Annotated in this window: 54 protein-coding genes, 1 tRNA gene and 1 riboswitch (2 of these 56 running past the window's edge); of the genes, 36 read left to right on the forward strand and 19 right to left on the reverse strand. The window is 65.0% G+C overall.

Features of this window, described 5'->3' with window-relative positions:
* From KM031_RS15715 to KM031_RS15725, 3 genes are all read left to right on the forward strand, one after another.
* Positions 1–176, forward strand: the final stretch of a protein-coding gene (locus KM031_RS15715) for an EamA family transporter (protein WP_215504511.1). It extends 724 nt beyond the left edge of the window; the window shows 176 of its 900 coding nt (coding positions 725–900); its start codon lies beyond the left edge, outside the window; its stop codon occupies positions 174–176.
* A gap of 3 nt (positions 177–179) precedes the next feature.
* On the forward strand, positions 180–782 hold the full coding sequence (locus KM031_RS15720) for an inner membrane-spanning protein YciB (protein WP_215504510.1): 603 nt from the start codon (positions 180–182) through the stop codon (positions 780–782).
* 113 nt (positions 783–895) lie between these two features.
* Positions 896–970 (forward strand) — tRNA-Gln (locus KM031_RS15725).
* A gap of 97 nt (positions 971–1,067) precedes the next feature.
* Here the strand turns inward: KM031_RS15725 and KM031_RS15730 are convergent.
* Complete coding sequence (locus KM031_RS15730) at positions 1,068–1,829, reverse strand: SDR family NAD(P)-dependent oxidoreductase (protein ID WP_215504509.1); 762 nt, start codon at positions 1,827–1,829, stop codon at positions 1,068–1,070.
* 211 nt (positions 1,830–2,040) lie between these two features.
* Between KM031_RS15730 and KM031_RS15735 the strand changes: the two genes are divergently transcribed.
* From KM031_RS15735 to KM031_RS15745, 3 genes are all read left to right on the forward strand, one after another.
* Positions 2,041–3,423: an aldehyde dehydrogenase family protein gene (locus KM031_RS15735; RefSeq protein ID WP_215504508.1), complete on the forward strand. Its 1,383-nt coding sequence runs from the start codon at positions 2,041–2,043 to the stop codon at positions 3,421–3,423.
* 4 nt (positions 3,424–3,427) lie between these two features.
* Complete coding sequence (locus KM031_RS15740) at positions 3,428–4,213, forward strand: N-formylglutamate amidohydrolase (RefSeq protein ID WP_215504507.1); 786 nt, start codon at positions 3,428–3,430, stop codon at positions 4,211–4,213.
* A 67-nt stretch (positions 4,214–4,280) separates the two neighbouring features.
* Positions 4,281–4,871 (forward strand): helix-turn-helix domain-containing protein, encoded by a 591-nt coding sequence (locus KM031_RS15745; RefSeq protein ID WP_215504506.1) that lies wholly within the window; start codon positions 4,281–4,283, stop codon positions 4,869–4,871.
* A gap of 43 nt (positions 4,872–4,914) precedes the next feature.
* Here the strand turns inward: KM031_RS15745 and KM031_RS15750 are convergent, their stop codons facing one another.
* Genes KM031_RS15750 through KM031_RS15775 form a run of 6 tightly spaced genes read right to left on the reverse strand, consistent with a single transcriptional unit; the run spans position 4,915 to position 10,954 of the window.
* On the reverse strand, positions 4,915–6,306 hold the full coding sequence (locus KM031_RS15750) for a glutamine synthetase family protein (protein WP_215504505.1): 1,392 nt from the start codon (positions 6,304–6,306) through the stop codon (positions 4,915–4,917).
* A 16-nt stretch (positions 6,307–6,322) separates the two neighbouring features.
* The gene (locus KM031_RS15755) at positions 6,323–7,381 is read right to left on the reverse strand and encodes a branched-chain amino acid ABC transporter permease (RefSeq protein ID WP_246566913.1); all 1,059 of its coding nucleotides are present in this window, start codon (positions 7,379–7,381) and stop codon (positions 6,323–6,325) included.
* Positions 7,382–7,383: 2 nt separating this feature from the next.
* Positions 7,384–8,283, reverse strand: a complete 900-nt coding sequence (locus KM031_RS15760) for a branched-chain amino acid ABC transporter permease (protein WP_215504504.1) — start codon at positions 8,281–8,283, stop codon at positions 7,384–7,386.
* Between the two features lie 7 nt (positions 8,284–8,290).
* A complete protein-coding gene (locus KM031_RS15765) occupies positions 8,291–8,989 on the reverse strand; it encodes an ABC transporter ATP-binding protein (protein ID WP_215504602.1) in 699 nt (232 codons plus the stop codon).
* A 12-nt stretch (positions 8,990–9,001) separates the two neighbouring features.
* Entirely contained in the window at positions 9,002–10,156 is a 1,155-nt protein-coding gene (locus KM031_RS15770) for an ABC transporter substrate-binding protein (protein ID WP_215504503.1), read from the reverse strand.
* Between the two features lie 54 nt (positions 10,157–10,210).
* On the reverse strand, positions 10,211–10,954 hold the full coding sequence (locus KM031_RS15775) for an ABC transporter ATP-binding protein (protein WP_215504502.1): 744 nt from the start codon (positions 10,952–10,954) through the stop codon (positions 10,211–10,213).
* Positions 10,955–11,207: 253 nt separating this feature from the next.
* On the opposite strand from KM031_RS15775, the gene KM031_RS15780 reads away from it, so the two are divergent.
* On the forward strand, positions 11,208–12,317 hold the full coding sequence (locus KM031_RS15780) for a calcium-binding protein (RefSeq protein ID WP_281417222.1): 1,110 nt from the start codon (positions 11,208–11,210) through the stop codon (positions 12,315–12,317).
* A gap of 3 nt (positions 12,318–12,320) precedes the next feature.
* On the opposite strand, the gene KM031_RS15785 is transcribed toward KM031_RS15780, so the two are convergent.
* Positions 12,321–12,953, reverse strand: coding sequence for a TetR family transcriptional regulator C-terminal domain-containing protein (locus KM031_RS15785; protein WP_215504501.1), 633 nt, complete (start codon positions 12,951–12,953; stop codon positions 12,321–12,323).
* 144 nt (positions 12,954–13,097) lie between these two features.
* On the opposite strand from KM031_RS15785, the gene KM031_RS15790 reads away from it, so the two are divergent.
* The 11 genes from KM031_RS15790 to KM031_RS15840 all read left to right on the forward strand — a co-directional run bounded on the left by KM031_RS15790 (position 13,098) and on the right by KM031_RS15840 (position 25,520).
* Positions 13,098–14,348 carry a Zn-dependent hydrolase gene (locus KM031_RS15790; protein WP_215504500.1) on the forward strand — a complete coding sequence of 417 codons (1,251 nt, stop codon included), beginning with the start codon at positions 13,098–13,100 and terminating at the stop codon, positions 14,346–14,348.
* A gap of 88 nt (positions 14,349–14,436) precedes the next feature.
* Positions 14,437–15,891 carry a dihydropyrimidinase gene (gene hydA / locus KM031_RS15795; RefSeq protein WP_215504499.1) on the forward strand — a complete coding sequence of 485 codons (1,455 nt, stop codon included), beginning with the start codon at positions 14,437–14,439 and terminating at the stop codon, positions 15,889–15,891.
* Positions 15,891–16,691 carry an ABC transporter ATP-binding protein gene (locus KM031_RS15800; protein ID WP_215504498.1) on the forward strand — a complete coding sequence of 267 codons (801 nt, stop codon included), beginning with the start codon at positions 15,891–15,893 and terminating at the stop codon, positions 16,689–16,691. Before hydA ends, KM031_RS15800 begins: the two co-directional genes overlap by 1 nt.
* A gap of 45 nt (positions 16,692–16,736) precedes the next feature.
* Positions 16,737–17,600, forward strand: coding sequence for an ABC transporter permease (locus KM031_RS15805; RefSeq protein WP_215504497.1), 864 nt, complete (start codon positions 16,737–16,739; stop codon positions 17,598–17,600).
* A gap of 104 nt (positions 17,601–17,704) precedes the next feature.
* Positions 17,705–18,526: an ABC transporter permease gene (locus KM031_RS15810; protein WP_215504600.1), complete on the forward strand. Its 822-nt coding sequence runs from the start codon at positions 17,705–17,707 to the stop codon at positions 18,524–18,526.
* 37 nt (positions 18,527–18,563) lie between these two features.
* Entirely contained in the window at positions 18,564–19,538 is a 975-nt protein-coding gene (locus KM031_RS15815; protein WP_215504496.1) for an ABC transporter substrate-binding protein, read from the forward strand.
* A 192-nt stretch (positions 19,539–19,730) separates the two neighbouring features.
* Positions 19,731–21,017 carry a helix-turn-helix transcriptional regulator gene (locus tag KM031_RS15820; protein ID WP_215504495.1) on the forward strand — a complete coding sequence of 429 codons (1,287 nt, stop codon included), beginning with the start codon at positions 19,731–19,733 and terminating at the stop codon, positions 21,015–21,017.
* Between the two features lie 141 nt (positions 21,018–21,158).
* Positions 21,159–21,527 carry a response regulator transcription factor gene (locus tag KM031_RS15825; RefSeq protein ID WP_215504494.1) on the forward strand — a complete coding sequence of 123 codons (369 nt, stop codon included), beginning with the start codon at positions 21,159–21,161 and terminating at the stop codon, positions 21,525–21,527.
* Positions 21,524–21,799, forward strand: a complete 276-nt coding sequence (locus tag KM031_RS15830; RefSeq protein WP_215504493.1) for a hypothetical protein — start codon at positions 21,524–21,526, stop codon at positions 21,797–21,799. The genes KM031_RS15825 and KM031_RS15830 overlap by 4 nt, the downstream gene beginning before the upstream one ends.
* Positions 21,799–24,498 carry an ATP-binding protein gene (locus KM031_RS15835; RefSeq protein ID WP_215504492.1) on the forward strand — a complete coding sequence of 900 codons (2,700 nt, stop codon included), beginning with the start codon at positions 21,799–21,801 and terminating at the stop codon, positions 24,496–24,498. Before KM031_RS15830 ends, KM031_RS15835 begins: the two co-directional genes overlap by 1 nt.
* Positions 24,499–24,554: 56 nt before the next feature.
* Entirely contained in the window at positions 24,555–25,520 is a 966-nt protein-coding gene (locus tag KM031_RS15840; RefSeq protein WP_260692001.1) for a FliM/FliN family flagellar motor switch protein, read from the forward strand.
* Between the two features lie 11 nt (positions 25,521–25,531).
* Here the strand turns inward: KM031_RS15840 and KM031_RS15845 are convergent, their stop codons facing one another.
* Positions 25,532–25,948, reverse strand: a complete 417-nt coding sequence (locus tag KM031_RS15845) for a protein tyrosine phosphatase family protein (RefSeq protein ID WP_215504490.1) — start codon at positions 25,946–25,948, stop codon at positions 25,532–25,534.
* Between the two features lie 111 nt (positions 25,949–26,059).
* Positions 26,060–26,923: an MBL fold metallo-hydrolase gene (locus KM031_RS15850; protein WP_215504489.1), complete on the reverse strand. Its 864-nt coding sequence runs from the start codon at positions 26,921–26,923 to the stop codon at positions 26,060–26,062.
* Between the two features lie 153 nt (positions 26,924–27,076).
* Here KM031_RS15850 and KM031_RS15855 point away from each other — a divergent pair, with 153 nt between their 5' ends.
* From KM031_RS15855 to KM031_RS15865, 3 genes are all read left to right on the forward strand, one after another.
* Complete coding sequence (locus tag KM031_RS15855) at positions 27,077–27,394, forward strand: TraR/DksA family transcriptional regulator (RefSeq protein ID WP_215504488.1); 318 nt, start codon at positions 27,077–27,079, stop codon at positions 27,392–27,394.
* Positions 27,395–27,405: 11 nt separating this feature from the next.
* Positions 27,406–27,588: a hypothetical protein gene (locus tag KM031_RS15860; protein WP_215504487.1), complete on the forward strand. Its 183-nt coding sequence runs from the start codon at positions 27,406–27,408 to the stop codon at positions 27,586–27,588.
* A 114-nt stretch (positions 27,589–27,702) separates the two neighbouring features.
* Positions 27,703–29,550 carry an enoyl-CoA hydratase-related protein gene (locus KM031_RS15865; RefSeq protein ID WP_215504486.1) on the forward strand — a complete coding sequence of 616 codons (1,848 nt, stop codon included), beginning with the start codon at positions 27,703–27,705 and terminating at the stop codon, positions 29,548–29,550.
* Here KM031_RS15865 and KM031_RS15870 read toward each other — a convergent pair.
* The gene (locus KM031_RS15870; protein WP_215504485.1) at positions 29,530–29,745 is read right to left on the reverse strand and encodes a hypothetical protein; all 216 of its coding nucleotides are present in this window, start codon (positions 29,743–29,745) and stop codon (positions 29,530–29,532) included. The genes KM031_RS15865 and KM031_RS15870 overlap by 21 nt on opposite strands.
* Before the next feature lie 158 nt (positions 29,746–29,903).
* On the opposite strand from KM031_RS15870, the gene KM031_RS15875 reads away from it, so the two are divergent.
* On the forward strand, positions 29,904–30,539 hold the full coding sequence (locus tag KM031_RS15875) for a malonic semialdehyde reductase (RefSeq protein WP_246566910.1): 636 nt from the start codon (positions 29,904–29,906) through the stop codon (positions 30,537–30,539).
* Positions 30,540–30,635: 96 nt separating this feature from the next.
* Complete coding sequence (locus KM031_RS15880; protein WP_215504484.1) at positions 30,636–30,890, forward strand: DUF2312 domain-containing protein; 255 nt, start codon at positions 30,636–30,638, stop codon at positions 30,888–30,890.
* A 39-nt stretch (positions 30,891–30,929) separates the two neighbouring features.
* Here the strand turns inward: KM031_RS15880 and KM031_RS15885 are convergent, their stop codons facing one another.
* On the reverse strand, positions 30,930–31,802 hold the full coding sequence (locus tag KM031_RS15885; RefSeq protein ID WP_215504483.1) for a hypothetical protein: 873 nt from the start codon (positions 31,800–31,802) through the stop codon (positions 30,930–30,932).
* A 118-nt stretch (positions 31,803–31,920) separates the two neighbouring features.
* Here KM031_RS15885 and KM031_RS15890 point away from each other — a divergent pair, with 118 nt between their 5' ends.
* Positions 31,921–33,561 (forward strand): ABC transporter permease, encoded by a 1,641-nt coding sequence (locus tag KM031_RS15890; RefSeq protein WP_246566909.1) that lies wholly within the window; start codon positions 31,921–31,923, stop codon positions 33,559–33,561.
* 48 nt (positions 33,562–33,609) lie between these two features.
* Here KM031_RS15890 and KM031_RS15895 read toward each other — a convergent pair whose 3' ends face one another.
* The 5 genes from KM031_RS15895 to KM031_RS15915 are packed head-to-tail and all read right to left on the reverse strand — an operon-like array spanning position 33,610 to position 38,331.
* On the reverse strand, positions 33,610–34,623 hold the full coding sequence (locus KM031_RS15895) for a proline racemase family protein (RefSeq protein WP_215504481.1): 1,014 nt from the start codon (positions 34,621–34,623) through the stop codon (positions 33,610–33,612).
* Positions 34,624–34,652: 29 nt separating this feature from the next.
* The gene (locus KM031_RS15900) at positions 34,653–35,438 is read right to left on the reverse strand and encodes an ABC transporter permease (protein WP_215504480.1); all 786 of its coding nucleotides are present in this window, start codon (positions 35,436–35,438) and stop codon (positions 34,653–34,655) included.
* A gap of 1 nt (position 35,439) precedes the next feature.
* On the reverse strand, positions 35,440–36,270 hold the full coding sequence (locus tag KM031_RS15905; RefSeq protein WP_215504479.1) for an ABC transporter permease: 831 nt from the start codon (positions 36,268–36,270) through the stop codon (positions 35,440–35,442).
* Positions 36,271–36,273: 3 nt separating this feature from the next.
* On the reverse strand, positions 36,274–37,293 hold the full coding sequence (locus KM031_RS15910) for an ABC transporter ATP-binding protein (protein ID WP_215504478.1): 1,020 nt from the start codon (positions 37,291–37,293) through the stop codon (positions 36,274–36,276).
* A gap of 6 nt (positions 37,294–37,299) precedes the next feature.
* The gene (locus tag KM031_RS15915) at positions 37,300–38,331 is read right to left on the reverse strand and encodes an ABC transporter substrate-binding protein (protein ID WP_215504477.1); all 1,032 of its coding nucleotides are present in this window, start codon (positions 38,329–38,331) and stop codon (positions 37,300–37,302) included.
* A 138-nt stretch (positions 38,332–38,469) separates the two neighbouring features.
* Between KM031_RS15915 and KM031_RS15920 the strand changes: the two genes are divergently transcribed.
* From KM031_RS15920 to tgt, 5 genes are all read left to right on the forward strand, one after another.
* A complete protein-coding gene (locus KM031_RS15920; RefSeq protein ID WP_246566907.1) occupies positions 38,470–39,456 on the forward strand; it encodes a GlxA family transcriptional regulator in 987 nt (328 codons plus the stop codon).
* Positions 39,457–39,609: 153 nt separating this feature from the next.
* Positions 39,610–42,459 carry a molybdopterin oxidoreductase family protein gene (locus tag KM031_RS15925; protein ID WP_246566906.1) on the forward strand — a complete coding sequence of 950 codons (2,850 nt, stop codon included), beginning with the start codon at positions 39,610–39,612 and terminating at the stop codon, positions 42,457–42,459.
* Positions 42,456–43,193: a 4Fe-4S dicluster domain-containing protein gene (locus KM031_RS15930; protein ID WP_215504475.1), complete on the forward strand. Its 738-nt coding sequence runs from the start codon at positions 42,456–42,458 to the stop codon at positions 43,191–43,193. Before KM031_RS15925 ends, KM031_RS15930 begins: the two co-directional genes overlap by 4 nt.
* The gene (locus tag KM031_RS15935; RefSeq protein WP_215504474.1) at positions 43,190–44,053 is read left to right on the forward strand and encodes a dimethyl sulfoxide reductase anchor subunit family protein; all 864 of its coding nucleotides are present in this window, start codon (positions 43,190–43,192) and stop codon (positions 44,051–44,053) included. Before KM031_RS15930 ends, KM031_RS15935 begins: the two co-directional genes overlap by 4 nt.
* Before the next feature lie 59 nt (positions 44,054–44,112).
* A complete protein-coding gene (gene tgt, locus KM031_RS15940; RefSeq protein ID WP_215504473.1) occupies positions 44,113–45,243 on the forward strand; it encodes a tRNA guanosine(34) transglycosylase Tgt in 1,131 nt (376 codons plus the stop codon).
* A 12-nt stretch (positions 45,244–45,255) separates the two neighbouring features.
* On the opposite strand, the gene KM031_RS15945 is transcribed toward tgt, so the two are convergent.
* Complete coding sequence (locus tag KM031_RS15945) at positions 45,256–45,948, reverse strand: glutathione S-transferase N-terminal domain-containing protein (protein WP_215504472.1); 693 nt, start codon at positions 45,946–45,948, stop codon at positions 45,256–45,258.
* Between the two features lie 86 nt (positions 45,949–46,034).
* A riboswitch (SAM riboswitch) is annotated at positions 46,035–46,112 on the forward strand.
* Positions 46,113–46,157: 45 nt separating this feature from the next.
* Here KM031_RS15945 and metZ point away from each other — a divergent pair.
* The 4 genes from metZ to KM031_RS15965 all read left to right on the forward strand — a co-directional run bounded on the left by metZ (position 46,158) and on the right by KM031_RS15965 (position 51,647).
* Positions 46,158–47,339, forward strand: a complete 1,182-nt coding sequence (metZ, locus tag KM031_RS15950; RefSeq protein WP_215504471.1) for an O-succinylhomoserine sulfhydrylase — start codon at positions 46,158–46,160, stop codon at positions 47,337–47,339.
* Between the two features lie 208 nt (positions 47,340–47,547).
* Positions 47,548–48,636, forward strand: coding sequence for a GTP cyclohydrolase FolE2 (folE2, locus tag KM031_RS15955; protein ID WP_215504470.1), 1,089 nt, complete (start codon positions 47,548–47,550; stop codon positions 48,634–48,636).
* 10 nt (positions 48,637–48,646) lie between these two features.
* A complete protein-coding gene (locus KM031_RS15960; protein ID WP_260692004.1) occupies positions 48,647–50,143 on the forward strand; it encodes a TrkH family potassium uptake protein in 1,497 nt (498 codons plus the stop codon).
* A 31-nt stretch (positions 50,144–50,174) separates the two neighbouring features.
* Positions 50,175–51,647, forward strand: coding sequence for a TrkH family potassium uptake protein (locus KM031_RS15965; protein WP_215504469.1), 1,473 nt, complete (start codon positions 50,175–50,177; stop codon positions 51,645–51,647).
* A 104-nt stretch (positions 51,648–51,751) separates the two neighbouring features.
* Here the strand turns inward: KM031_RS15965 and KM031_RS15970 are convergent, their stop codons facing one another.
* Positions 51,752–53,548, reverse strand: a complete 1,797-nt coding sequence (locus KM031_RS15970) for a trypsin-like peptidase domain-containing protein (protein WP_215504468.1) — start codon at positions 53,546–53,548, stop codon at positions 51,752–51,754.
* A gap of 191 nt (positions 53,549–53,739) precedes the next feature.
* Between KM031_RS15970 and KM031_RS15975 the strand changes: the two genes are divergently transcribed.
* The 3 genes in view from KM031_RS15975 to KM031_RS15985 are tightly spaced (at most 1 nt apart) and all read left to right on the forward strand, a layout consistent with a single transcriptional unit that may run on beyond the window.
* Positions 53,740–54,669 carry a glycine--tRNA ligase subunit alpha gene (locus KM031_RS15975; protein ID WP_215504467.1) on the forward strand — a complete coding sequence of 310 codons (930 nt, stop codon included), beginning with the start codon at positions 53,740–53,742 and terminating at the stop codon, positions 54,667–54,669.
* Positions 54,666–55,343 carry an FkbM family methyltransferase gene (locus KM031_RS15980; protein WP_215504466.1) on the forward strand — a complete coding sequence of 226 codons (678 nt, stop codon included), beginning with the start codon at positions 54,666–54,668 and terminating at the stop codon, positions 55,341–55,343. The genes KM031_RS15975 and KM031_RS15980 overlap by 4 nt, the downstream gene beginning before the upstream one ends.
* 1 nt (position 55,344) lies before the next feature.
* Positions 55,345–55,777, forward strand: the 5' portion of a protein-coding gene (locus KM031_RS15985) for a DUF6446 family protein (protein WP_215504465.1). It continues 41 nt past the right edge of the window; the window shows 433 of its 474 coding nt (coding positions 1–433); it begins with the start codon at positions 55,345–55,347; the stop codon falls past the right edge of the window.

Below are 55,777 nucleotides of genomic sequence, written 5' to 3' on the forward strand. Positions count from 1 at the left end.
TGATGATGGCCACCCGGCTGGACAAGGTGGGCGAGGCGGCGGTGCTGCGCGAAACCTCGACCGTATTTGCCGCCTTGATCGGCTGGCTGGTTCTGGGCGAAAAGGTGGGGCGCGTGCAATTCGCGCTGATGGCGCTGATCGCCGCAGGTGCGGTGATCGTGGAAGTGATGGGATAGGCAATGGCGGAACGCAAACTCAATGGCGGCTTGAAGGCGGCGCTGGAATATGGCCCGATCCTTGCCTTCTTCATCGGCTACCTGCAACTGAAGGATCAGGTGATCTCCATCGCGGGCACCGACTATTCCGGGTTTCTGGTGGTCACGGCGCTGTTCATCCCGTTGATGGTGCTGACCACCGGCCTGCTCTGGGCGCTGACCGGCAGCCTGTCGCGGATGCAACTCGCCACCGTGGTTCTGGTGGTGGTGTTCGGCGGCCTCTCGGTCTGGTTGCAGGACGAGCGGTTCTTCAAGATGAAACCGACGATGATCTATCTGCTGTTCGCGGGCGTGCTGGGCTTTGGGCTGATGCGCGGGCAGAGCTATCTGCGGTCGGTCATGGGGGAAACCCTGCCGATGCGGGACGAGGGCTGGATGATCCTGACCAAGCGCATCGCGTTGTTTTTCCTCGCGCTTGCCATCACCAACGAGGTGATCTGGCGCAGCCTGTCCACCGATGCCTGGGTGAATTTCAAGACCTTCGGCCTGACCGCCGCGATGTTCGCGTTTTTCCTGAGCCAGGGCCGTCTGCTGCAAACCTACGGCATTGAAAAAGACAAGGTCTAAGCCGCAGAGGGGCCGGGTTTGCGGCCCCTCCGCCGCCCGCAAGATCGCCTGCATTTTTCCGCAGAACCGCTCTTGCGTGCTATGCCGGACTTGTCTAAACACCCGCTCACGGTTGGGGCGTCGCCAAGTGGTAAGGCAGCGGTTTTTGGTACCGCCATACCTAGGTTCGAATCCTAGCGCCCCAGCCAAACGGAATTTCCAGCACATTCTGATCTGCCAGCACACCCTGATCTGACGGTGCAGGCGAACGGGCAGGGGGCTGCCCATCCGCCGCGCAGGGCCGCTTCACATCCGCATCAGCAAGCCGCCATCCACCGCGAGTTCGATGCCGGTGATATAGCTCGCCGCATCCGACAGCAGGAACAGCGTGGCATTGGCCATGTCTTGCGCCGTTCCGATCCGGCCCAGCGGCGCATAATCGGCAACAGCTTTCAGCACATCATCACTGTCCCAGCGGGCCTGAAGCGGGGTCAGCGTCATGCCCGGACAGACCGCGTTCGAACGGATGCCCTCGGCGGCCAGCTGCATCGCCAGCGATTTGGACAGGGCACAGACCCCGGCCTTGGAGGCCTGATAGGCGTCCTGCGGCTTGGGGTCGCCACGATACCATTGCACGGTCGAAAAATGCACCATCGCGCCGCCCCGCCCGGTCTTGCGCATGAACGGAACGGCGGCGCGCGCGGTCAGCGCCACGGCGCGCAGGTTGATCGCGAACACCTGATCCCAGACCGCCATATCCATGTCGAGCGCCGAGGCATCCCGCCCGAACCACAGCACGCCCGCCACATTGGCCAGATAATCAATGCCGCCCCGCGCCGTGCCTGCCGCGGTGATGGTGGTGGTCACGAATTCCGCATCGGACAGATCGCCCTGACAATAGGCCAGCCGATCGCCGAATCCGCCCAGACTATCTGGCCGGGGTTTGAGGTCGATGCCCGTCACGCTGGCCCCGGCGGCCAGCAGCGCCAGCGTGATCGCTTCGCCCATGCCGCCGCCTGCGCCGGTGACAACGGCGTGTCGCCCGGTGAAATCATAGCTGATCATCATGTCATCCTTCCCTGTTCCGGCCCCGTCTTGCACCGCAGGCCTGGCTTGTGACCGGGCCGCGCGGGCCGTGCCGGGGCCGAGATTACGCGCTTTTGGATGGTCATCAAGCCTATTTGGAAAAAAGTTGCTAAAATAGAAAACTTATATACGATTATGGCAGGTTCAGAAAACCGTGACGCCACAGACCCCGAGTGAGACAAGGCAAATTCTGATGACACATGACGTATTTTCGGTGATTTCCCCGGTGGACGGGTCGCTTTACCTGTCGCGCCCCTATGCCAGTGCGCCCGAGATCGCGGCAAAGCTGGCAGCGGCGCGCGCGGCGGTGAAACCGTGGCGGCAGGTGCCGCTGGCCGAGCGGGTGGCGCTGGTGCAGCGGTTCGGGGCCGAAATGTCGGCGCGGGCCGAGGCTTTGGCCGAAGCGGTGACATGGGGCATCGGGCGTCCGCGCTGGCAGGCGGACGAGACGCCGCGCCTTGCGCTGGTCGGGGATCTGCTGGCACAGACGGCGGCGGTGACGCTGGCCGATACGCCGTTTGAAAGTGACGATACCGTCCGCCGCTTTGCGCGCCCGGTGCCGGGCGGTCTGCATCTGTCGATCTGTGCCTGGAACTATCCGACCGCGATGCTGGGCTATCTGGTCAGCCAGCCGCTGATCGCGGGCAATGTGGTGATCCTGAAGCACTCGCCGCAGACCCCGGTCATTGCCGAGCTGGCAGAAGAGGCCTGGCGCGCGGCGGGCGGGCCTGCGGGGGCGTTCCAGATGCTGCATCTGTCCCACGCCGATGCGGAACGGGCGATTGCGGCGGGGCAGTTCGATGCGGTGAATTTCATCGGCTCGGTCGCTGGCGGCAAACGCTTGCATGCGGCGGCGGGGGGCACCATGACAACGGTGCATCTGGAACTGGGCGGCAAGGATCCGGCCTATATCCGCGCCGATGCGGATATTGACCGGCTGGTGGCCGATATTGCCGAAGGTTGTTTCTCCAATGCCGGGCAAAGCTGCTGTTCGGTGGAGCGGATCTATGTCGACCGCAGGGTGCAGGCCCGCTTTACCGAGGCGCTGCTGGCCGAGGCGCAGAAATGGACCATCGGCCATCCGGTGCAGGACAAGGCGATGATCGGCCCGGTGGTGCATGCGGCGGCGGCACAGCGGATCCGCGACCAGATCGCGCAGGCGGTGGCGGCAGGCGGGCGTGCGCTGATCGGTGCCAGCTGCGATCTGGGTGCGGCCTATGTGCCTGCCGAAGTTCTTGTCGATCTGGATCATGGCATGTCGATCATGCGCGACGAATTGTTTGGCCCGGTGGCGGCCATTCAGGCGGTATCGGGCGATGATGAGGCGATTACCCTGATGAATGACAGCCAATATGGCCTGTCGGCCAGCATCTGGACCGAGGATGAGGCGCGCGGGCTGGCGCTGCTGGATCAGGTGGAGGCCGGAACGGTATACCTGAACCGCTGTGATCATGCCGACCTCTATCTGCCCTGGGGCGGGGTCAAGGACTCCGGGCTGGGGCGCACCAACGGGCGGGTGGGACTGCTGGAGGCGACGGCAGCCAAGGCCTTTCATGTGCGCCGCACGCTGGGCTGATCTGATGCAGTTGCCCCCGAACATGGTGGCGGCACTGGCGGCAGAGGCCGCCGAGGTGCTGCGGCCCGCAGCGGCCAGCCCGTTGTTGCTGCTGTGCGAACATGCGGGGGCAAGGGTGCCTGCCCCCTGGGGCGGGCTGGGCCTGCCCCCGGCGCTTCTTGACACGCATTATGCCTATGACCCGGGAGTGGACGGGCTGACCCGCGTGCTGTCGGCGCGGCTGGAGGCCCCGGCGGTGCTGGCGCGCTATTCCCGCATCTTTCTGGATTACAACCGCTTTCCCGAAGACTGGGACCATATCCGCCCCGATCTGGGCGGCATTCCGGTGCCCGCCAATCTGCGGATCAGCGCGGCGGAACGGACGCTGCGCCGGGCGATTGCCGCAACCCCGCTGGATCAGGCAATCCGGCCGCTGTTGCCGGGGCGGCGGGCGGTGGTCTCGGTGCATTCCTTCACCCCGGTGATGGCGGGCGATCATCGTGCGGTGGATATCGGCGTGCTGTGGCGGCAGGACAGCGGCTTTGTCCGCGCGGTGCTGGCCGCATTGCACGGGCGCGCTGCGGGCCTTGGCCTGCGCATCGGTGACAATGCCCCCTATGACTGGCGCCGCGTAGTGGCTTACAGCCTTCAGGCGCATGCGCTGGACCGGGGTCTTCCCTGTTTTTATCTGGAGGTGAACAACGCGCTGTTTTCCGATCCGGCAACTTCTGAAACCATCGCAACGCTGATTGCGGATGTACTGGCGGCGGCGCTGAGCGCACTGCCCGATGCGGGGCGCGAACCGAGGTGAGACGGCTGGATTTCAACATCCTTTGCGTGTAAGTTCCTTGAAATCATCACTCAAACCGGAAGGTTGCATGGCGAGCGAACTGGGCGAGACGATCCGGCAGACCCGCAAGCGGCTCAAGCTCACCCTGCGGGATCTGAGCGAGCGGTCGGGCCTGACGGTGTCGCAGCTTTCCAAACTGGAAAACGGCAAGCAGCGCATTTCCGTCGATCTGGCGTTGAAAATCGCGGGCGTGTTGCAGGTGCCTGTCACCTCGTTCCTGGCCGCGCCGCGCCCGATGCCGCAGGCGCGGCGCTCCATCACGCGGGCGGGCGAGGGCACGCGCCATGAAACCCAGGGGCTGGTGTTCGAGGTGCTATGCAGCGATTTCCGCGACAAGAGCAGCCTGTTCTGGAATGTCACGGTGACCGGGCGCAGTCTGGACGAGACGGGCGGCTGGCGCTCACATTCCGGCGAGGAATTCGTGCAGGTTCTGTCGGGCACGCTGGAACTGCACACCCGCCATTACGAACCGCTGGTGCTGAACACCGGCGACAGCCTGCTGTTCGATGGCGAAATGGAACATGGTTATGTCTGCCTTGGCGCGGGCCCTGCGCGCCTGTTCATGTCCAACTCCATGCAGCGAACCATGCTTTATCCGCTGCCCGACGCGCAGGGGTGAGGCGCAGCCCGGCACGCACTGACGTGCCGGGGGCCAAGGCGGATCAGACGAAGTAGCGTTGCCATTCAAAGTCGGTGATGTGCTGCGCGGCCCAGGTGTCGAAGGCGGCGATCTCGTTGCGGCGGCTGTCGGCATAATGGCTGCGGAACGCGGTGCCGAAGGCCTCGGCGCAGAAGTCGGAGGCGGCGAAATCCTCGACCGCCGCGGCCAGAGTCGATTGCAGCGGCACGGCCCCCGGCCCTATGGCCGCCCCCGGCTGTGCGGCGGGCGGGATCAGCGCCTTTTCAATGCCTTCCGCCCCGGCGGCCAGCATCGCCGCCAGCGTCAGATAGGGGTTCACATCCGCCCCCGGCACCCGATGTTCAAACCGGCAGGCCGAGGCCGATGGCGTGGTGATGGTGCGGATGGCGGCGGTGCGGTTCTCATACCCCCAGGAGACATCCTGCGGCGACCACGCGCCCCGGTCAAACCGGCGGTAGGAATTGATGGTGGGCCGGAACATCACATGTGTCTCGCGCATCCGGTGCAGCAGGCCTGCCAGGAACTGCTGCCCCACCGGCGACAGCGCATTGACCCCCGCCGCCAGCACCGGCACATCGCCCTGCCACAGGCTGATATGGTGATGCGCGCCACAGGCGCTTTCTTTGCCCGGAGGCTGGAACCGCGTCATGAAGGTAGCAACCAGCCCGCGTTCGGCGCAAAGTTCGCGCAGATGCAGCTTGGCCCGCACCGCATCATCCGCCGCCTCGACCGCAGGTTTTGGCGTCAGGGCGAATTCATACATGCCATAGCCATATTCCGTCACAAACGAGGCGACGCCGATGCCGAGCGACTCCATCCGGCGCATGAATTCGCTCACCAGATCCTGATAGTCGCCGCTGCGCACCAGATCGTAATTCACCAGAGAATGCCCCCAGGGTTGCAGCTCGCGGTAGCGGCCCTTCTGCATCAGCGCGTGATCGGCATGGAAGATGCCGAACTCATATTCCAGCGCCACCTTGGCCGTATAGCCCAGCTTGCGCAGCCGCGCGTCGGCCTGCGCCAGAACATGCCGGGGATCCACGGGGCAGGGGCTGCCGTCGAGCATGTAGCCATTGGCGATGACCGAGGCGGTATCGCGCCGCCAGCCATGTTGCCGGATCGAGGCCGGGTCGGCCACTGCCTGAATATTCGGATAGCCGTTGCCATCATTGGCGATGGCTGCGGAAAAGGCGGTATCGCCGATCGGCTGGCCATCGCCATGCGACACGCAATAGAGGATGCCGTTCAGCGCATCGCCCGAGGCCGAGAGTTTCAGCGGGGTGATCTTGGATCGGAACCCCCCCGACATATCCACCATATGGCTGTGCAGGAACTGCACGCCAGCGGCCTTGAGCCGGTTGTACTGCTCGTCATAGGCCGGGGCAAACGCCGCCGTCTGTTCGGCAAGATTCATCATGGACTCCCGTTGGTCAGCGTTTTGTCCCGGTCCGCCGCAGCGCACGGGACAGCATTTCATCAAGTTCATAAGGCCCGCACAGGCCTTGCGGGCGCAGCGCCATGCACAGCACGATCACCGCACCCAGCGCGACGCCGGACAGGCCCAGCATCGCGGGCAGGGTCAGGCCGCCGATGGTCACGCCGGATTCCAGGCTGCGGATCAGCTCCAGCCCGATGGACAGCAGCAAGGCGCCCGCCATCGCCCCCGTCACCGTGCCCATGCCACCAAGGATCAGCATGGCAAGCGTCAGGAACACCTGTTGGAAATAGAACAGCCTGGGGCTGATCGTGCCGGTGAAGCTGGCATAAAGCACGCCCGCCGTGCCGCAGATCAGCGCCGAAATCAGCCAGGACTGGCGGCGCAGGGCGCGGGCGTCGATGGCCAGTGCCTCGGCGGCCTGCGGGTTCTGCGCGGTGGCGCGCAGTTGCAGGCCATTCGGGCTTTCGCGGAACAGCCGTGCCACCACGATGGCCAGCACCGCGCCCGCCATCACCAGCGGCAGCCCGGCCACCTGCGGGATGCCGAAGAAGCCCTGATTGCCTTTGAACAGCGCGGGCCAATGCAGGAACATCGAATGGATGATGATCAGGAAGGCAAGGCTGACAATCGTCGCCGCCACCCCGGACAGCCGCGCGATGACGCGGCCACTGATCACGGCGAGGAGGGCCACGACCGCAAGCGTGAGGGCAGCGGCCACCGCCGGCGGCAGGGCAATCTGCGCCAGCCCGAGCGGGGCATGCGGGATCGACAGCTTTTTCATCGCCACCGGCGTGGCAAGGATGGCCATGCCATAGGCCCCCAGACCGACAAAGGCGCTGTGGCCCAGATGCGCAACACCGGAATTGCCCATGAAGACCTGTAGCCCGACCACGATCATCAGATTGAGCGCCGCCGCCGCCGCCAGATGCTGCTGATAGGTGGGCGCGAAGGCCATGACTGCCAGTCCGATCAGCACCAGCGGCACGGCGGTGATCAGCCCGCCGCGCAGCCCGCGCATCATCCACGACCCGGAGGGAGATAGGTCTGCCATCATCAGAACTCCTTGTCGCCCAGCTCGCGCCGCGACCCGAACAGCCCCTCGGGGCGATAGACGAGGATCATCGTCACGATCACATAGGTCAGCGCCTCTTTCAGCCCGCCCAGCTCCTGGGGCAGCAGCGTCAGCAGCCCGACCTCGATGAAGCCCAGAAGCATCCCACCCGCCGCCGCCCCCATCAGAGAGCCAAAGCCGCCGATCACGCAGGCAACAAAGGCCTTGAGCACCAGCGCGAACCCCATGTCCGGGGTCACGCCGCCGCGCCGGGCAAGGATGAACACACAGGCCACCCCCGCCAGCGCGCCCGAGATGGCAAAGGCGGCAGCAATCACCCTGTTGGCGCGGATGCCCATCAGCCGCACGGTGGAAAAGTCGCGCGCCGCTGCGCGCATCGCAATCCCCATGGTGGAGCGGTTGAGAAAGAGCACCAGCGCGCCGATGGCGAGGCTCGCCGCCAGCAGCTCCAGCACCTGTAACGATGACACGGCAAACGGCCCCAGATGCCAGGTGGTGTTCAGCCCGTTCAACAGGGAAAAGGCCTGCGGGCGGGGCGAGATCAGCAGCTGGAACAGGTTCTGCAAGATGATGCTGACCCCGAAAGCCGTCAGCATGCCGGTGGTGGTCGGCGCGTTGCGCACGGGCCGGAAGGCCACCCGTTCCAGCAAGACCGAAACGGCGGCGGCGGCGGTGATCGCCAGAAGAACCACAAAGGCCGGCGAAGACAGGCCCAGCCCCGCCGCCAGAAACACCGCATAGGCCGAAGCGCCGATCACCTCGCCATGCGCGAAATTGACCAGCCCCATGATCGAAAAGATCACCGCAAGCCCCAGCGCCACCAGCGCATATTCGGCCCCGAAGGCGAGGGCATTCAGAAATTGCTGGACGAGATATTCCATGCCTGCCTCACGATCCCAGATACAGCGCCATCAGATCGGATCCGGCAAGATCGGCCGGTGGACCCGCGAAAGAGATCTGGCCGGTGCCCAGAATATACACCCGGTCGGCATGGCGCATCGCCTGCGCCGCGTTCTGTTCGACCACCAGCACCGTCAGCCCCTCGGCCTTCAGCTGGCCGATGAAATCGAAGATCCGCGCCACGATCATCGGCGCAAGGCCAAGCGAGGGTTCATCCAGCACCAACAGGCGCGGGCGGGACATCATGGCGCGGGCAATCGCCAGCATCTGCTGCTCGCCACCCGACAGGGTGCCTGCAAGCTGGTCGATCCGCTCGGCCAGCACCGGAAACAGCGCCAGATAGCGGTCCATATCCGCGCGCACGCCCTTGGGGTCGCGCCGCATCGCGGCCCCGAGGCGCAGGTTTTCGGCCACCGTCAGATTGACGAAGATGCGCCGTCCTTCGGGCGATACCGCGATGCCTTTGGCCATGCGCGCCTCGGTGGGCAGGCGCGAGATGTCGGTGCCTTCTAGCACCACGCGCCCGCTGGCCGGGATCAGCCCGGAAATCGCCCCGATGGTCGATGTCTTGCCTGCGCCATTGGGGCCAAGCAGGGCCACCAGCTCGCCCGTGCCGATGTGCAGATCCAACCCCTGCACGGCACAGATCGCGCCGTAGCTGACCCGCACCCCCTCAAGACGCAGCATGTCGGCCATGGCTCAGCGCCAGTCCGGCACAAAGCTGGGCAGGCTGTCAGCAACCAGCACCCGCTTGCCGTCCTTGAAGCCGATCACCGGCACGGTTTTGACCGGAAAACCACCATTTTCGGCATAAGAGATCACCGGCGCGGTGATGCCCGGATTGCCGCCTTCAGCACGCAGCGCCGCCCGGATCGCGGCGGGATCGGTCGATCCGGCTTTCACGGCGGCGGCATGGGATTCCAGCACCATATCCGCCCCCAGCGCATCGAAAATGCCCTGCACCTTGAAACCCGCATCGCGGCACCCGGCCAGGAAGGTGTCGATGGAAGAGCCAAGCCCGGTCGGGCCATGGGTGGCGAACAGCACCTTGTCGAGTGCTGCGGCATCGGCCACCGTGCCCTCCAGCGAGGGGTCATCGAAGCCGTCCGATCCGATGATCCAGCCCTGATAGCCATTCGCCTGCAACTGCCGGATCAGGATGCCGACATCGGGCAGCACTGACGAAATCATGATCGCATCCGGGGCCGGATCCATCGCCTTGATCTGGGCAATCTGCGGCGACCAGTCATTGGTGCCCATCGTATGCGTCAGGCGCCCGACAACGCGGCCGCCGTGATGTTCAAAGCTTTGCCCGAACCATTCCGGCAGCATTTCCGACCAGGATCCTGCATCGGCCGAGGTCATCAGCAGGGCGCTGCGCGCACCGGCCTTATAGGCGGCCTCGGCCGTGGCAGCCCCGTTGACCGGATCGGGCACGGCACCGGCCAGGAAATTCTCGAACCCGGCCACCTGCATTTCGACCTGGGTATTGGGGGCGGAAAACACGGTGGCCCCATAGGGCGCGGCAAGCTGCGCCAGCGGGATCAGCGAGTCGGGGAAGGGAATGCCGGTGATGACCTGCGCGCCCTGATCCAGAAACTTCTGGGCAATGGTCACCGACAGCTGCGGTTCCGATCGGGTGTCTTCGACCAGCAGTGTCACTTTCGGCCCCTGACCGGCGGCGTTCAGCTTTTCCGCCATGCAGCGCGCGCCTTCGACCTCGGCATAGGGGGCATAGGCCCCGGTCAGCGAGGCGGCGATGCCGATCTTCAACTCGGCTTCCTGCGCCTGTGTGACCCCGGGCAGCGCCAGTGCCGCGCATAGTGTAAGGCCAAATGTGATGTCAGATGTCATGTCCGTCTCCCTGATCCGGTGATGCTGTGCCGATCCCGCAATGCGGGCACGGCCTTAATGCGGCGCATGGTGCTGGTCGGGCGATCCGGGGCCGACATAGACCTCGATCACGCGCGGATCGGCCCAGACCTCAGCCGGGGCGCCGCTGGCAATCAGCCTGCCCTGATCCATCACGAACAGACGGCCACAGATGCTGTTGATGAAGCGCAGATCATGGTCGATCACCAGAATCCCGCAGCCTGTCCGGTCGCGGATACTGGCAATCGCCCGGCCCAACCGCGCGGATTCGTCATCGTTCAGCCCGGCGGCCGGTTCGTCCAGCATCAGGATTTCGGGCGCGGTGGCCAATGCGCGTGCAATCTCCATCCAGCGCTGGGTGCCATAGGGCAGGCTGCCCGCAGGCTGTTCAGCCAGATCCTCCAGCCCGAACTCGGTCAGCAGTGCCGCCACATTGACCCGCGCCGCGCGGTCGGGGCGCAACTGGCGGCAGCGCAGATGCGCCACCTCGATGTTCTGGCGCACCGACAGATCGCGGAACACCCGCAGGTTCTGGAAGGTGCGGGCAATCCCGGCATGCGATACCTGCTGCGGGCCGATCCCGGCAATGTCGCGCCCGCCAAGGCTGACACGCCCGGCATCAGGCCGCAGAAAGCCGGTCACGACATTGACGAAGGTCGATTTGCCTGCGCCATTCGGGCCGATCAGCCCGACGATCTCGCCCGCGGCGCAATCGAGGCTGGCACCGGATAGCGCCCGCACGCCCCCAAAGGACTTTTCAATCTCTGTGACGGACAGCACGCCCGTTCTCCCTGTTCCCTGTTGCGCCCGATCGGTTGCCGAGTCTGCTTTTGAGGAAAGGTTAGGCAGGCTTCCCGGTTGTGACAACAAAAATTTTCTAAAATCGCAATTTTTGTCCGCTTAAGAAAATGTCGCGACGGGCGCAGAGGAGTGGCACAGGCGAGAAAGGCTTTGACGAAACCGTTTTTCAGGCGCAGTTTTTTTGGGCATCCAAACATTTTCTGCCATGATTTAACGCTTTGAGGTCTGTGCCATGGACGTGATTTTTGAAAGCCGTGACATTACCCCGCAGGTCCGCATCACGCGCGATGCCGCAGGGGCTGTTACCGTGACGGTCGATTACCAGACGAACGGCTGGTATGATGAGGAACTGGGATATTATCTTTACGACTATGGCGGGGCCGAGATCACCTTCGGCGGCATCACCGATTACGCCTATGTCGGGGGCGATGATGACGGGGTGATCTTTGCCACGGTCACGGCCACGGTGCTGCCCGAAGCCTCGATGCTGGCCGAAGTGCTGTTCCGCATCGACAATATTGATCCCTTCGGCACGGTGTTCCCGATCGAGATCGCGGTGCTGGATGTGGCGGGCAGCCTGACCGGCGGCACCGGCATTGATGCCATGTTCGGCTCTGCCTTCAACGATACGCTGGCGGGGGGCGATGGCGATGATGCGCTGGAGGGCGGCGTGGCGTTTGACCGGCTGGACGGCGGCAGCGGCAATGACAACATGCTGGGCGGGGCAAATGGCGATGTCTATGTGGTCGACAGCTATGGCGACCGGGTGGATGAATCCGTGCTCGGCTCTTTCGGGCGTGATACGGTGGAAACCCATCTGAACTTCCGCCTCTCAGGCCCGCAGGTGATGGGCTGGGTGGAGCGGCTGGTGCTGACCGGCAGTGATGACGTGGACGGCATCGGCAACCGCCGTCACAATCAGCTGATCGGCAATGAGGGCGACAACCATCTGGAAGGGCGGGCCGGTGATGACCGGCTGCGCGGCGGGCTGGGGGCAGATACGCTCAGCGGCGGCGAGGGCGCGGACCGCTTTGTGTTCCACTCGGCTTTGGGCGGCGACAATATCGACAAGATCCTTGATTTTGAGAAAGGGGTCGATGTGATCGCGCTGGACAATGCGGTGATGTCCACGCTGCGCAATCCGGGGCAAGTGCTGGCCTCGACCCTGTTCACCGCCAATGCCGATGGCGTGGCGCAGGACAGTGACGACCGGATCATCCATGAAACCGATACCGGCCTGCTGCGCTATGATGCCGATGGCAGCGGGGCGGGGGCGGCGATCATCTTTGCCCGTGTGACCCCCGGCCAGATCCTGTCGGCGGCGGATTTTCTGGTGGTCTGACGCTCAGACAACCCCGATGCCGCGCAGGATCATCGCTTTCACGCCTTCCTTGGCCGCCTGCCACTGGCGGTCGGTCAAGGGTTTGCCGCCGTTCAGCGTTTCGATCTGATGGCCGAAATCGGCGTAATGCTGGGTAGTGGCCCAGAGCATGTAGAGCAAATGCTGCGGATCGACCGGGGCCATCTGGCCTGCGTCGATCCAGTGCTGGATCAGTGCGGCCCGCCCCGCCGTCCAGTCGCGCAGCGTGGTTTCCAGATAGTCCTGGATCACCGGCGCGCCGTGCATCACCTCTGACGCCCAGACCTTGGAGCCATTGGGATGGCGGCGCGAGATTTCCATCTTGGCGTCGATATAGGCGCCGATGCCTTCGGCGGGGCCACTGGCGTTGTCCATGCTGTCGGCGGCGTGCAGCCAGATCTCGAAGATGTTCTGCACCACCCGGCGATAGAGGTCTTCCTTGGTTGCAAAATAATAGTGCAGATTGGCCTTGGGCAGCCCCGCCATATCGGCGATCAGCTGCATGGTGGCCCCGCCAAACCCAGCCTCCGCAAAGACTTTTTCCGCTGCCTGCAAAATGAGCGTCTCATTCATGGCGCGGATTTCATTGCGTTTCAGCGGGCGGGGGGCATCGGACATCGGAGCGGGGGCTTCACCTTGGGACAGAGAATTTTGTTGACCGGATAGTCAGCTTCTATAGCCTTCTCCCTGACCATATGGTCAGGAAAAGATTCGCCGCAAGGGGCATGAAGACCCCGGAACGCAGGCGGCAGGGAGATGGAAATGTCGGCACCTGGTGAGAACCTCAGGATCAATTCCGCACGCCTGTGGGACAGTCTGAACGAGATGGCACTGATCGGCCCCGGTGTGGCCGGGGGCTGCAACCGCCAGACGCTGACCGATGCGGACAATGCGGGCCGCCACCTGTTCAAATCCTGGTGCGAGGCGGCGGGCATGGTGATGGGTGTCGACAGCATGGGCAATATGTTTGCCACACGCGCGGGCACCGACCCCGAGGCGCTGCCGGTCTATATGGGCAGCCATCTGGACACCCAGCCGACCGGCGGTCGCTATGATGGCGTGCTGGGGGTCCTGGGCGCGCTGGAGGTGGTGCGCACGATGAATGATCTGGGCATCAAGACCCGCCACCCGATCGTGGTGACGAACTGGACCAATGAGGAAGGCGCGCGGTTTGCGCCGGCGATGCTGGCCTCGGGCGTGTTTGCCGGGATCCACAGTCAGGATTACGCCTATGGCCGCACCGATCCCGAGGGCAAGACCTTCGGCGCCGAACTGGCCCGCATTGGCTGGGTGGGCGACGAGACGGTCGGCGCGCGCAAGATGCACGCGATGTTCGAGCTGCATATCGAACAGGGGCCGATCCTCGAGGCGGAAGGCAAGACCATCGGGGTGGTCACCCATGGGCAGGGGCTGTGGTGGCTGGAAATCACCCTGACTGGCAAGGATGCCCATACCGGCAGCACGCCGATGACCATGCGGGTGAATGCGGGGCTCGGCATGGCGCGCATCACCGAGCGCGTGCATCATATTGCCATGAGCCATCAGCCGGGCGCGGTGGGCGCGGTGGGGCAGGTGATGGTCTATCCCAACAGCCGCAATGTGATCCCCGGCAAGGTGGTGTTCACCGTCGACATCCGCAGCCCCGATCAGGCCAAACTGGACGCGATGCGCGCCGAGGTCGAGCGTGCCGCCCATGCGGTGGCGCTGGAGTTGGGGCTGGGATGCAGCATCGAGCCGGTCGGGCATTTCGATCCGGTGACCTTCGATCCGGCGCTGGTGCGCACCGTGCGCGCGGCGGCGGAGCGGCTGGGCCATGCGCATATGGATCTGATCTCGGGCGCGGGGCATGATGCCTGCTGGATCAACCGGGTGGCCCCGACGGTGATGGTGATGTGCCCCTGTGTCGGCGGCCTCAGCCATAACGAGGCCGAGGAGATCACCCCGGACTGGGCGGCGGCGGGCACGGATGTGCTGCTGCATGCGGTGTTGGACACCGCCGGGATCGTTGCATGAGCGGGCGCGCGCCGGGGGCTTTGCGCCCCCGGACCCCCGCAGGATATTTTGGCCAAGATGAAAGCCAGCAGGAACAGGGGAGTGGACCATGGCCAGCATTGTGATCAAGGGCGGCACGGTTGTTACGGCGGATCTGAGCCATGCGGCCGATGTTCTGGTGGAGGGCGGCGTGATCACCGCCATCGGGCCGGATCTGTCGGGCGATACGGTGCTGGATGCGGCGGGCTGTTACATCATGCCCGGCGGGATTGATCCGCATACCCATCTGGAGATGCCCTTCATGGGCACCTATTCGGCGGATGATTTTGAAAGCGGCACGCGGGCGGCCTTGGCCGGGGGCACCACCATGGTGGTGGATTTCATCCTGCCGGGGCAGGGCCAGGGTCTGATGGATGCCGCACAGATGTGGCACAACAAATCCGGTCGGGCCAATTGCGATTATTCCTACCACATGGCGGTCACCTGGTGGGGCGAGAAGGTCTGGGAGGATATGGCGCTGAGCGTGGCCGCCGGGATCCCCTCGTTCAAGCATTTCATGGCCTACAAGGGCGCGCTGATGGTCAATGATGACGAGCTGTTTGCCAGCTTCCGTCGGGTGGGCGATCTGGGTGGTCTGGCGATGGTTCACGCCGAGAATGGCGATGTGGTGGCGGAGCTGACCGCCAAGCTGCTGGCCGAGGGGAATACCGGGCCAGAGGCGCATGGCTATTCGCGCCCGCCGCAAGTGGAGGGCGAGGCGACCAATCGCGCGATCATGATTGCCGATATGGCGGGGGTGCCGCTTTATGTGGTGCATACCAGCTGTGAGGATGCGCATGAGGCGATCCGCCGGGCGCGGGCTGCGGGCAAGCGGGTCTGGGGCGAGCCGCTGATCCAGCATCTGACGCTGGATGAGAGCGAGTATTTCCATCCCGACTGGGACCATGCCGCGCGGCGGGTGATGTCACCGCCGTTCCGCGACAAGAAACATCAGGATAGTCTCTGGGCCGGGCTGCAATCAGGCAGCCTGTCCTGTGTGGCGACCGATCATTGCGCCTTTACCACGGCGCAGAAGCGGTTTGGTCTGGGGGATTTTTCAAAGATCCCCAATGGCACCGGCGGGCTGGAGGATCGCTTGCCGATGCTCTGGACCCAAGGGGTGGGCACGGGGCGGCTGACGCCGAATGAATTTGTGGCGGTGACCAGCACCAATATTGCCAAGATCCTGAACCTGTATCCGAAGAAGGGCGCGGTTCTGGTCGGGGCGGATGCGGATCTGGTGGTGTGGGATCCGGCGAAAGAAAAGGTCATCTCGGCGGGCAGTCAACAATCCTCGATTGATTACAATGTGTTCGAGGGCAAAACTGTCAAAGGGCTGCCGCGCTATACGCTGACCCGCGGCCAGGTGGCGGTGCAGGATGGCGAGATCCGCACCGAGGAAGGCCATGGCCGCTTTGTTGGCCGGGCGGCGCAACCGGCGGTGAACCGTGCCCTGAGCGCTTGGAAAGAGCTGACCGCGCCGCGCCCGGTGCAGCGCGCGGGCATTCCGGCGACGGGGGTGTGATGAAGGATACGTTTACGCCCAGCGTGCCGGTGATCGAAGCCAAGGGGCTGGATCTGGTGTTTGACACCAATGACGGGCCGGTTCATGCGTTGAAGGATGTCAATCTTCAGATCAACAAGGGCGATTTCGTCAGTTTCATCGGGCCGTCGGGCTGTGGCAAGACCACCTTCCTGCGCTGTATCGCAGCGCTGGAGCAGCCGACCGGCGGCAGCTTGACGGTGAATGGCATGACCCCGGATGAGGCCCGGAAATCAAGAGCTTACGGCTATGTCTTTCAGGCGGCGGGGCTGTATCCTTGGCGCACCATCGCGGGCAATATCCGCCTGCCGCTGGAGATCATGGGGTTTTCGCGCGCCGAACAGGATGAGCGCGTGAAGAACGTGCTGCAACTGGTTGATCTGGAAGAGTTTGGCAAGAAATTTCCGTGGCAGCTTTCGGGCGGGATGCAGCAGCGGGCCTCGATCGCGCGGGCGCTGGCCTTTGATGCCGATATTCTGCTGATGGACGAGCCCTTTGGCGCGCTGGACGAGATTGTGCGCGACCACCTGAACGAGGAAGTGCTCAAGCTCTGGGCGCGGACCGAAAAGACCATCGGCTTTGTCACCCATTCGATTCCCGAAGCGGTGTATCTGTCGACCAAGATCGTGGTGATGAGCCCGCGTCCGGGGCGGATCACCGATGTGATCGACAGCCCCTTGCCGAAGGAACGGCCGCTGGACATCCGCGACAGCCGCGAGTTCATCGAGATTGCGCATCGGGTGCGCGACGGGCTGCGGGCGGGGCATGGCGATGCGATCTGAGCGCGGCACCTTGGCGGTTCTGTCGGTGCAGGAGGGGTGGCCTGCATGAAATCCATTCTGCCGATTTTCACCGTTCTGACCGTGATCTGCCTGCTGTGGTATGCGGCGGCGGTCTGGATGAATGCGACCTGGGTCTATGATCAGGCAGAGCGCGCGGGCACGACGGTGCGCTTTGCCGAGGTCGTGGGCCAGACTCTGACACAAGAGCGCCCGGTGCTGCCTGCGCCGCATCAGGTGGCCAAGGGGCTGTGGGACGGCGTGACCGGGCAGGCGATCACCTCGAAGCGCAGCCTTGTCTATCACGGCTGGGTGACGCTGTCCGCCACGCTGCTGGGCTTTGCCTTCGGGTCGGCGGCGGGCATCCTGCTGGCAGTGGGCATCGTCTATAACCGCGCGATGGACATGAGCGTGATGCCCTGGGCGATTGCCAGCCAGACCATTCCGATTCTGGCGATTGCGCCGATGATCATCGTGGTGCTGAATTCGATGGGGGTGACGGGGATCGTGCCGAAGGCGATCATTTCGGCCTATCTCAGCTTCTTTCCGGTGGTTGTCGGCATGGTGAAGGGGCTGCGTGCGCCGGATGCGATGCAACTGGATCTGCTGCGCACCTATAATGCCAGCGGGGCGGCAACCTTTGGCAAGCTGCGGCTGCCCTCGTCGATGCCCTATCTGTTTGCATCGTTGAAAGTGGGCGTGGCGGCATCGCTGGTCGGCACGATTGTCGGGGAATTGCCGACGGGGGCGGTGGCCGGGCTTGGCTCGCGCCTGCTGTCGGGCAGCTACTACGGGCAGACGGTGCAGATCTGGGCGGCACTGTTCGCGGCGGCGCTTGTGGCGGCAAGTCTGGTGGCGATCATCGGTCTGGTGGAGCGGCTGACGCTGAAGCGGATGGGGATGGCGCGATGAAAGCCGTGAAATCGCATGTCATGGGGTTTCTGAAAGCCGGGGAACCGCATGCCACAATCTATGCCCTCATCATCCTGGCGGGGTTCTTTGACATTTGGCTGGCCATGATCCTTGCTGTCTGGCTTTTGGCCTGGAGTTTCAATGCCTCGTTGGCAACACTCGATGGAACCTGGCCGAGAAAGGTCGTGCCTGCGATCTTTGGCCTGACGCTGCTTGTGCTATGGCAGATGGCGGTGCGGCTTTATGACATCAGCCCGGTGATCCTGCCCGCGCCCAGCGACATCGGGCTGCGGATCCTGTCGAGCCTGCCGGTGCTCTGGGCGGATTTCGTGCAGACCTTCGTCAAGGGGGCGCTGTCGGGGTATGTGATCGGCTGCGGTGCGGCTGTGGTGACGGCGGTGCTGATCGACCGCTCGCCCTTTCTGCAGCGGGGTCTGCTACCGGTGGGCAATTTTGTGGCCGCATTGCCCATCGTGGGCATCGCGCCGATCATGGTGATGTGGTTCGGGTTCGACTGGCACTCCAAGGCGGCGGTGGTCGTGGTGATGGTGTTCTTTCCGGTTCTGGTGAACATGGTGGCGGGGCTGAAAGCCTCGGACTCCATGCAGCGCGACCTGATGGCGACCTATGGCGCGAGTTACTGGCAGACGCTGGTCAAGCTGCGGCTGCCGGCGGCGCTGCCCTTTCTGTTCAACGGCCTGAAGATTGCGACCACATTGGCGCTGATCGGCGCGATTGTTGCGGAATTTTTCGGCAGCCCTATCGTGGGCATGGGCTTTCGCATCACGGCCGAGATCGGGCGGCTGGGGCTGGACATGATCTGGGCCGAGATTGCGGTGGCGGCGCTGGCGGGATCGGCCTTTTACGGGCTGGTGGCGTGGATCGAGGCGCGGATGACCTTCTGGCATCCGTCGCAACGAAAGTAAGCAGAACCGGGCAAATCCGGGCAACATGGAGGTTTGAATGAAAAAGCTACTGACGGGCGCGATGTTTGCCGCACTGGCAACGGGCGCACAGGCAGCCGATGATGTGACGCTGCAACTGAAATGGGTCACGCAGGCACAGTTTGCCGGTTACTATGTGGCGCAGGCCAAAGGGTTTTACGAGGAAGAGGGGCTGAATGTCACCATCCTGCCAGGTGGCCCGGATGTGGCACCGACGCAGGTGATTGCGGGCGGTGGTGCCGATGTGGTGGTGGACTGGATGCCCTCGGCGCTGGCCGCGCGTGAAAAGGGGCTGGCGCTCGTCAATATCGCGCAGCCGTTCAAATCCAGCGGCATGATGCTGACCTGTCTGAAGGACAGCGGCGTGGCCACCCCTGCCGATTTCAAGGGCAAGACGCTGGGCGTCTGGTTCGGCGGCAACGAATATCCGTTCCTGAACTGGATGAACAAGCTGGGGCTGAAAACCGATGGCAGCGATGTCACGGTGCTGAAACAGGGGTTCAACGTCGATCCGCTGTTGCAGAAACAGGCGGCGTGCATTTCGACCATGACCTATAACGAATATTGGCAGGTGATCGACGCCGGGGTGACGCCGGAGCAGCTGGTCACCTTCAAATACGAGGACGAAGGCGTGGCGACGCTGGAGGACGGGCTTTATGTGATGGAGGAGAAGCTCACAGATCCGGCCTTTGAAGAGAAGATGGTGAAATTCGTCCGTGCCAGCATGAAAGGCTGGAAATATGCCGAGGCCAATTCGGATGAAGCGGCGATGATCGTGCTGGAGAATGACGAGACCGGCGCGCAGACCGAAACGCATCAGAAGCGCATGATGGGCGAGATTGCCAAGCTGACGGCGGGCAGCAATGGCGCGCTGGATGCGGCGGATTATGACCGCACGGTGGCGGCGCTGATGTCGGGCGGATCTGATCCGGTGATCACCAAGGCGCCGGAAGGGGCCTGGACGGCAGCCATCACCGACAAGGCGCTGAAGTAAGCAGCGCCGCAGGAGATGCGAGGGCGCGCCGGGACAACCGGCGCGCTTTTTCATGCCGTTTGGCTGGGGGGCTTTGCCCCCGGCTCTGCCAGGGCAGAGCCTCCCCCAGGATATTTGCGCCAAGATGAATTTGCAGGGATGTGTGAAGCGGGGGGAATGGTGTAAATTCCCTTTCATGCAGGGGAGATGCCGATGCCATTGGGGGCTTTGACCGGAAGCCGCGTGCGGGAGCGGCGGCTGGCGCTGGGGATGCGGCAGGCCGATCTGGCGCGGGGGGCGGGGATTTCGGCCTCTTATCTGAATCTGATCGAACATAACCGGCGGCGCATTGCGGGCGAGGTTCTGGCGCGGCTGGCGGCGGCGCTGGGCGTTGAGGTTTCGGTGCTGGAAGAGGGCGCGGAGGGGGCGGTGGCCGAGGCCTTGCGCGCGGCGGCGGGCGAGGCGGGCTCTGCGGCAGAGCTGGACCGGCTGGAGGAGTTCATCGGCCGCTTTCCGGGCTGGGCGGCGGTGACGGCGGGGATGCAGCGGCGGGTGGGGCAGCTGGAGCGGGCAGTGGCGGCGCTGAATGACCGGATCGCCCATGACCCGCATCTGAGCCTGGCACTGCATGAGGTGTTGTCGGCGGTCAGTTCGGTGCGCTCGACCGCAGCGATTCTGGCCGAGACGGAGGATATCGAGGCTGATTGGCGGGCGCGGTTCCATGCCAATCTGCATCATGACAGCGAAAGGCTGGCGGGCGGGGCCGAGGCGCTGGTGGCCTATCTGGACGGGTCGGGGCAGGAGACGGCAGCGGGGGTCGCCTCGCCGCAGGAAGAGCTGGACGATTGGTTGGCGGCGCGCGGTTGGCATCTGGCGGCGCTGGAGATGGGCGGCGATCTGGAGGCGGAGATTGCGCAACTGGCCTCGGGCGCTGCGCGCGATCTGGCGCGGGCGCATGTGGCGCAGGCGCGGGCGGATGTACAGGCGATGCCCTTGGCGGAGTTTGTGGCGGCGGTGGCCGCGTTGGGGGCGGATCCGGTCTTGCTGGCGGCGCGGCTGGGCACGCGGGTTCTGGCGGTGATGCGCAGGCTCGCGACGCTGCCCGGGGCCGTGGAAGGGCTGGTGATCTGCGATGCGGCGGGGGCCTTGCTGTTTCGCAAGCCGGCAGAGGGGTTTCAGCCGCCGCGATTTGGAGCGGCCTGCGCCTTGTGGCCGCTCTATGCGGCGCTGGCGCGGCCGATGATGCCGGTGGCAGCGCGGATCGAGATGACCGGGCGCAGCGGGCGGCGTTTTCTGGCGCAGAGCTGGTGCGAAACCGAGTGGCCAGGCGGGTTTGGTGGGGTGGAGGTGCGGGCGGCGGCGATGCTGCTGACGCCGGTTGCGGCGGATGGCAGCCCGGCGCTGCGCGTGGGGCCGACCTGCCGGATCTGCCCCGAGGCGGGCTGCCCGGCGCGGCGCGAAGCCTCGATCATCAGCGAGGCGGGGGCGCTGCGCCGCTGAGGCACCCCCAAGAGGACCCCAGACTAAGGCATGAGGCGGCGGGGCATATCGGCTTTTGACAGCGCGAGGTTTTGCGCCGATAGTCTGCCGCAGGGGCGCTGCCTGCGGGTGGCGGAGGGATGTAGCGGAGGGAACGCGATCTTGGCGCGCCATGCCATGCTGATCGAAGACGAGCCGAATATCGCGGAGGCGATCCGCTTTCTGCTGCACCGGGATGGCTGGCAGGTGTCGGTGCTGGGCGAGGGGGGCAGTGCCGAGGCGCGGGTGCGCGAGGCGCGCCCGGATCTGGTGATCCTGGATCTGATGCTGCCGGGGCGCTCCGGGCTGGAAATCCTTCAGGGCCTGCGGGCCGATCCGCTGACCCAGGGCCTGCCGGTGATGATGCTGACCGCCAAGGGGCAGGGCCGCGACCGGGCGGCAGCAGAACAGGCCGGGGCCGATCTGTTCATGGCCAAGCCGTTTTCCAATGCCGAATTCGTGGCGGCGGCACGGTCGCTGATCCCGGTATGAGGCGGCGGCGCGGGCCGGTGTTTCTGGCGCGGCGCAGCTATCGCTTGCGCCGGATGCGCGATGCCGCCCGCCTGTTGCCGATTGCGGGGGCGTTTCTGTTCATGCTGCCGATCCTCTGGTCGCCGGGCGAGAGTGCGGGGCAGGATACCGCGCCGGACGGGATGTATCTGTTCGGGGTCTGGTTCTGCCTGATCCTTGCGGCGGCACTGATGTCGCGCGGGCTGCGCGCGGCATCGGCGGATGACCCTGCCGGGGCGGAGGGCGACGGCTGATGCCTTTCAACCTGCTGGTTCTGGCCTGCCTGACCTATGTGATCTTCTTGTTCCTTGTGGCCTTCATGGTGGAACGCCGGGCGGCGCAGGGGGCGGCGCGCTGGCTGCGCTCGCCGCTGGTCTATACGCTGTCGCTCAGCATCTATTGCACGGCCTGGACCTTTTACGGCGCGGTCGGCTATGCGGCGCGGTCGGGGCTGGAGTTCCTGACCATCTATCTGGGGCCGACTCTGGTGTTCGTGGGCTGGTGGTGGATCCTGCGCAAGCTGGTGCATATCGGGCGGCAACAGCGCGTCACCTCGATTGCTGACATGATTTCAAGCCGTTACGGCAAGTCGAACCTGCTTGGCGTGATCGTGACGGTGATCTGTGTGGTGGCGGCAACGCCCTATATCGCGCTGCAACTGCAATCGGTGACACTCAGCTTCGGGGTGTTTGCCGCCGCGGGTTCCTATGGCTGGGCGATGCCCGATACCAATTCCACCGCCTTCTGGGTGGCCTGCGGTCTTGCGCTGTTCACCATCCTGTTCGGCACCCGCAATCTGGATGCGAATGAACAGCATACCGGGGTGGTGACGGCGATTGCGGTGGAGGCGGTGGTCAAGCTGGTGGCGCTGCTGGCGGTTGGCATCTTTGTGGTCTGGTTCGTGGCCTCGGGCCCGGCCGACATCATCATGCGCATCAATTACTCCAAGATCGCGGATTGGGATCTGGTGCCGTCGCGCTGGGCCGGGCTGACCTTCCTGTCGGCGGCGGCGGTGATCACGCTGCCGCGCATGTTTCAGGTGCTGGTGGTGGAAAACAGCGACGAGCGGCATCTGGCGACCGCCAGCTGGGCCTTTCCGCTCTATCTGCTGGGCATGAGCCTGTTCGTGGTGCCGATTGCGGTGGTGGGGTTGCAGGTGCTGCCCGCCGGGGCGAACCCCGATCTGTTCGTGCTGACCCTGCCGCTGAGCCAGGGGCAGGGCGGTCTGGCGATGCTGGCCTTTCTGGGCGGGTTTTCCTCTGCCACATCGATGGTGATCGTGGCGGCGATTGCGCTGGCGACCATGGTGTCGAACCACATCGTGATGCCGCTGTGGTTGAGCATGCGGCCCGCGCAATCGGTTTCGGGCGATGTGCGGCGGCTGGTGCTGCTGTCGCGCAGGCTGTCGATCGCCGGGGTTCTGGGGCTGGGCTATCTTTACTTCGCGCTGTCGGGCGGTTCGGCGGCGCTGGCGGCCATCGGGCTGATTTCCTTTGTCGGCGTGGCGCAGATGCTGCCTGCGATGCTGGGCGGCATCTTCTGGCGCGGGGCGACCCGGCAGGGGGCGGCGCTGGGGCTGGTGCTGGGCTTTGTGGTCTGGGGGTATACGCTGTTCCTGCCCAGTTTCGGGCCGGATGGCGTATTGCCGCTGTCGCTGTTCCAGCACGGGCCCTTCGGGATCAGCTGGCTGCGCCCCCGCGCGCTGTTCGGGGTGGAGGGCATGGATCCGCTGGTCCATGCACTGTTCTGGAGCCTGGTGATCAACACCACCGCCTTCACGCTCGGATCGCTGCTCAGCTTTCCGGGGCCGGTGGAGCGGGTGCAGGGGCTGGCCTTTGTGAATGTGTTCGATACCGAACGGGCCGAGCCGCGTGGCTGGGCCCAGGGGCAGGCCGAACCCGAGGCGCTTCTGGTGATGGCGCAGCGGATTCTGGGCGATGAAGCGGCGCTGAATTTCTTTGAGGCGCAGGCCCGCGCGCAGGGAATGGAAGGGTATCTGCCCGATCCAGTGCCGGAATTTCTGGGCGCGCTGGAACGGCGGCTGGCCAGTTCGGTGGGCGCGGCCACCGCCCATGCGATGATTTCGGAACTGGCCGGGCGGGCGCGGGTGACGGTGGCCGATCTGATGCGGGTGGCGGATGAAACCGCGCAGATCATGGAATATTCCAGCAAGCTGGAAAGCCAGCGTGAAGAAATGACCCGCACCGCCCGCCAATTGCGCGAGGCGAATGAAAAACTGACGCAGATTTCGGTGCAGAAGGATGCGTTTCTCAGCCAGATCAGCCATGAATTGCGCACGCCGATGACCTCGATCCGCGCGTTTTCCGAGATCATGATGGAAGGCGACATGCCGCCCGAGATGGCCGAAAACTATGCGCGTATCATCCATGAAGAGGCGATCCGTCTGACGCGGCTGCTGGATGATCTGCTGGATCTGTCGGTGCTGGAAAACGGCACGGTGCAATTGAATCTGAAACTCGCCAACCTGTCGGAGCTTCTGGATAAATCCCTGCGTGCGGCGGCGCATACCAAACCCGAGCGGCTGTTTTCGATCAGCCGCGACCTGCCCGCCGAGGCGATTTTCCTGCGCACCGACCCTGACCGGCTGGCGCAGGTGTTCATCAACCTGATCTCCAACGCGCGCAAATATTGCGATGCGGCGCGGCCCGAGCTACGCATTTCGGTGCGGCAGAAGGGGGCGCGGGTGGTGGTGGATTTCATCGACAATGGTGGGGGGATTCCCAAGGACAGTCAGGCGCTCATCTTCGAGAAATTCGCCCGGCTGACCGATCAGACCCGCGCCGGCGGGGCTGGGCTGGGGTTGGCGATCTGCCGCGAGATCATGGCCAATCTGGGCGGCTCCATCAGCTATCTGCCCGGGCAGCGCGGCGCGGCCTTCCGGGTGACGCTGCCGTTGCGGCTGGAAAAAATGCCGCCCGAGGTTGCTGCGTAACGCTTTGGTAAGACTGTTCTGCGACCAAGAGAAGGATGGTGGCAAGGAAGCGGTCCGTGGATCAGGGTGTGATCAGGCGAAAACTGACAGCGGTTCCGGCGGCGCAGGCGATGGCCGAGGGCGGGGCCGCGCGCGTCTGGCCACTGGCGCTGGCGCGGACGGCGCGTGACCGGCTCGGCCTTGGGCTCGACTGCGGGCCGGTGCGGCTGGATCGGTTCTCGTTGGCGGAATTGCTGGATCTGCCGCCCGACCGGGCGCTGATCGCGGTGCTGGAAGGCCCGCGCAATGCGATGGGGGTGCTGATCCTCAGCCCCGAGGTGCTGGCCGCCGTGATCGAAATGCAAACCCTGGGCAAGGTGACGCAGCAGCCGCTGATCCAGCGCAGGCCGACACGGACCGATGCCGCAATGGTGGCCGACTATCTGGATGCGGTGCTGATCGCGTTTGAAACCGCGCTGGCGGCGGATGCCGATCTGGTCTGGACCGACGGCTTTCGCTACGCCTCGTTTCTGGAAGAGGCGCGGCCACTGGCGCTGATGCTGGAGGATACGGCCTATAAGGTGCTGCGCTGCGACTGCGATCTGGGCGGGGCGCGGCAGGGCGGGCTGGTGCTGGCGCTGCCCGCCGAGGGGCATGGGCGGCGACCGGAGCGGGCGCAGGCGCAGCTCGCGCCGGATCCGGGGCTGCGTATGCAGTTTTCGTCAGATCTGCAGGCGCAGGTTCTGGCGGCAGAGGTGCGGGTTCAGGCGGTTCTGCACCGTGTCAGCCTGCCGCTGTCGGCGGTTCTGGCCTTGCAGCCCGGCGATCTGCTGCCCCTGCCCACCGCCGCGCTCGACCGGATCGAACTGGCGGGGCAGGATGGGCTGAAGCGCGGTTTGGGCAAGCTGGGCCAGCATCGCGGCATGCGGGCCATCCGCCTGCTGGCCGATGATCAGGCGGCGATGCCGACGCCCGCCTTGCCGCAAAGCGCCGATCCGGTGCCCGCACCACCCGCCCGGCTTCCGCTGACGGGAACGGGCTGATGCGGTGGAGGTCAGGCCTGTTCCAGCGTCGGGCGCAGCCAGTCGAGGCTATAGCCGAAGCGTGCCGGAATGCCGATCAGATCATCCGCACTCATCCGCCCTGCATGGGCCAGCGCCCAGACGACGGAGGAGCGGTTGCCCGAGGCGCAATAAGCAAAGACCGGCCCGGCGGCGCTGTCGATCGCCTGACGCTGCGCCGTCACATTGGCCTCGGTCAGCGCGCCGCCGATCACCGGATTGGCGACAAAGGTCAGCCCCAGCGCCTCGGCTGCCGCGCGCATGGCGGCCGTGTGCAGCGCGCCGGGGATTTCAGCATCCGGGCGGTTGTCGATCACCGTGACGTAACCTGCGGCCTTGATCGCGGGCAGATCCTCCGGCGTGATCTGCGGCGATACGGCATAGCTCGGGGTCAGGGCGCGGATGTCCATGGGCCTTCGGTCCTTCAGGCAGGCAGCCGGTCGATGCGGCGGCAGTTTACGGGTGAGCGGAGCATATCCGCCCGCATCAGGAATAGGAAGGGCAGCCCGCTTTTGCAGGCGCTACAGCCCGTTCAGCGGCACTTTCAGATAGCGCAGGCCATTGTCCTCGGGCTCTGGCATCTGGCCCGCGCGCATGTTCACCTGCAGCGACGGGATGATCAGTCGGGGCATGGCCAGCGAGGCATCCCGGCGCTGCCGCATGGCCACGAACTCTGCCTTGTCGCGCCCGGCCCCGATATGCACATTGCGGGCCCTCTGCTCGCCCACAGTGCTCTCCCAGGCAAAGACCTCGCGTCCGGGGGCCATGTAATCATGGCAGACAAAGATGCGGGTGGCATCGGGCAGGCGCAGGATCTTCTGCACCGAATCATAAAGATCTTCTGCCGATCCGCCCGGAAAATCACAGCGCGCCGTGCCGAAATCGGGCATGAACAGCGTGTCCCCGACAAAGGCGGCATCGCCGATCACATAGGTCAGGCAGGCGGGCGTATGGCCCGGCGTGTGCAGCACATCGCAACGCATCTGGCCGATCTGCAGGCTGTCGCCATCGCGGAACAGCCGGTCAAACTGGCTGCCGTCGCGCTGGAACCGCGTGCCCTCGTTGAAGATCTTGCCGAAGGTCGCCTGCACAACGGTGATCCGGTCGCCAATGCCGATCTTGCCGCCCAGACGCTCTTGAATATAGGGCGCGGCAGACAGGTGATCGGCATGGACATGGGTTTCAAGGATCCATTGCAGATCAAGATCTTGCGCCTCGATCTGCGCAATCACGGCATCGGCGGAACGGGTATCGGTCCGACCGGAGGCATAGTCGAAATCCAGAACGGAATCGACAATGGCGCAGGCCCGCCCTTCGGGTTCGCGCAGCAGATAGGTGATGGTATTGGTCGCTTCGTCAAAAAACGCGGTGACATGGGGCGACATCGGCGGGCCTCGCAGGCTTGGTTCGCGAAGGATATAGGTCCGCCGGATATATTTCAAGTTTTGAATGTGAATTTCTCGCCGGGGATTGACCTGCATCAAGGCTGGCGCAGGCAAAGCCCCTAGTCTGAAACTGTCAGGATAAAGGAGACAGCCATGGCCACGCTGGCAGAACGCAAGACACAGCTTGAACGGCGGCTGGGCACATTGCAGGCGCGGCTGACCGCCATCGAGGCCGAACTGGACAGCCATCAGGCGCAAGACTGGGAAGAGCTGGCGGTCGAACGGGAAACCGATGAGGTGCTGGAGGGCATGGGCCTCTCGGGCCAGCAGGAAATCCGCATGATCGAGGCGGCGCTGGGGCGGATCGCGGCGGGGGATTACGGGACATGCACCAAATGCGGGGCAGAGATCGGCGAGGCGCGGCTGAACGTGCTGCCCTTCACGCCCTTCTGCCGGAACTGCGCAACATGAGGGAGGTTCAGATGCCAAAATCACAGACCGAGGGCGCGGGGCTTCTGGCCCTGTTGTCGGAAATGCAGGCGCTGATGGGTATTCTGCCGGTCAGGCCGCAGCCGGTGCCGCAGCCTGAGAGCGGGCGCGCCGAAGATGTGGCCCGCGCCGAGGAGGATGTGGTGGAGGCCGGTTTCGACAATATGCCGGTCTGAGCCGCGATACGGCGGAAATCGGCGTGTTATCAAGGCAAAGCCGCGAAGGCGGGATTGCCAAGCGCCCCGTTTGGATTCTTAACTGATCCGGTGGGAATGCAGGGGGCACTCAGGATGGATCAGCAGGCAGGGCCGCTGCGGCAAGAGCGTCATGGCGCAGTGCTGGTGCTGGTGATCGACGCGCCGCCGGTGAATGCGCTGGGTCATGCGCTGCGTGCCGCACTGTGGCAGGCCATCGAGGTCGCCGAGGCGGATGCGACGGTGGGGGCGGTGCTGATCCGCGCCGCTGGCCGCACCTTTCCGGCGGGGGCCGACATCAGCGAATTCGGCCAGCCGCCGCGCGCGCCGCAATTGCCAGACCTGTGTGACCGGATCGAGGCCTGCCCCAAGCCGGTGCTGGCGGCGATCCACGGCACGGCGCTGGGCGGCGGGTTGGAACTGGCGCTCGCGGCCCATGCGCGTATTGCGCGGGCCGATGCGATGCTGGGCCTGCCCGAGGTGACGCTGGGCATCCTGCCGGGGGCGGGCGGCACGCAACGGGTGCCGCGGCTGATCGGGGCCGAGCAGGCGCTGCGGCTGATGCTGACGGGCAAGCCGGTTCCTGCGGCCGAGGCGCTTGCGCTTGGGCTGCTGGATGGTGTGGTCGAGGATGGTCTGGAGGTGGCGGCGCTGCGGCTGGCCGAAGGGCTGGTGGGGCGGCGGCTGACGGCAACGCGCGACCGACGCGAGGGGATGCGCGATGGCGCAGCCTATCAGGCGGCGGTGGCGGCGGCGCGACTGGCGCAGGCGGGGGCACGGTTGCCCGCCGGGGCGCGGATCGTGGATTGCGTGGAGGCGGCGCAGTTGCTGCCGATCGAACAGGGAATGGTGTTTGAACGCGCCGCCTTTGCCGATCTGGTGGCCACACCCGAGGCCGCCGGTCTGCGCCATGCGTTTTTCGCCGAACGGGCTGCCGCGCGCTTCCCCGAGGCCAAGGCCGAAGCCCGGCCCGTTGCGCAACTGGGCGTGATCGGCGCGGCAGGATCGGATCTGGCGCTGCTGGCGCTTCAGGCCGGATGTCCGGTGGTGCTGGTGGAGCCGAACCGCCCTCAACTCGTTGAGGCGCTGGAGCGGATCGCTGCCGCTCAGGAAACCGCCGTGCAGGAGGGGCGGCTGACCCCTGCGGCCCGCGATGCGGATTGGGAGCGGCTGACCCCTGCGCTGGGTGCGGCGGCGCTGGCCGACAGCGATCTGGTGCTGGTGGCAGATGCGGGTCTGCTGGCCGAGGCCGCCGAAGCGGCGCCGCCCGGCGCGGTGCTGGCGCTGACCGGGCGGGGGGCGCTGCCGGACAGCCCGCGCGCCAGTGACATGATCGGCCTGCGGCTGGTGGGCGGGCGGCTGGCAGAGCTGGCGGTCGGGCCGCAGACCGCGCCCGAAGCCGTGGCCACGGCGCGGGCGGTGGCGCGGCGGCTTGGGCTGCTGTGCCTGCGCGCGGCGGCTCCGGGGGGCATTGCCGGGCGGGTGATGCTGGCTGGACGGGCGGCGGTGACGCATCTTCTGGCACAGGGCGAGGCTCCGGCACGGGTGGCCGGGGCGCTGCGCGGCTTTGGCCTGCCACAGCTTGCGCCCGAGGCCGCGGCGGAAGCGCCTGAAACCGGTGCATCGGCGGGGCGGATCATCGCGCAGGTGCTGAGTGCTATGGCCAATGAGGGCGCGCGCCTGCTGGAGCGGGGGATTGCACAGCGCGCCTCGGATATCGACTTTGCGCTGGTGGCGGGTCTTGGTTTTCCGCGCTGGCAGGGTGGCCCGATGTTCTGGGCGGATCAGCGCGGTTTGCTGATCCTGCGTCGTGATCTGGCGGAATGGGGGCAGGAAGCGCCCGAGATCTGGGCGATGGCCCCGCTGATTGCCGATCTGGCTGCGCAGGGCGGCCATTTTGCCGACCATGCCGCGCAGGCGGGATCAGGCCAGAAGGATGCCTGACACCACCAGCATCAGCCCCAGTGCCGACAGACCAAGCGCGCCCATGTTCACGATGACCACACGCTGAAGCCGGGCGCGCAGCTCTTCGTCATTGGACGAGGTCTTGCGCGCTTTCAGCGCCATCAGGATGCACCAGATCAGCCCGACAATTCCGGCAAGTGCGACGACCGCGCCAATGACGATCAAGATTTGCATGGCAGCCCCTTGTTTTCGGCGGTGGCGCAAGGCCACTCTGTCCCTTGCCCTGTCCGGGATTATATGCACCCTGCGCCTTCGCGGCGCTTGTCCTAGGGCGTAGCCGAGGGGCTGCGCGCTGGCAAGTCCTGCGTTGATATCGGGCGAAAGGAATGGACATGGCAGATCAGGAGACGGTGGCGCGGATCGAGGCGGCACGGGCGGAAATGCCCGCCTTGCCACAGGCAGGGTTGGATCTGCTGTTCGAGGTGGCGCAGACCCATACCGGCTGGCAGGACCGCCCGGTTGCACCCGCCTTGCTGGAACAGGTGCTGGATCTGGCCAAGATGGGGCCGACCGCGATGAACCAGCAACCGCTGCGGGTGATCTTCGTGCAATCGACCGAGGCGAAGGCCCGGCTGGCCCCGGCGATGAGCAAGGGCAATCTTGACAAGACCATGGCCGCACCCGCGACCGCGATCATGTGTTACGATCTGGAATTCTGGCGCAATCTGCCGGAGCTCTGGCCCCATGCTGATGTCAGCGCGGGTTTCCGTGACAAGCCCGAGGTGGCGCGCGACAATGCGCAGCGCAACGGCACGCTTCAGGCCGGATATTTCATCATGGCGGCGCGGGCGCTGGGCTTGGATTGCGGGCCGATGGGCGGATTTGACCGGGGCAAGGTGGCCGCCGCCTTTCTGGACGGGCGGCCCTGGGAGGTGAACTTTCTGATCAATCTCGGTTATGGCGATGCCAGCCGCGTGCATCCCCGCAACCCCCGGCTGCCTTTCGCCCGTATGGCCGAGGTGCTGTGAGCGGGCGCTTGATCCGCTTCCGGTCCGGCGCTAGGGAAGGGGCAAGCGCCGGGCCAGACCCGTCCGGCCCCCCGGATCCCCAATGCAGAGGCAAAGATGAGCGACCTGAACGACGCCTATAACGTGACCGCAGACGAGCTGAAGCAATTCATCGAACGTTTCGAACAGCTTGAGGCGGAAAAGAAAGATGTGGCCGAACAGCAGAAAGAGCTGATGGCCGAAGCCAAGGGCCGGGGCTATGACACCAAGGTTCTGAAAAAAGTCGTCGCCCTGCGCAAACGCAGCGCCGATGACATTGCCGAAGAAGAGGCGATCCTGGATCTCTACAAGGCCGCCCTCGGGATGCAATAAGACAAGCGGGGCCTTAGGGCCCCGTTTTTTTCTGCCGGATCAGGGTTCCAGATAGGTCACGCCGGGCAGGGTGGCGATATAGGCCATGTCGCGCTCGTATTGTTCGGTCATCTGCGCCACCAGATCATCGGTCCAGCCGGGCAGGGCGAACTGCATGTCCACCTGTTCCGGGCGGGCGAATTTGTCGAGAAAGGCCGAAACGATGCGCCGGCGCTGCGGAATGGTCTGCGGCGGGTGGCTGTCCATATAGGCGACCATGCGGCGCATCCCGTCTGCCGTCATCAGGGTCGCCAGCAGGTCCGTGCTGTCCTCCAGTTCCAGCGCTTCGGAATGGCCCGACACGCTTTGCAGCACCTCCGGCCAGATCAGCGGCGTATCCTCATCAGCCCAGACAAAGACCGGCACATCGGGGTTGCGCGCGCGCAGGCTCAGGATCAGGTCAGACCAGCGCAGCAGGGCCGGATCGGTGCCTTCGATGAATTCGTTATAGTCGCGGCCGCGCTGGCGGCGGTGCAGTTCCGGCAGATAGGTGGCGGGATTGCGCAGGCCCAGATGGAACTCGGCCTCGATCTCGGGGAAAATCTGGGTGATAGCGCGCATCCGCTCGCCGCCGGTGCGATACAGCGCGCCGCGCACCGCCCAGGCCGGGAAGGCCAGAAAATTCTCCCATGACAGGATCAGGCGCTCGGCCACTTCGGCCTCCATGATCTGATCCAGCACGATGGCCTGGGTTTCCTGCGTGGCCGCCTGTCCCTTGAGCTGAATGGCCGTGTCGCGGATCAGCGCGCGATAGCGGTTCGGATGCGGCACCTCGATGCCTTCGGCGGCCAGCGCGGCTGCATTCTTGTGCAGGGTCCGCACAAGGCGGTCGTCATCCGTGCAATGGACGCCGAGATGGTAGGCAATGCGCATCTGAAGGGCCTGTCTGGCAATTGGTGCTCTTGTGCGCTGACTATACGGGCTTTTCTGGACAGTTAAACCGCTTTCCTGTAAGCGGGCGGGCAATATGACCCAGCAAAACAGTCAGAGAATGCCGCGCAAAGCGGGGCGTCGGCCCGGAATGCCCGATCTGTGGTCGCTTGGCGCGGCGGGGATCGGGCTGGTGGTGCTGGCCCCGCTGCTGTCGGTGCTGTGGATCGCCTTCCATCCCACCGAAAACATCTGGCCGCATCTGATGGCGACGGTGATGCCGCGCTATATGGCGGCAACGGCGCAGCTGATGCTGGGGGTCGGGGTGCTGACGGCGCTGGCGGGCACCGGGGCGGCGTGGCTGGTGGTGATGTATCGCTTTCCGGGGTCGCGCTATCTGGATCATGCGCTGCTGTTTCCGCTGGCGGTGCCCGCCTATGTCGGGGCCTATGCGCTGGTCGATTTTCTGGATTATTCCGGGGCGTTGCAGGTGTCGCTGCGGGCGGTGACCGGCTGGCGCACGGCGGCGGATTACTGGTTTCCGGCGATACGTTCGCCCGCGGCGGCCATCGTGGTGCTGTCGGCGGCGCTGTATCCCTATGTCTATCTGCTGGCCCGCGCGGCGTTTCGCGAACAGCCCGGCGGATCCTACGAGGTGGCACGGGCGCTGGGGGCAGGGCCTTGGGGCGTGTTCTTCCGGGTGGGCCTGCCGCTGGCTCGCCCGGCCATTGCGGCGGGGGTGGCGCTGGCGCTGATGGAAACGGTGGCCGATTACGGCACGGTGGCGCATTTTGGTGTGCAGACGCTGACCACCGGCATCTTTTCAACCTGGCTGACGGCGGGCAATGCGGGCGGGGCGGCGCAGATTGCGGGCGTGGCGCTGGTGGTGATCGTGCTGCTGCTGTCGCTGGAGCGGGTAAGCCGCCGCAACGCGCGTTTTCACGGCTCGGCCCGGCAGGCGCGCCCGGTCTCGCCGCAGGTCTTGCGCGGCTGGCGCGGCTGGCTGGCGACCGGCCTGTGCCTGATCCCCTTCGGCATGGGTTTTGTGCTGCCGGTGGCGGTGATGGGCGGGCACGCGCTGCGCCATCCCGAAAGCTGGCTGGCACCGGGTTTGCTGGCGGCGCTGGGCAATACGCTGATGGTGGGTGGCACGGCGGCAGTGCTGACGGTCGCGGCGGCGCTGTTTCTGGTCTATGGACTGCGCATGGCGGGGCGCGGTGTGCCGCGCTGGATCCTGCCGGTGACGGCGCTGGGCTATGCGGCACCGGGGGCGGTGCTGGCGCTGGGGCTGCTGATCCCGCTGGCGGCGCTGGATCACCGGCTGGCCGATGCGGTGCTGGCGCTGAGCGGCTGGGATCCGGGCCTGATGCTCACCGGCACCTCGGCCGCCATCGTGCTGGCCTATGTGGTGCGCTTTTTCGGCATTGCACAGGGCGCGGTCGATGCGGCCTTCGGGCGGGTCTCGCCCAATCTGCCGCTGGCGGCGCGGGCGCTGGGCCGATCGGCGGGCGGTGTGCTGCGCGAGGTCTATCTGCCGATGATGCGCGGCTCGGTGGCGACGGCGCTGCTGGTGGTCTTTGTCGATTGCGTGAAAGAGCTGCCCGCAACCCTGTTGCTGCGCCCGTTCAACTTCAACACGCTGGCGACGCGGGTGCATGAGCTGGCCAGTCTGGAGCGTCTGGGCGATGCCGCCCCCGCCGCGCTGCTGGTGATGGGGGTCGGTCTGGCGGCGGTGGCGCTGATGGCGCGCACCCATCGCTGAGGGGCTGGCAGGGGACAAGTGCCCCCTGCCATTGCGGTGTCAGAAGGATCAGAGCACCTGGAAACCGGCCCCGACCGGATCGTCGCGGTTGATGACCCAGCGCGCCGTGCCCAGAATCTCTGCCGTGCCCTTGACGGTGGGGCGGATGGCGCGGGTGTTGCCCAGTCTGGTTTCGCCCAGAATACTGCCCTCGAACACACCGGAACCAAGAAGCCCTTCCGAGGTGATGGTCTGCCCGACCTGCATCTCGCCCCGCGCCTCGAACATCGCCATCATCGCGCTGGTGCCGGTGCCCCCGGGCGAGCGGTCAAGCTGCCCGGCGCTGAACACATGGACATTCTTGTAGAAGGCGCCCGCGATGCTGGGCTCGTGCCAGAAGGTCACGAAGTTCAGGTTGTTGATATGGGCCTCGGTCGGGTGCTGCACCTTCACCTTGGCGCGGATCGCCTCGCGCGCGATCAGGCCCATGCGCGACAGTTCGGTGCCGTTTTCCGGGCCGATCCGCAGGCCGGTGCCGCGCAGGTCGATGATGCCGAAATAATTGCCGCCCCAGACCAGATCCGCCTTCAGGCTGCCATAGCCCGGCAGCTCGAACGCGATGTCCTGTTCGGCCACATAGGCGGGCACGTTTTCAAACCGGGTCCAGAGCACGCGGTCGCCTTCGGTGGCCACTTCGGCCACGACAAGCCCTGCCGTCGTCTCGAACCGGATCCGGGTGAGGCCGGTGGGCGAACGCCGCACGAAACCATGCGCCACCATCGCCATCGCCACCGCAATCGTGCCATGGCCGCACATGTGCGAATATTCCTTGCCGTCGATATAGATCAGGCCGGCATCATAATCTGACGAGGAGGGCGGGGTGAGGAACACGCCGAACATATCGGCATGGCCGCGCGGTTCACGCATCAGCGCCTTGCGGAGCCAATCATAGTTTTCCTCAAGAAAGCTGCGCTTTTCGAGGATGGTCGACCCGGCAGGGTATGGGATGCCGCTGTGGATGATGCACAGGGGTTCGCCTTCTGTATGAGTATAGATCACATCATACACGTCTTGAACGCGCATTGGTCAGTCTCCGAAGATGAGGGTGGGGATCAGGGTTTGGACAGGAAATCCAGACCGATCAGCAGGTCGATCACGATGATCGCGCAGGCTGCGGCAAGGATGGTGAGGGCGGACACCGCCGCAATCGAGGGGTCCACGGAATATTGCACATAGTTGAACAGCTGCACCGGGATCGTGTTGAGCGCGGTGGTGGTGTTGAAGATCGACAGCTCGACGTTGATGAACGAGGTGATGAAGGCAAAGATCGCGCCCGACACCAGACCGGAGCGGATCTGCGGCAACGTCACCCGCCAGAAGGTCGTGGCGGCATTGGCCCCCAGATCGCGCGAGGCTTCCTCCAGCGACAGCTGTTCGGGCGAGAACTGTGGCAGGATGCTGCGCAGCACGAAGGGGGTGACGATCACCACATGCCCGACCAGCAGCGCGGCAAAGCTGCGCACAAGGCCGATGGCCGCACCATATTGCAGCAGCGCCGCGCCCAGCACGATATGCGGCAGCACCAGCGGCGACAGCATCAGCGCCGACAGCAGGCCCTTGCCCCGGAAGGCAAAGCGGGCAATCGCCATGGCCGCAGGCAGTGCCACGATCAGCGCGACCAGCGTGGCCGCCGCCGCCAGAACCGCGCTGTTGAGGAACGAGCGCAGATAGGTGGGATCGTTCAGCACCACCTCATACCAGCGCAGCGTCAGGCCCTCGGGTGGAAAGGCCAGGTATTTGGTTTCGGTCAGCGACCCGCCCACCACCACCAGCAGCGGCAGCAGCAGATAGGCGAGCGTCAGGAATGACACGAGGCGGATTGCGAGGCGGATGGCCATGTCAGCGCGCTCCCAGACGGATGATGACAGAGGACAGGCCGATCAGCGCCAGGGTAAAGACCAGAAGCGTGATCGACAGCGCGCCGCCATAGTTGAAATCGAACACCGTCGCATATTGCTGGAAGGCCAGCATCGACAGCACCGTCACCTTGCCGCCCGACAGCAGGGCCGGGGTTACATAGGCGCTGATCGCCATGGAAAAGACGATGATCGCCCCGGCCATGACCCCCGGCAGGGTGAGCGGGAAGGTCACGCTCCAGAAGGTATGGGCGGGCGTGGCCCCCAGATCGCGGGCGGCATGTTCCAGAACTGGCTCCACCCGCGCCAGCGCATTGCCGATGGTCAGCACGGCAAAGGGCAGCAGGATATAGACCAGCCCGATCAGAATGCCAGTTTCGGTGCCCAGCAGGCGCAGCGGCCGGGCAATCAGGCCAGAGCCGAGTATCGCCTCATTCATCAGCCCGTTGCGGCCCAGCAGCACCATCCAGCCGAACGAGCGCACGATGTTGGAGGTGAACAGCGGCAGGATCAGCAGGATCACGCAGATGCGCCGCCAGGCCTGCCATTGCACCATACGCACCATATACCAGGCCAGCGGATAACCCAGCAGCAGGCACAGCAGCGTGGCAAGCACCGCAAGGCGGAAGGTGACCAGCATCACCGACCAGTGATAGCCATCCAGCAGGATGCGTCCGTAATGGGCAAAGCCAAGGCTGCCCTCGACGGTCAGGCTCGCGACAAACACCACCGCAAGCGGGATCAGGAAAAACGCGGTGAACACGCTGACCGGCAAGGCCAGCAATCCGAACAGCGCCATGCGAGAGGTGAACATGGCTCATCCCTCCAGAATATGCAGATCGGCGGGGCGGAAGGCGCATTGCGCCACCACGCCTTCCGCGATGCCGTCGGGCAGCGGACCATAGAGCCGGGCATGCAGCCGCAGCCCGCCGTCCTGAAGGTAGATATTGCTGGTGCCACCGACATAGGTGATCGTCTCGACCCGGGCCGTCAGCGACAACAGCCCCTCCGGCAGGGTGGCCCCGGCGGCAAACAGCGCCAGATTTTCGGGGCGCAGCACGCCGGTGCGGGGCGCATTGCCCTGCGGGGCGAGGCTCAGGCCAGAGGGTGCCATAGGCAGAAAATTCGCCTCCCCAATGAACTCGGCCACAAAGCGGCTGCGCGGGTGGTGGTAGATCTGCTTGCCGCCGTCGATCTGTTCGATCCGGCCCGCCGACATCACCGCAATCCGGTCTGACATCACCATCGCCTCTTCCTGATCATGGGTCACGAAGATGAAGGTGATGCCCAGGTGCGCCTGAAGCTGTTTCAGCTCGATCTGCATCCGCTTGCGCAATTGCAGGTCCAGCGCGCTCAGCGGTTCGTCCAGCAGCAGAAGCTTCGGGCGGTTGACGATGGCGCGGGCCAGGGCGACGCGCTGTTGCTGCCCGCCCGACATCTGGCGCGGGCTGCGGTCGGCCAGATGTGCCAGCCCCACCATCTCCAGCGCTTCGCGGGCGCGGACGGTGGCGTCATGGCGGTTCGCCCCCGACCGCATCGGCCCGTAAGCCACGTTCTGCAGCACGCTCATATGCGGGAACAGCGCGTAGTTCTGGAACACGGTGTTCAGGGGGCGGTGGTTCGGGGGCAGGCGCGTGATGTCCTGCCCCTCGATCGTGATCTGCCCGGTATCCGCCGAGGTGAACCCGGCAATGATGCGCAGCAGCGTGGTCTTGCCGCAGCCGGATGGCCCGAGCAGGGAAATGAATTCTCCCTGCCCGACATCCAGCGACACGTCATCCAGCGCGCGATAGGCGCTGAAGGATTTGGATATGGCGGAGATGCTGAGAAGGGTCATGGTCTGTCAGTTCGCGATTTCACGGTTCCAGCGGTCGGTCAGGGCGGGGCGCTGGGCGTTCACGGTGGCCCAGTCGAACAGTTTCAGATCCGCCACCGATCCGGTTTCGCCCCAGGGCAGTTTGCGCGCCACATCGGCCGGCAGATCGACACCCGAGATGGCAGGCCCGAGATAGAGGTTCTCGGCAAGGCAGGTGGCCGCTGCCGGGGTCATGGCCGTGTCGATGAACTTTGCCGCCGCCTCGGGGGCCTTGCTGCCCTTGACGATGTGCATCCGCGCATCGGTGGCCCAGACGCCTTCCTTCGGCACGGTAAAGCCGATGGGCAGACCGGCATCAATCAGATCCCAGGCCCCGACGTTGAAATGCGCGCCGATGGCCACTTCGCCATTCTGGAACGCATTGCTGGCCGCGCCCGAGGTGTCATAAAGCAGCCCGGCATCCAGCGTGGCCAGCTTGGCAAATACCGCGTCCTGCGTGCTGTCGCCCGCACCATAGAGGTCGTTCAGAAACAGGATGAACGGCACCCCGGCGGAATTGTTGGGCGAAGGAATGGCGACGGCCCCGGCATAGGCTTCGTCCCACAGCGCATCCCAGCTTTCGGGCGCGCTGGGCACTTCGAGGGTGCTGTAGGTCAGGCCCAGCGAATAATATCCGGCGCTGACGGCAAAGACGTGATCGCCGTTGCGATAGGCGGCCTTTGGCAGCAGCGATTTTGCATGGGCCATCGTCTCCAGCGGGATCGGGGCCAGCACACCGGCGGCCTCTGCGATTTCGCTGATCCCGCCATCCATATAAGCGACATCAATCGTGGCAGCCCCGGCCTGTTGTTGCAGCTTCGACAGCGTGGTGGTGGAATTGCCGATTTCCGCGATCACTGCGATTCCGGTGGTGGCAGTGAACGGCTTGGCCACGCAGGCATCAAAGGCCTCGCCCCAGTTGCCGCCATAATAAGCCACGGTCAGCGTTTCGGCTGACAGCGCCTGTGCGGCGCCGACCAGACCGGCTACGGAGGCAAACAGCATATGTTTCGTGCGCATCGTGTTTTTCCCTGTTGGTGTCGCGGATGTTGATCCATCGCGGTTCTAGGCCTTCTGAGTAGCGCCTATGCTGACATGACTATTGAACGGGGTGGCCATTTATTTGAATATTTTCGACATCACCAGAGGCGAGGCCCCATGACCAATCCCCATCTGACCGGCGGCCAGGATCTGCGCATCGGCTTTTTGTTGTTGAACAAGTTCACCTTGGCGGCCTTTTCCGGCCTGATTGATGCGCTGCGGCTGGCGGCAGATGACGGTGGCAAAAGCCGGCAGATTCGCATCGGCTGGCACGTCATGAGCCATCGGCAAAGCAGTTGCGTATCAAGCTGCGGGGTGCGGGTTGAAACCCTGCCGGATCTGCACCCGCCGGAGGACTTCGATTATCTGGCGATTTGTGGCGGCAACAGCTATTCCGATGAATACCTGATCCCCGCCGTGTCGGATTACATCAAGCAGGCGCATGGGGCAGGGGTGCGGCTGCTGGGGGTCTGCACCGGCAGCTTTGCCATTGCGCGGGTTGGCCTGACCGACGGGCGCACCTATTGTGTGCATTGGAATGTGCTGGATGCCTTTACGGCGCAATTTCCGACCGCGCGCACTTCGGTAGAGCGTATCTTCATCGACGAGGGCGATATCATCACCTGCGCCGGATCGACGGCGGCGATTGATCTGGGGCTGTATCTGATTGCGCGCCATTGCGGGCGCGACCGGGCGCAGCAGGCGATGCGCCACATGATGCTGACCTCGATCCGCTCTCCCAGCGTGCCGCAGGCGCATTTCATGGATCTGCCCACCGGCGAGGCAGAGGTGGACATCCGGGTGCGCAAGGCGCTGCATTTCATGGAGCAGCAGATCGACCATCCGCCCAATGCCAGCGCTATTGCGCGCTATTGCGGCGTCAGCCTGCGGCAGCTTGAGCGGCTGTTTCAGGCCGCCATCGGCATCACGCCGGTGCAGGCCTATCGGCGGATGCGGCTGAACTACGGGCGCTGGTTGCTGGACAACAGCAGCAGTTCGGTGACGGAAATTGCCTATATCACCGGCTTTTCGGATACGGCGCATTTCTCGCGCGAATTCACGCGGGAATTTGCCACCTCGCCCCGGCGCTATCGCAGCCGCTGATTTTTCAGTGGCATATGGGCTGGGGCCATGCGCAGATACCGCTGTGGCAGCGCAGATTTCGGCACAAGCGGCACCTGCGCGTCGCAATCAGAAGAGGCAGCCCGTGCCCTGCCGCGCCATGCTGATCCTGACAGCATCACACAGAGGTAAGGTTTGGCCCCGCAACCGCAGATCGACCTGTCGCCCCCGGTGTCGGACGAGATCCGCCGCACCACCTGTTACATGTGTGCCTGCCGCTGTGGCATCAATGTGCATCTGAAAAGCGGCGCGGTCAGCTATCTCGAGGGCAATCGCGACCATCCGGTGAACAAGGGGGTTCTCTGTGCCAAGGGGGCCTCGGGGATCCAGCAGGTGACGGCCCCGTCGCGGCTGCGCGCGCCCTTGCGCCGGGTCGGGCCGCGCGGGTCGGGTGCCTTCGAGGAAATCAGCTGGGACGAGGCGCTGGCGCTGGCGGTCAGCTGGATGAAACCGCTGCGCGACACCGCGCCCGAGCGTTTCGCCTTTTTCACCGGGCGCGACCAGAGCCAGAGCCTGACCGGCTATTGGGCGCAGATGTTCGGCACGCCCAATTACGCGGCGCATGGCGGGTTCTGCTCGGTCAATATGGCGGCGGCGGGCATCTACACCATGGGCGGCGCGTTCTGGGAGTTCGGCCAGCCGGATTGGGAGCATACGAAGCTGTTCGTCATGTTCGGCGTGGCCGAAGACCATGACAGCAACCCGATCAAGATCGGTCTGGGCAAGCTGAAGGCGCGGGGGGCCAAGGTGATCGGCGTCAATCCGATCCGCACCGGCTATAACGCGGTGGCGGACGACTGGTATGGGGTGACGCCCGGCACCGACGGGCTGCTGATCCTCGCGCTGATCCATTGCCTGCTGGAGGCGGGCAAGGTCGATCTCGATTATCTGGCGCAATGGACCAATGCCGCCTGTCTGGTGAACGAAGATCCGGGGGCGGAACATGGCCTGCTGCTGAAAAACGCCGAACGCCAGCCCTTTGTGATCGACCGGCGCAGCGGGATGCCTGCAAGCTGGGATGGCCGCGATGTGCAGCCCGATCTGGGTGCCACATGGCAGGGGCATCGCACGGTGTTCCGGCATCTTGCGGAACGCTATCTTGCCCCCGACTATGCCCCCGAGGCGGTGGCCGACCGCGTGGGCATTCCGGCGGCGCGGATCCGCGGGCTGGCGGCAGAGCTGGCCGAGGTGGCCTTTGGCGCGCCAGTCGTGCTGGAGCGGCCCTGGGTCGATTTTCGCGGCAACGCACATGCGCGCATGATCGGTCGCCCGGTGAGCTTTCATGCGATGCGTGGCATTTCGGCCCATTCCAACGGGTTTCAGACCGCGCGCGCGCTGCATCTGCTGCAAATCCTGCTGGGCACGGTGGAAACGCCGGGCGGTTATCGCTTCAAGCCGCCCTATCCCAAACCCGTCGAGGCGCATCCCAGCCCGCATTTCCGGGTGACGCCCGGCGCGCCGCTGGACGGGCCGCATCTGGGCTATGTGCGGGGGCCGGAAAGCCTGTGTCTGCATCCCGATGGCCGCCCGGCGCGGATCGACAAGGCCTATAGCTGGGAAAACCCGCTGTCGGCGCATGGGCTGATGCATATGGTGATCCCCAATGCGGTGGCGGGCGATCCCTATCCGATCGACACGCTGTTTCTGTATATGGCGAACATGGCGTGGAATTCGTCGATGAATACCGCCGCCGTGATGGAGATGCTGACCCGGACGGGGGCGGACGGGGCCTATGCCATTCCGCACATCATCTATTCCGATGCCTATGCGTCGGAAATGGTGGCCTATGCCGATCTGATCCTGCCCGATACCACCTATCTGGAGCGGCATGATTGCATCAGCCTGCTGGACCGCCCGATTTCCGAACCGGGGGCGGCGGGTGATGCGATCCGCTGGCCGGTGGTGGAGCCGGACCGCGATGTGCGCGGCTTCCAGTCGGTGCTGATTGATCTGGGCGCGCGGCTGGGCCTGCCCGGCTTTGTCGATGCCGAGGGGCAGCCGCTGTACGCCGATTACGCCGATTACATCACCCGCCATCAGCGCCGCCCCGGTGTCGGGCCATTGATGGGCTATCGTGGCAGCGGCGAGGAGACCGGGCGCGGCGCCCCCAACCCCGATCAACTGGCGCGCTATATCGAAAACGGCGGTTTCTTTCAGGCGCATGTGCCGGAAGATGCCGCCTATTTCAAACCGTGGAACAGCGCCTATCAGGACTGGGCGGTGGAGATGGGGTTTTACGACAGCCCGCAGCCCTATCTGTTCTCGATCCTGTCAGAGCCGATGCGCCGCTTTCAACTGGCCGCCGAAGGGCATGGCCCGATCCAGCCACCCGATGCGCTGCGGGCGCGGCTGAAGCTGGCGATGGACCCGCTGCCCGTCTGGTATCCGCCGCTGGATGATGCGGGCGAGTATCCGATCCATGCCCTGACGCAGCGCCCGATGGCGATGTATCATAGCTGGGGCAGCCAGAACGCCTGGCTGCGCCAGATCCATGGGCACAATCCCCTGTATCTGCCGACGAAACTCTGGCAGGCGCATGGCTTTGCCGAAGGCGATTGGGCGCGCGTCACCTCGCGCAATGGCGAGATCGTGGTGCCGGTGGCGCATATGGCGGCGCTGAATGAGCATACGGTCTGGACCTGGAACGCCATCGGCAAACGCAAGCACGCCTGGGGACTGGACGCCTACGCCCCCGAGGCCACAAGGGGCTTTCTGCTCAACCCGCTGATTTCAGAGCTTTTGCCGGAACGCGGCGATGGGCTGCGCTGGTCGAACTCGGATCCGGTGACGGGGCAGGCGGCGTGGTTCGATCTGCGGGTGCGGATCGAGAAGGCCGCACCGCAGACCGGGTCGCAACCCGCTTTCGCGCCGCTGCCCGATCCGCCGCGCGCAGGCGGCGGGCGCGGAGCGGATCAGGCGCAGGCCAAACCCTTGGCCGGGTTTTTCAGCCGGTTGCTGGGCACTTCGGGAAAGGACACAGCATGACCTGTCTGCCGGGCAAGACCGACCGGGCGCTGGGCCTTGTGATCGACCTTGACACCTGCGTCGGCTGTCATGCCTGCGTGACCGCCTGCAAGGGCTGGAACGATCAGGGATATGGGGTTGCGCTGTCGGATCAGGATCCTTACGGGGCTGATCCCTCCGGCACCTTCCTCAATCGGGTGCACAGCTATCAGCTGACACCCGATGATGCCGCGCCGCAGATCGTGAACTTTCCGCGCTCTTGCCTGCATTGCGCCGATGCACCCTGCGTGACCGTCTGCCCCACCGGGGCCAGTTACAAGCGGGTCGAGGATGGCATCGTTCTGGTGAACGAGGCCGCCTGCATCGGCTGCGGCCTGTGTGCCTGGGCCTGCCCTTATGGCGCGCGCGAACTGGATCAGGCGGCGGGGGTGATGAAGAAATGCACGCTCTGCGTGGACCGCATCTATAACGAAACCCTGCCCGAAGAGGATCGCGAGCCCGCCTGTGTGCGCACCTGCCCGACGGGCGCGCGGCATTTCGGTGATCTGGCCGATCCTGACAGCGCGGTCAGCAAGCTGGTGGCAGAGCGCGGGGGGTATGATCTGATGCCCGAACAGGCGACGCGGCCCACCAATAAATACCTGCCGCCCCGGCGCAAGGATGCCCCGCAGCGCAGCCTGCTGGAGCCGTTGCTGGATGTGCAGGCCACTGGCCTTGCGGGCTGGCTGGACCGGCTGCTGGGGAAACTGCCATGAACCCGGCTCCTTCCGTCATCCTGTTCACCGTGCTGTCAGGTCTGGGCTTTGGTTATCTGGCCCTGCTGGGTTTTGGTATTGTGCAGCCACAGGGCGGATGCGCCTTTCTGGCATGGGGGCTTGGCTATGCGCTGTCCGTGATAGGGCTGCTGGCCTCCACCTTCCATCTGGGGCGGCCCGACCGCGCATGGCGCGCCTTCAGCCAATGGCGCAGCAGCTGGTTGTCGCGCGAGGGATGCGCTGCGGTTGCCACGCTGCTGTTGCTTGCGCCTCAGGCCTTGAGCGATTGGCTCGGGCTTGGCTGGCCGCGGCTGTTTGGCGTGGCGGGGGCGGGGTTGGCGCTGCTGACCGTGCTGTGCACGGCGATGATCTATGCCCAGCTGAAAACCGTGCCGCGCTGGAATCACTGGACCACCGTCGCGCTGTTTCTGGGGGTCAGCCTGACGGGCGGCAGCCTGCTTGCGGCGGAACGCCTGCTGGCGGTGCCGCTGGGGCTGGCGCTGTCGGTGCTGCTGACTATCAGCTTTCGTCTGGGCGACGGGCGGTTTGCGGCGCGGGGGCATGATCTGGCCACAGCCACCGGGCTGCGCCATGCCGCCGTGTTTGAACAGCCGCATACCGGCAGCAATTACCTGACGCGCGAGATGATCTTTGTCGTCGGGCGCAAACATGCACGGCGGCTGCGGGCGATTGCGGTGATCTGCGCCGGGTTGCTGCCCGCGCTGCTGATCGCGCTGGGCAATGGCCCCGCCATGGTGGCGCTGGCGGTGGCGCTGCATCTGCTGGGGGCCTCTGCCGCGCGCTGGCTGTTTTTTGCCGAGGCCGAGCATGTGGTCGGGCTCTATTACGGGCGGCGCTGATCCGGCTTGGCAAAGGCGCGATTTTCGCCCAAAAGGCCCGCTGCAACAGAGGTGGCGCGATGGACGGTAAATTCTCATTCCAGATCAACGGCACGGATGGTCTGGCCCGCACCGGGGTCATTTCCACCCCGCGCGGCGAGATCCGCACCCCGGCCTTCATGCCGGTGGGCACCGCCGCCACGGTGAAGGCAATGCTGCCGGAATCGGTGCGCGCCACTGGGGCGGATATCCTGCTGGGCAATACCTATCACCTGATGCTGCGCCCCACCGCCGAACGCATCGCGCGGCTGGGCGGGCTGCATCAGTTCATGAACTGGCAACGCCCGATCCTGACCGATTCCGGCGGGTTTCAGGTGATGAGCCTCGCCTCGCTGCGCAAGCTGACCGAAGAGGGTGTGCGCTTCTCCAGCCATATCGACGGCAGCAAACACATGCTGTCGCCCGAACGCAGCATGGAGATCCAGAAGCTGCTCGGCTCTGACATCGTGATGTGTTTCGATGAATGTCCGGCCTTGCCCGCCACGGATGAGGCGGTGGCGAAATCCATGCGGCTGTCGATGCGCTGGGCGCAGCGGTCGCGCGATGCCTTTGGCGACCGGCCCGGCCATGCGCTGTTCGGCATCATGCAGGGCGGCGTGAACCGCGAGCTGCGCGCGGAATCGGCCGAAGCGCTGCAGGCCATCGGTTTTGACGGCTATGCGGTGGGCGGTCTGGCCGTGGGCGAGGGGCAAGAGGCGATGTTCGGCGTGCTGGATTATGCGCCGGGCTTCCTGCCGCAGGACAAACCGCGCTATCTGATGGGGGTGGGCAAACCCGATGACATCGTGGGCGCGGTAGAGCGGGGCATCGACATGATGGATTGTGTTCTGCCCTCGCGCTCAGGGCGCACCGGGCAGGCCTGGACGCGGCGCGGGCAGGTCAACATCAAGAACGCCCGCCATCAGGACGACCCGCGTCCGCTGGATGAACATTGCACCTGCCCGGCCTGCCGCAACTACAGCCGCGCCTATCTGCATCATGTGTTCAAGGCGCAAGAGATGATTTCGGGGATGCTGCTGACCTGGCACAACCTGCATTATTTCCAGGAGCTGATGCAGGGTCTGCGCGATGCGATTGCCGCCGGGAATCTCGCGGGCTTTGTCGCCGCCTTCCACGCGCAGCGCGCGGAAGGCGATATTGATCCGCTCTGACCGGGGAGGGGGTCAGCGTTTGAACAGCATGTCCATCGCCTGTTTGTCCATGACCGGCTGGCGGGCTTCGGCTCCCACGGCGCGGCCCTTCTGAAATGCCGGGCGCGCCGCCAGCGCCTCCAGCCAGCGGGCGAGGTGCGGCTTGTCGTCGAGGCTCTGCTGCTGGCCTTCCCAGCCCATCGCCCAGGGCCAGATCGCGATATCGGCGATGGTCAGGCTGTCACCCGTGACAAAGCTCTTGTCCGCCAGTTGCCGGTCCAGCACGCCGTAAAGCCGCCCGACCTCGCGCCGATAGCGGTCCTGCGCATAGGGCAGCACCTGCGGCGGATCCATCTGCGGCGCGTATTTCAGAAAGTGATGCGCCTGTCCGGCCATCGGCCCGACACCGCCCATCTGCCACATCAGCCATTGATCCACCGCCACCCGCTCGCGTTCGCTGCGGCCATAGAGCTGGCCGGTCTTGCGGGCCAGATATTGCAGGATGGCGCCGGATTCAAAGATGGCGATCGGGGCCCCATCCGGGCCATCGGGATCGACAATCGCGGGCATGCGGTTGTTGGGCGCAATCGCCAGAAACTCGGGCTTGAACTGATCGCCCGCGCCGATGTTCACCAGTTTGACCGTATAGGGCAGGCCCAGCTCTTCCAGCGCGATGCTGATCTTGTGGCCATTGGGCGTGGGCCAGTAATGCAGGTCGATGGTCATGGCAGCTCCTTTTTGCGGCGATGAAAGCGCATCGGGCCGGTGCAGGCAAGCCACATGGCGTTGACCTTTGCGCGAGCCGGGAGTAAGGCCACATCCGTGGCGCTTTGTGACCGGATTGCGGGCCACGTTAAACAAACCGCTAAAAGGGCAAGGGATCGACCCTGAAGCCTTTCGGTCTTCGGGGTTTTTCTTTGTCCGGAGGACGGAACATGAGCAACACTTGGAAAACACGCACCACGCTGGTGCATGAGGGCAGCCGCCGCAGCCAATATGGCGAGATGGCCGAAGCGATCTTTCTGACGCAGGGTTTTGCCTATCCCACCGCCGAAAGCGCCGAGGCGCGCTTTCTGAAGGCGGGCGAGGATGAGTTCATCTATGCCCGGTATGGCAACCCCACCACGCGCAGCTTTGAAGAGCGGATTGCCGCGATTGAAGGCACCGAGGATGCCTTTGCCACCGCAAGCGGCATGGCGGCGGTGAATGGTGCGCTGGTGTCGATGCTGCGGGCCGGGGATCATGTGGTCTCGGCGCGGGCGCTGTTCGGCTCCTGTCTTTATATCCTCGAAGAGGTTCTGGGGCGCTATGGCGTCGAGGTCACCTTTGTCGACGGGGCTGATCTCGCGCAATGGCGCGCGGCGGTGCGGCCCGATACCAAGGCCGTGTTCTTTGAAAGCATGTCGAACCCGACGCTGGAGCTGGTGGATATTCGTGGCGTGGCCGAGATTGCCCATGCCGTCGGCGCGCTGGTGATCGTGGACAATGTGTTTGCCACGCCGATCTTTTCGCGCGCCGTTGATCAGGGCGCGGATGTGGTGGTCTATTCGACCACGAAACACATTGACGGGCAGGGCCGGGCGCTGGGGGGCGTGATCTGCGGCACCACCGAGTTCATCCGCAAGGTGGCCGAGCCTTACATGAAACACACGGGCGGCTCGATGAGCCCGTTCACGGCGTGGATCATGCTCAATGGCATGGCGACGCTGGATCTGCGCTGCCGGGCGATGGCCGACAGTGCGGCGCGGATCGCCGCCGCGCTGACCACGCATCCCGGCCTGTCGAAGGTGATCTATCCGGGGCTGGACAGCCATCCGCAGCATGATCTGGCCATGGCGCAGATGGGCTCGGGCGGGACGATGATTGCCTTTGACGTGACGGGCGGCAAGGATGCGGCGTTCCGCTTTATGAACGCGTTGGAAATCATCAAGATTTCCAACAATCTGGGCGATGCCAAATCCATCGCCACCCATCCGGCGACGACCACGCACCAACGCCTGTCGCAAGAGCAGAAAGACAGCCTTGGCATCACGCCAGGCCTGATCCGGCTGTCGGTCGGCCTGGAAGATGCCGAGGATCTGATCACCGATCTGACCCGCGCCCTCGCTGCCGTCTGAGGGGGCCGGGCCTGAACACCCCGGACGAAGCGCCCTGGCGCTTCGTCCGGTGGCGCGCAAAGCGGCCTCGTGCTTTCTTGTCCTTGGGTGATCCGATGTCGGCTTTGTGCCGTAAAACAGCGGCAAGGGTTGGATATCGGTGCAAAATGCCCCATATGATAGCCCTGCGACCATGGCATATGCCAAGACCGATGCAGGGGGGCGCGCGATGAATATCCATACGCCGGAAATCGACCGGAAACCCAGCCGTGAAGAGGCCGAGGCCGCTCTTGCGGTGCTGCGCCAATGGGCGGGCAAAGCCACCGATGCCGAAATTGCGGCGGTCGATCCGGCAGCACGCGCCTTGGCCGGGGATGGCTATCCCGATCTGAGCCGTGATTATCCGGCAGAATTTCAGGTGGATGCCGCCTACAAGGACACTCTGCCCGATCTGCAAAATGGCCCGGCCAGCCTGATCCGGGGCGCGCGCACGCAGATCCAGCATGTCGGCATTTCCAATTTCCGCCTGCCGATCCGCTATCGCACCCGCGATGCGGGCGAGGTCTTGCTGGAAACCAGCGTGACCGGCACCGTCAGCCTTGAGGCGGAGAAGAAGGGCATCAACATGAGCCGCATCATGCGGTCGTTCTATGCCCATGCCGAACGCGATTTCAGCTTCGAGGTGATCGAACACGCGCTGGAAGATTACAAACGCGATCTGGAAAGCTTTGATGCGCGCATCCAGATGCGGTTCAGCTTTCCGGTGAAGGTGCAATCGCTGCGCTCGGGCCTCAGCGGCTGGCAATATTATGACATCGCGCTGGAACTGGTGGATCGGGCAGGCGAACGCCTGAAGATCATGCATCTGGATTACGTCTATTCCAGCACCTGCCCCTGCTCGCTGGAGCTTTCGGAACATGCGCGGCGCATGCGCGGGCAACTGGCCACGCCGCATTCGCAACGCTCGGTCGCGCGGATTTCGGTGGTGCAGCAACCGGGCCGCTGCCTGTGGTTCGAGGATCTGATCGCGCTCTGCCGCGACGCCGTGCCGACCGAAACGCAGGTGATGGTGAAGCGCGAGGATGAGCAGGCATTTGCCGAGCTCAATGCCGCCAACCCGATCTTTGTCGAGGATGCGGCGCGGCTGTTCTGTGCCCAACTGCAATCCGATCCGCGCATCGGGGATTTTCGCGTGGTCGCCAGCCATCAGGAAAGCCTGCACAGCCATGATGCGGTCAGCGTGCTGACCTCTGGCCCGACCTTTGCGCAAGCCAGCCTCGATCCGCGGCTGTTTGGCACCTTGTTCCACATCGGCTGAGGGCAGGACGGTGGCTGCGCTTGACAAAAGCGCGGCCACGTCAGAGGTCTGGCGCACCATGATCGACCTTGCGCCCGTTGCCCATATCCTTGGCCGTCTGCTGCTGCTTCTGGGCGGGCTGATGCTTGTTCCGGCGGGGCTGGACTGGGCGTTGCAGAACGGCAATGCCGAAGCCATGCTGCAATCGGCGCTGATCACATCTGGCGTGGGCGGGCTTGTGGTCCTCTCTACCCAAGGCTCGCTGGGGCGCGCCTTTGACATCCGCACCGCGTTTCTGCTGACCTTCGGCATCTGGGTGCTGACGCCGCTGGCCGGGGCCTTGCCGATGATGCTGGGCGCGCCGGGGCTGGGCTTTACCGACGCCTATTTCGAGGCGGTGTCGGGCATCACCACCACCGGATCGACGGTGATCGTGGGGCTGGCTGACCAGCCGGCGGGCATGAACCTGTGGCGCGGCATGCTGAACTGGCTGGGCGGGCTGGGCATCGCCTTTATTGCGATGATCTTCCTGCCGGTGATGCGGGTGGGAGGGATGCAGTTCTTCCGCACCGAGGGGTTTGATACCTTTGGCAAGATCCTGCCGCGCGCCAGTGACATTGCGCTGTCGCTGGTGGGGGTCTATGCCGGGCTGACGGTGGCCTGCCTGCTGGTGTACAAGGCCATCGGCATGTCGGCGCTGGATGCGGTGGTCCATGCCTTTGCCACCATCGCCACCGGGGGCTTTTCACCGCAGGACAGCTCGTTCAGCGTGTATCCGGGCGCGGGCGAATATGCGGGGGCGTTTTTCATGGCCATCGCGGCGCTGCCCTATATCCGTTATGTGCAGATGGTCACCGGCCGCAAGGATGCGCTGTGGCGCGACCCGCAGGTCCGCTCTTACCTCGTGTGGATGGCGGTTTTTGTGCTGGTGGTGACGGGCTGGCGCGTGCTGAGCAGCGACATGGCGCTGGAACCCGCCTTCCGCGAAACCCTGTTCAATATGGTGTCGATCATGACCGGCACCGGCTTCTTTTCCGGCAGTTTTGCCGCATGGGGCGGGTTTGCACTGGTGCTGGCCTTTGTCGTCGGGGTGATCGGCGGCTGTTCCGGCTCCAGCTCCGGCGCGCTGACGGTGTTCCGGGTGCAGGTGGCGATGGGGGCGGTGCGCGCGCAGGTGCGCAAGATCGCCCTTCCACATCGGGTGGAGCCGGTGCGTTATGCGGGCCGCGCCATTGATTTTGAAACGCTGAACGGGGTCACGATGTTTGTGACCTCTTATATCCTGCTGATCGGCGTGCTGAGCGTGGCGATGACATTGGCGGGTGTCGATCTGCAATCGTCGCTGTTCGGCATCTGGTCGTCGCTGGGCAATATCGGCTATGGGATCGGCCCGATGGTGGCCCCGACCGGCACCTATATCGACTTCCCGGTGCTGGCCAAATGGGTGATGATCGTCACCATGCTGCTGGGGCGGCTGTCGCTTCTGGCGATCTTTGTTCTGGTGCTGCCGCGTTTCTGGCGCGGTTGACAGTCGGGCTGTCGGGGGCGAGTGTCGGGCCATGGTGGATCTGCGTCCTGTCGGTCATGTTCTGGGTCTGCTTCTGGTCGCCTTAGCGGCACTGATGCTGTTGCCGATGGGGCTGGACCGCTTCACCGGCCATGGCAACTGGCTCGCGTTTCTTTATGCCGGGGCGGTGACCGGCGTGTCGGGCGGAGTGCTGGCGCTGGCCTGTGCCAATGCCATGGGATCCGGGCTGACGCTGAAACAATCCTTTGTGCTGACCACGGCGGTCTGGGTAATCCTGCCTGCCTTCGGGGCGCTGCCCCTGATGATGGGCGCGCCGCAGCTTGGCCTGACCGACGCCTATTTCGAGGCGGTGTCGGGCATGACCACCACCGGCACCACTGTGATCGGCCCGGACCGGATGACCGGCGCGCCGGGGCTGGATCATCTGCCGATGGGCACCAATCTGTGGCGGGCGATGCTGCAATGGCTGGGCGGTCTGGGCATCGTGATCGTGGCGCTGATCTTCCTGCCGGTGATGAAGGTCGGCGGCATGCAGTTCTTCCGCAGCGAGGGCTTTGACACGCTGGGCAAGATCCTGCCCCGCGCCTTCGAGATCTCGGTGGCCCTGATCCAGATTTATCTTGGCCTGACAGTCGCTTGTGCGATGGTGTTCCATTGGCTTGGCATGAGCGGCTTCGATGCGGTGGTCCATGCGCTGACCTGCGTGTCGACGGGTGGCTTTTCCAGCTATGACATCAGCTTTGGCGCCTATCTCGGCGCGCCGCAGGTGGCGGCGACGCTGTTCATGATCCTCGCCTCGCTGCCGTTCATCCGCTATGTGCAGGTGATGCGGGGCGATGTGCTGCCGCTGTGGCGCGATGGGCAGGTGCGCGCCTTCCTGCGCTGGATCGGCTATGCGGCGCTTGGCATCGTGGCGGTGACGATGTGGCGGCAGGGGGCGGATGCGCTGTACATGCTGCGCGAGGCGGCGTTCAACGTCGTGACCATCATGACCGGCACCGGATATGCCTCGGTCGATGTGACGGCCTGGGGCGGCTTTGCCTTTGTGGTGCTGCTGACGGTCGGGCTGATCGGTGGCTGCACCTCGTCAACCGTCTGTTCGGTCAAGGTGTTCCGGTATCTGATCGTGATCGAGGCGGTGCGTATCCAGCTGCGCCGCCTGCGCCAGCCGCGCGCCATTCACCAGATGCGCTATCAGGGCCAGCCGGTCACCGATGACGTGCTGGATTCGGTCATCGTGTTTTTCACCATGTTCGTGCTGACCTTTGGCGCGCTGGTGGTGGGGTTGGCGCTGGCGGGCCTGTCGGACCGCGCGGCGCTGACCGGGGCCTGGACCGCGATTGCCAATATCGGCCCGGTCTGGGGGGCAGAGGTCGGGCCGAGCGGGGCGGTGGATGCCTTTCCGCTGGCTGCCAAATGGCTGATGATCCTCGGCATGATCCTGGGGCGGCTGGAATTGCTGTCGGTCTATGTGCTGCTGATGGCGCGGTTCTGGCGCGACTGACCGGGGCGACTGACCGGGGCGACTGACCGGGGCGACTGGCCGGGGAACGCATGAAAAGGGCCGCCCCGATCAGGGCGGCCCTTTCTGCGATCCGGCGCGCGGGCTTACCAGCAGGACACCAGAACCGTCATGCCCTCGGCCAGCCGGTTCAGATCCTCGGGGGCCAGCGCCCCCTGGCGGTTGGCGGCCCGCGGCGGCACGCCCGCTTCGGTCAGGCGTTTGGCCAGATTGGCGGCCTGCGCAGCATATGACACTTCCAGCGGCAGCTTGCGTGCGCTGGCCTCATTGCGCGGCAGCAACATGCCGATCACCGCGCCCGCACCATCGAGCACCGGCCCACCCGCATCGCCCGGCAGGGTTTCCATCGACAGACGGGTGATGCCGGCCTCGCCATCCAACCCCTTCATGTCCTCCAACGTGCCGAAGGTCAGGGTGGGCGCGGGCAGGGTGTCTTCATAGCTGTAACCCGACACCGCCACTTCCTGCCCCAGACGCGGCTGGCCGGTCAGCAGTTCGGCCACGGCGGGGGGCGACAGCGGCTGTTTCGGTTTCACCAGCGCCAGACCCGAGGTGGCATCGGTAAAGATCACCTCTGCCTCGCTGCGCAGATCCAGCGTGATGCGGTTGCAGCCCTCCACCACCTCATGCGTGGTCAGCACGGTGCCATTGGCATCGACATAAAAGCCCGAGCGCGACAGTTCGGGGCGGCGCACTTCCAGACCGGACAGCAGGCCGCGGCGGCTTTCTTCGGGCAGCGGCACCAGACCGGGATCCAGTGCCTTGTCGCCCAGCGACCGGAAGCTGGACTTCATCGCCGCCAGCACCCGTTCCATGCGCGCGTCATCCTTCGGATCCCAGACGAGCATATAGCCCTTCACCAGCCCCTTGGAGAGTTCGGCATAGGTATGGCTTGCCACGCCGCCATTGCGCCCGTCGATGGTAAAGCTGCGCTCGGACCGCGAGCGTTCACCCTGCAGCGGCACGGCCTCCAGCGTTTGCAGCACGTCATAAAGGCCATAAAGCGTCGATTGGTCGCCCGGTTGCGAAATCAGGATGACCTTGACGCCCGAGGCGGCCTTTTCGCGGTAATGCACGAAGGGCGGCTCGTAATGGTCGAATTCCACCAGCGCAGTGGGCAGGGTGATCTCGATCCCGGCTTCGGCCTCGGTCACGGTGGCCAGACCCAGTTCCGCCTGTGCCTGGCCATAGGCCGCCACCAGCGTTTCGCGTTGCAGGGTGGTCAGCACGCCGGTCGGCTCCACCGCATTGGCCTCTTGCCAGGCGGCCATGCTCTTGCGGGTGCCGGGGCCAAAGGCGCCGTCGATCCTGGCATCATAGAAGCCGAACCATTGCAGGGCGGTTTGCAGCAATTGCCGGTCGGTGCCCGAAAGCGCGGCCTCGGCGGCGCGGGCTTCGGCAAGGGTTTCCTGCGGGATGACAGCGGGTTCCGGGGCGGGCAGGGCTTCGGCCACCGGCGCTGTGGGGGCAGGTGCATCCGCCAGCGGGGTTTCAAGAATGGGCGTGTCCGGCACAGGCGCTGACGGCGCGGCGGGCAGGGCCGGTTGCGTGTCCATGCCGACGGGCCAGAACGGCTGGCCGAAGCTGCGGCCTTCGGCAATATAGCTGTCGCCCGGCACCAGCGCCTCGCGTTTCAGCTGCGACAGGCGCACCGCCGCCGCCGCGCGGTCCTGATAGGGGCCAAGGGCGATGGCATACCAGCCGCCGCCGGTGGCAAACCCGGCCACATCGGGAAACAGCGCCGAATAGGCGCGCGCGCGGTCTTCGGCTTCGCGCAGGGTCGGCTGCGCCTCGATCTGAAGCCAGAGCTGCTGTTGTGCCTGCGCGGCCTGCCCGATGCCCATCATCAGCACCAGCCCGAGCAGAAAAATCACTTGTTTCATTGCGGTCACTATCCCGTCACGTCCCATTGCCTGCAGCGTTACACGCGGGCGCGTGCCAGTGCAAACAGGCTGTGGCTGCGGAATTCTGACAGTTGCGCGAGCAGGGCCGCATTGACCCTTTCGCGCCTTCTGCCTATTGGAGACACAGCTTTGAACCGGCCCGTGCCAAAGGCCCGTCAGTGAGGTCTGCCATGTCTGCATCCAATCCGCCCCGCAGCTTTCAGGAAATCATCCTGCGCCTGATGACCTATTGGGGCGACAAGGGCTGCGCCGTGTTGCAACCCTATGACATGGAGGTGGGGGCAGGCACCTTCCATCCGGCCACCACCCTGCGCAGCCTTGGCAGCAAACCCTGGGCCGCCGCCTATGTGCAGCCCTCGCGCCGTCCGACCGACGGGCGCTATGGCGAGAACCCGAACCGCCTGCAACATTATTACCAGTATCAGGTGCTGATCAAACCCTCGCCGCCCGATCTGCAAGACCTCTATCTCGGCTCGCTCAAGGCCATTGGCATCGACACCGATCTGCATGACATCCGCTTTGTCGAGGATGACTGGGAAAGCCCGACGCTGGGCGCCTGGGGGCTGGGCTGGGAGGTCTGGTGCGATGGCATGGAAGTCAGCCAGTTCACCTATTTCCAGCAGGTCGGCGGACATGACTGCCGCCCGGTGTCGGGCGAGCTGACCTATGGGCTGGAGCGGCTGGCCATGTATGTGCTGGGCGTCGATCACGTCATGGACATGCCGTTCAACAACCCCGATGCGCCGATTGCGCTGACCTATGGCGACGTGTTCCGCCAGACCGAACAGGAATACAGCCGCTGGAACTTCGATCAGGCCGATACCGACATGCTGTTCCAGCATTTCAAGGATGCCGAGGCCGAATGCGAACGCATTCTCGCCGCACCGGAGCTGGACAAGGCAGGCCGCCGCATCATCATGGCGCATCCCGCCTATGACCAGTGCATCAAGGCCAGCCACCTGTTCAACCTGCTGGACGCGCGCGGCGTGATCTCGGTCACCGAACGTCAGGCCTATATCGGGCGGGTGCGGGCGCTGGCCAAGCAATGCGCCGATGCCTTCGTGCAGACCGAAGTCGCCGGGGGCGGCGTCGCGGCATGAGTGGCGATCTGGACCACGAACGCTGGCGGGTGCGGCTGCGTCATCTGTGGCGCACTGTCACCCTGCAACGCCGGTTTGACAAGGCGCAGGCGCGGCGCGCGTTTCTGGCCGCCGTCGCCGGTTTGCGGCCCGGCGATCTGGCGATTGATCTGGGGGCCAATGTCGGCCGCTTCACCCGCCCGATGGCCGAGACCGGCGCGGATGTCATTGCGTTCGAGCCCGATCCCCATGCCTTCGGCCTGCTGCAAGCCGCGCTGCGTCCCTATACCAATGTCACGCTGATGGCTGCGGCGGCGGGCGATCAGGATGGCGAGATCACGCTTTATCGCCATGCCGCCTTTGACGAGGCCCCCGATACGCGCACCAAATCCTCCTCCATCATCGCGGGCAAGGCGAATGTGGCGGGCGGGCAGGCGATCCCGGTGCAGGTGATTGATTTCACCCGCTTCCTGCGCGAGCTTGACCGCGATGTGGCGCTGCTGAAGATCGACATCGAAGGGGCCGAAGTGCCGCTGATGGAGGCGCTGCTGGCCAGCGGGGCTGCCGCGCGCATCGGCCATATCTTCATCGAGACGCACGAACGCGGCATCCCCGCGCTGGCCCGCCGCACCGATGCGTTGCGTGCGGCCACGGCAGGCTGGACAAAGCCTGTCGTCAACTGGAACTGGCACTGATATGAGCGGCAAGATAATTGCGATAGGCTTGGTCATGATAGCAGCGATTGCGGGCATCGCCCTCTATTACCTCCAGATCTATGCCTTCTACGAACCCGTGCGGTTCGAGCCGGGCGCCGAGATCCGCCTGACCCCGATCATCGGCGACGCGCCCGAGGTCATTCTGGCCGAAAACGTGCAGGGCATCGACGCCAGCTCGTCGCCGCTGCGCTTCCGTGCCTGTTTCCACACGCCGATGTCGCAGGGCATGCTGACCGAAACCTACAAGGTCTATGACGCCGCCGAACCGCTGGTCGCCCCCGGCTGGTTCGACTGTTTCAACGCCGAAAAGATCGGCACGGCCCTGGAAACCGGCGAGGCCATTGCCTTTTTGTCGGAACCCGAAATCGCCCCGGGTGTCGATCGTGTTGTCGCGGTATTCCCCGATGGCAGCG

Source organism: Gemmobacter fulvus, assembly GCF_018798885.1.
Classification (GTDB): domain Bacteria; phylum Pseudomonadota; class Alphaproteobacteria; order Rhodobacterales; family Rhodobacteraceae; genus Gemmobacter; species Gemmobacter fulvus.

What these genes read in the sequence shown, in the direction of transcription:
- KM031_RS15720 (WP_215504510.1), top strand. Translation starts at nt 180, where the DNA reads ATGGCGGAACGCAAACTCAATGGCGGCTTGAAGGCGGCGCTGGAATAT.
- KM031_RS15730 (WP_215504509.1), bottom strand. Translation starts at nt 1,829, where the DNA reads ATGATGATCAGCTATGATTTCACCGGGCGACACGCCGTTGTCACCGGC.
- KM031_RS15735 (WP_215504508.1), top strand. Translation starts at nt 2,041, where the DNA reads ATGACACATGACGTATTTTCGGTGATTTCCCCGGTGGACGGGTCGCTT.
- KM031_RS15740 (WP_215504507.1), top strand. Translation starts at nt 3,428, where the DNA reads ATGCAGTTGCCCCCGAACATGGTGGCGGCACTGGCGGCAGAGGCCGCC.
- KM031_RS15745 (WP_215504506.1), top strand. Translation starts at nt 4,281, where the DNA reads ATGGCGAGCGAACTGGGCGAGACGATCCGGCAGACCCGCAAGCGGCTC.
- KM031_RS15750 (WP_215504505.1), bottom strand. Translation starts at nt 6,306, where the DNA reads ATGAATCTTGCCGAACAGACGGCGGCGTTTGCCCCGGCCTATGACGAG.
- KM031_RS15755 (WP_246566913.1), bottom strand. Translation starts at nt 7,381, where the DNA reads ATGGCAGACCTATCTCCCTCCGGGTCGTGGATGATGCGCGGGCTGCGC.
- KM031_RS15760 (WP_215504504.1), bottom strand. Translation starts at nt 8,283, where the DNA reads ATGGAATATCTCGTCCAGCAATTTCTGAATGCCCTCGCCTTCGGGGCC.
- KM031_RS15765 (WP_215504602.1), bottom strand. Translation starts at nt 8,989, where the DNA reads ATGCTGCGTCTTGAGGGGGTGCGGGTCAGCTACGGCGCGATCTGTGCC.
- KM031_RS15770 (WP_215504503.1), bottom strand. Translation starts at nt 10,156, where the DNA reads ATGACATCTGACATCACATTTGGCCTTACACTATGCGCGGCACTGGCG.
- KM031_RS15780 (WP_281417222.1), top strand. Translation starts at nt 11,208, where the DNA reads ATGGACGTGATTTTTGAAAGCCGTGACATTACCCCGCAGGTCCGCATC.
- KM031_RS15785 (WP_215504501.1), bottom strand. Translation starts at nt 12,953, where the DNA reads ATGTCCGATGCCCCCCGCCCGCTGAAACGCAATGAAATCCGCGCCATG.
- KM031_RS15790 (WP_215504500.1), top strand. Translation starts at nt 13,098, where the DNA reads ATGTCGGCACCTGGTGAGAACCTCAGGATCAATTCCGCACGCCTGTGG.
- hydA (WP_215504499.1), top strand. Translation starts at nt 14,437, where the DNA reads ATGGCCAGCATTGTGATCAAGGGCGGCACGGTTGTTACGGCGGATCTG.
- KM031_RS15800 (WP_215504498.1), top strand. Translation starts at nt 15,891, where the DNA reads ATGAAGGATACGTTTACGCCCAGCGTGCCGGTGATCGAAGCCAAGGGG.
- KM031_RS15805 (WP_215504497.1), top strand. Translation starts at nt 16,737, where the DNA reads ATGAAATCCATTCTGCCGATTTTCACCGTTCTGACCGTGATCTGCCTG.
- KM031_RS15810 (WP_215504600.1), top strand. Translation starts at nt 17,705, where the DNA reads ATGATCCTTGCTGTCTGGCTTTTGGCCTGGAGTTTCAATGCCTCGTTG.
- KM031_RS15815 (WP_215504496.1), top strand. Translation starts at nt 18,564, where the DNA reads ATGAAAAAGCTACTGACGGGCGCGATGTTTGCCGCACTGGCAACGGGC.
- KM031_RS15820 (WP_215504495.1), top strand. Translation starts at nt 19,731, where the DNA reads ATGCCATTGGGGGCTTTGACCGGAAGCCGCGTGCGGGAGCGGCGGCTG.
- KM031_RS15830 (WP_215504493.1), top strand. Translation starts at nt 21,524, where the DNA reads ATGAGGCGGCGGCGCGGGCCGGTGTTTCTGGCGCGGCGCAGCTATCGC.
- KM031_RS15835 (WP_215504492.1), top strand. Translation starts at nt 21,799, where the DNA reads ATGCCTTTCAACCTGCTGGTTCTGGCCTGCCTGACCTATGTGATCTTC.
- KM031_RS15845 (WP_215504490.1), bottom strand. Translation starts at nt 25,948, where the DNA reads ATGGACATCCGCGCCCTGACCCCGAGCTATGCCGTATCGCCGCAGATC.
- KM031_RS15850 (WP_215504489.1), bottom strand. Translation starts at nt 26,923, where the DNA reads ATGTCGCCCCATGTCACCGCGTTTTTTGACGAAGCGACCAATACCATC.
- KM031_RS15855 (WP_215504488.1), top strand. Translation starts at nt 27,077, where the DNA reads ATGGCCACGCTGGCAGAACGCAAGACACAGCTTGAACGGCGGCTGGGC.
- KM031_RS15860 (WP_215504487.1), top strand. Translation starts at nt 27,406, where the DNA reads ATGCCAAAATCACAGACCGAGGGCGCGGGGCTTCTGGCCCTGTTGTCG.
- KM031_RS15865 (WP_215504486.1), top strand. Translation starts at nt 27,703, where the DNA reads ATGGATCAGCAGGCAGGGCCGCTGCGGCAAGAGCGTCATGGCGCAGTG.
- KM031_RS15870 (WP_215504485.1), bottom strand. Translation starts at nt 29,745, where the DNA reads ATGCAAATCTTGATCGTCATTGGCGCGGTCGTCGCACTTGCCGGAATT.
- KM031_RS15875 (WP_246566910.1), top strand. Translation starts at nt 29,904, where the DNA reads ATGGCAGATCAGGAGACGGTGGCGCGGATCGAGGCGGCACGGGCGGAA.
- KM031_RS15880 (WP_215504484.1), top strand. Translation starts at nt 30,636, where the DNA reads ATGAGCGACCTGAACGACGCCTATAACGTGACCGCAGACGAGCTGAAG.
- KM031_RS15885 (WP_215504483.1), bottom strand. Translation starts at nt 31,802, where the DNA reads ATGCGCATTGCCTACCATCTCGGCGTCCATTGCACGGATGACGACCGC.
- KM031_RS15890 (WP_246566909.1), top strand. Translation starts at nt 31,921, where the DNA reads ATGCCGCGCAAAGCGGGGCGTCGGCCCGGAATGCCCGATCTGTGGTCG.
- KM031_RS15895 (WP_215504481.1), bottom strand. Translation starts at nt 34,623, where the DNA reads ATGCGCGTTCAAGACGTGTATGATGTGATCTATACTCATACAGAAGGC.
- KM031_RS15900 (WP_215504480.1), bottom strand. Translation starts at nt 35,438, where the DNA reads ATGGCCATCCGCCTCGCAATCCGCCTCGTGTCATTCCTGACGCTCGCC.
- KM031_RS15905 (WP_215504479.1), bottom strand. Translation starts at nt 36,270, where the DNA reads ATGTTCACCTCTCGCATGGCGCTGTTCGGATTGCTGGCCTTGCCGGTC.
- KM031_RS15910 (WP_215504478.1), bottom strand. Translation starts at nt 37,293, where the DNA reads ATGACCCTTCTCAGCATCTCCGCCATATCCAAATCCTTCAGCGCCTAT.
- KM031_RS15915 (WP_215504477.1), bottom strand. Translation starts at nt 38,331, where the DNA reads ATGCGCACGAAACATATGCTGTTTGCCTCCGTAGCCGGTCTGGTCGGC.
- KM031_RS15920 (WP_246566907.1), top strand. Translation starts at nt 38,470, where the DNA reads ATGACCAATCCCCATCTGACCGGCGGCCAGGATCTGCGCATCGGCTTT.
- KM031_RS15930 (WP_215504475.1), top strand. Translation starts at nt 42,456, where the DNA reads ATGACCTGTCTGCCGGGCAAGACCGACCGGGCGCTGGGCCTTGTGATC.
- KM031_RS15935 (WP_215504474.1), top strand. Translation starts at nt 43,190, where the DNA reads ATGAACCCGGCTCCTTCCGTCATCCTGTTCACCGTGCTGTCAGGTCTG.
- tgt (WP_215504473.1), top strand. Translation starts at nt 44,113, where the DNA reads ATGGACGGTAAATTCTCATTCCAGATCAACGGCACGGATGGTCTGGCC.
- KM031_RS15945 (WP_215504472.1), bottom strand. Translation starts at nt 45,948, where the DNA reads ATGACCATCGACCTGCATTACTGGCCCACGCCCAATGGCCACAAGATC.
- metZ (WP_215504471.1), top strand. Translation starts at nt 46,158, where the DNA reads ATGAGCAACACTTGGAAAACACGCACCACGCTGGTGCATGAGGGCAGC.
- folE2 (WP_215504470.1), top strand. Translation starts at nt 47,548, where the DNA reads ATGAATATCCATACGCCGGAAATCGACCGGAAACCCAGCCGTGAAGAG.
- KM031_RS15965 (WP_215504469.1), top strand. Translation starts at nt 50,175, where the DNA reads ATGGTGGATCTGCGTCCTGTCGGTCATGTTCTGGGTCTGCTTCTGGTC.
- KM031_RS15970 (WP_215504468.1), bottom strand. Translation starts at nt 53,548, where the DNA reads ATGAAACAAGTGATTTTTCTGCTCGGGCTGGTGCTGATGATGGGCATC.
- KM031_RS15975 (WP_215504467.1), top strand. Translation starts at nt 53,740, where the DNA reads ATGTCTGCATCCAATCCGCCCCGCAGCTTTCAGGAAATCATCCTGCGC.
- KM031_RS15980 (WP_215504466.1), top strand. Translation starts at nt 54,666, where the DNA reads ATGAGTGGCGATCTGGACCACGAACGCTGGCGGGTGCGGCTGCGTCAT.